Source organism: Aliiroseovarius subalbicans (assembly GCF_022678625.1).
GTDB classification, from domain to species: domain Bacteria; phylum Pseudomonadota; class Alphaproteobacteria; order Rhodobacterales; family Rhodobacteraceae; genus Aliiroseovarius_A; species Aliiroseovarius_A subalbicans.
The window spans coordinates 56,559-112,660 of sequence record NZ_JALBYQ010000002.1 but is presented as its reverse complement, the minus strand read 5'-3'; the positions used below and the strand labels follow the sequence as shown (position 1 = coordinate 112,660).

Below are 56,102 nucleotides of genomic sequence, written 5' to 3'. Positions count from 1 at the left end.
GGGAGGTCGAAGCCCGGGTGCGGGACGGCAACGCGGCCTCGCGCCGGGTTCTTGAACGGACCGGGTTTCGGGTCACGGGGCGCGACGGGCAGGGCGACGATGTGGTGACGCTTTACCGCAAATTCCTGGGCTGATCGCCCTTGCCTTTGCAATGCGCTCGGCCCTAGGCTGCACCGGCCAAAGATTTACATAACCGGGGGGTTCCCATGAAATTTCTTGCCGCAATTACCGCTGCCGCTCTGGCCGCGTTCACCTCGTCCGCGATGGCGCAAGACCTGCCTGATCTGGGCGGAAAAACCGTCGTTGTCGTGACCGAAAACGCCTATCCGCCCCTGCAATTCATCGAACCGGGGTCGGGCGATGCGATCGGCTGGGAATACGACGCGATGGCTGAGATCGCGACGCGGCTGAACATCACCGTGGAATACCAGAACATCAGCTGGGACGCGATGATCCCCGCCGTGTCCGAAGGTCAGTATGACCTGGGCATGACCGGTATCACGATCCGCGAAGACCGCGCCGAGATCGTCGATTTCTCGGAGGCCTACATGCGTTCGGAAATGGTGATGCTGGTGCGCGGCGACGAAGAGCGGTTCACCGACGCGGCCTCCTTCGCTGCTGACGCCGACCTCCTGATGGCCGCACAGCCCGGCACCACGCCGTTCTATGTCGGCGTCTATGACGTGCTGGATGGCGACGAAGCCACCCCGCGTATCGTCAAGTTCGAAACCTTCGGCGCAGGCGTGCAAGCGCTGCGCGCAGGCGACGTGGACCTGGTTCTGACCGATGGCACCGCGGGCAACGGTTACGTGGCCGCAAGCGACGGAGGACTGAAGATCGTCGGCGAAAAGCTGGGTACCGAGGACTTCGGGTTCATCTTCCCCAAAGGCTCGGATCTGGTTGCACCGATCAACGCTGCGATTGCGGCGATGGGTGCCGATGGCACGCTGGACGCGCTGAACACCAAGTGGTTCCTCGACTACAAGATCGGCGGCTGATGAAAGCGCGGCGGGCGTGATCGCGCCCGCCCATCCCTGATGGTTCCCAATTCTCAACCCGACGACGATTTCCCCTGGTGGCTGGTCTTTGCCATCGGTCTGGCGGCGCTGTTTTTCTACCGCATCGTGGTGGACGACCTGTATATGCAGGTGCTGGGCACGCTGGCCAAAGGCGTCAAAATCACCGTCTTCGTCACCCTGATCGGGTTCTTTACCGCCTGTGTCATCGGGCTGAGCCTGGCGGTCGCGACCCTGTCGCGGTTCCTGATCCTGCGGCAATTGGCACGGTTCTATATCGAAATCATACGCGGCATTCCGATCATCGTCTTGCTGCTTTACGTGGCCTTCGTGATCGCACCGGCAATGGTCGCCGGGTGGAACTGGTTGGCCGATAGCGTCGGTCTGGACCCGATCCGCACACGGGATTTCCCGCTCTTGTGGCGCGCGACGCTGGCGCTGACCATCGGCTATTCCGCCTTCATCGCCGAGGTCTTTCGCGCGGGCCTTCAGGCCGTCGACGTGGGCCAGGTCGAGGCCGCGAAGGCGCTGGGCCTGAACGGCTGGCAACGCTTTCGCCTGATCAAATGGCCCCAGGCCTTCCGCATGATCCTGCCGCCTCTGGGCAATGATTTCGTGGCGATGGTGAAAGACAGCTCGCTGGTCTCGGTGCTGGGCGTCGCCGACATCACCCAGCTGGGCAAAGTCACCGCGGCGGGAAATTTCAGGTATTTTGAGACCTACAATGTCGTCGCATTGATCTACCTGACGATGACGGTCACCCTGTCGCTGGCCTTACGCCGGTTGGAGCATCGATTGCGTGAACGCACTGGGGGTGACTGACGCGAGATATGGAAACCCACGCGCCCCGCGTGATTAGGTTTCGGACAAAGGAGATTCACATGACCAACCCGCTTCTGTCCAGCTGGGAAACCCCGTTCGGCTTGCCGCCTTTTGAGGCGATCACGGATGAGGATTTTGAACCGGCCTTCAACGCCGCCCTGGACGATGCCCGCGTGCGGCTGGCGCAGATCGCGGACAATCCCGACCCCGCCAGTTTTGCCAACACGATCGAAGCACTGGAACGCGCGGACGAGCTTCTGAGCCAGGTTTTGGGCGTGTTCTACAACGTGGCCGGGGCGGATTCGACGCCGAAACGCGAAGAGTTGCAGCGGGTGTTTTCGCCGAAGCTGGCCGCCTATTCCGCCGAGGTCTCGATGAACCCGAAGCTATTCGAGCGGGTGGAAACCCTGTGGCTGGCTCGTGACACGCTTGGGCTGAACGACGAACAGGCCCGCGTCCTGATGTTGACCCGCCGTGGGTTCGTGCGCGCCGGTGCGCTGCTGAAAGGTGACGCGCGAGATCGCTTCAAACAGGTGCAGGAACGTCTGGCGGTGCTGGGCACCGAGTTCATGCAGAACCTTCTGGCCGATGAACGCGATTGGCACATGGAGATCGAGGGCGACGATCTTGATGGCCTGCCTGATTTCGTGCTGGACGCCGCCCGCGCCGCCGGGGCTGAGAAGGGCACGGATCACCCGGTGGTCACCCTGTCACGCTCGCTGATCACGCCATTCCTGCAATTTTCACCCCGCCGCGACCTGCGCAAGCGGGCCTATGAGGCCTATACCGCACGCGGCGCCAATGGCGGCGACACCGACAACCGCGCGATTGCCGCCGAGGTGCTGGCGCTGCGCCAGGAACGCGCGCAGCTGCTTGGCTATGACGACTTTGCCCAGTTCAAACTGGAAACCGAAATGGCGGGTCATCCGGACCGGGTGCGCGATTTGTTGATGGAGGTTTGGACCCCCGCCAAATCCGCCGCCTTGCGGGATGCGGCGACGATGACCGAAATGCTGAATGCTGACGGGATCGAAGGTGACCTTGAGCCGTGGGACTGGCATTTCTATGCCGAGCGGCGACGCCAGCAGGAACATGATCTGGATGAGGGTGAACTCAAACCCTATCTGCAACTCGACCGGATGATCGAAGCGGCGTTTTCCGTCGCGAACCGCCTGTTTGGGCTGGAGTTCGCGCCGCTCGATGTGACGCTCTACCACGACGATGCCCGCGCCTGGGATGTGACGCGGGACGGCCAGCACATGGCGGTCTTCGTGGGCGATTACTTCGCACGTGGCTCGAAACGCTCGGGCGCCTGGTGCTCGGCGATGCGCAGCCAGCAGAAACACGCGGGCGACATCCGGCCGATCGTCGTGAACGTCTGCAACTTCGCCAAATCCGAGCCGGGCAAGCCCGCGCTTTTGTCCTGGGATGACGCGCGTACGCTGTTTCACGAATTCGGCCACGCGCTGCACCAGATGCTGTCGGATGTGACCTATGAAAGCATTTCCGGCACCTCGGTCGCGCGCGACTTTGTCGAACTGCCCAGCCAGTTGTTCGAACACTGGCTGGAAGTGCCCGAAGTGCTGGGCGAATTTGCCACCCACGCGGAAACCGGCGCGCCGATGCCCAAGGCGATGCTGGACCGGCTGCTGGCCGCAGCAACCCATGACATGGGGTTCTCGACGGTGGAATTCGTGGCCTCGGCGCTGGTGGATCTGTCCTTCCACGAAGGCAATGCACCTGCCGACCCGATGCAGGCCCAGGCCGAGGTGCTGGACGCGATCGGCATGCCGAAAGCGATCCGCATGCGCCACGCCACACCGCATTTCGCCCATGTCTTCGCCGGGGACGGATATTCGTCCGGCTACTACAGCTACATGTGGTCCGAGGTGATGGATGCCGATGCGTTCGACGCCTTCCTTGAGGCCGGCGATCCATTCCATGCCGAAACCGCCGCACTGTTGGAAAAGCACATCCTGTCAGCGGGTGGCTCGGTCGAGGCCGAGGACCTTTACAAGGCGTTTCGCGGGCGCTTGCCGGGGGTCGAGGCGCTTTTGAAAGGGCGCGGGTTGCTGGATGCCTAAGCCGCGACCCTAGCCGCGCGAGGGGTCATCGGGATGCGGTTGAACCCCGACCGGATCTTTGTGCAACATCACGTCGGTCTGCGGATAAGCGGTAAGGATCGCGCGCCGCAGCCCGGCGCCGATGGCATGGGCTTCATCCAACGTCTGATTGCCGTCCAGCTCGATATGCATGTTCACGAAGGTCACTGAGCCGGCCATACGTGTTTTCACGTCGTGAAACCCGTGCACGCCGGGAAAGTCGCGGGCGATCGCCTCGATCCCGGCCACCAGCTTGGGGTCAGCGGCGCGGTCCATCAGTGCGTCCCACGCGCCCTTGAAGATGCGCAACGCCCCGACCGCCAGCAGGATCGCGGCCCCAATCGCCACCACGCTGTCGATCTGCTCCATGCCGAACCAACTGGCCACCCAAAGCGAGGCGATCGCGCCGATGTTCGGGATCAGGTCGCCCAGGTAATGCAGGCTGTCGGCCTTCACGACCTTTGACCCGGTTACCCGCGCCACCCGACGTTGCCATAGGACCAGCGCCAGAGTCAGCACGATCGAGATCGACATCACCACGATGCCCTTGCCCTGATGCATGATCGGGGCGGGTTCATTCGACAGCAAACGCGCGATGGCGGCCCAGGTGATCACCCCGGCCGACACCAGGATGAACAGGCTTTGTCCCAGCGCGGCCAGATCTTCGGCCGAGGTGTGGCCGAAGGTGTGGTCGTCGTCAGCAGGGCGCGACGCGTACCAGATCGCGGCCAGCGCCCCCAGCGACACCATCAGGTCCATCGCCGAATCCGCCAGCGACGCGGCCACCGACAGCGCGTTGGTTTCCCCCAGCGCCCACAGCTTCAGCCCCACCAGCGTCACCGCCACAAGGGCGGACGCCAGCCCGGCGGACAGGTTCATGCGCGTGCGTGCATCGGCCATACTGTTGGCTCCCTGTTTCTTGCCAACGGCTGCAAGGCTTTGGATCCTTGATCACCGCGGGCTTGCGGCCTGGGTTGCTCTCAGCCCTTCTTGGCGGCCTCGATGGATTGCTCCAAAACATCCAATCCCTCGGCGAACACCTCGTCCGGGATCGTGATCGGGGCCAGGAAACGCACGACGTTTCCGTAGACGCCACAGGTCAGCAGGATCAGGTTGCGCTCCAGCGCCTCTGTGCGAACGCGGTTGGCAAAATCCGCGTCAGGGGCGCTGCCGTCGGCGCTGTTGAATTCGGCTGCGACCATGAAGCCGGGGCCACGGACGTCGACCATTTGTGGTGTGGTGCGGCGGATCTGCTCAAGCCGCTGCTTCAGCCGTGACCCCAAGGCATTGGCACGGGCGCACAGGTCTTCTTCTTCGATGATGTCCAGAACAGCATGGGACGCTGCGATGCCAAGCGGGTTGCCGGCATAGGTGCCACCCAACCCACCCGGGTTGGCCGCATCCATCAGATCGGCACGGCCTGTCACAGCGGCCAGCGGCAGGCCGCCCGCCAACCCCTTGGCCATCGTGGTAAGGTCCGCCGCAACGTCATAGCCGTCCATGGCAAACATGTGACCGGTCCGGGCGAATCCGGTCTGAACTTCATCGGCTATCAATACGATGCCGTGCTCGTCACAAAGGGCGCGCAATCCGCGCATCAACTCGGCCGGTGCCTGATAAAAACCGCCCTCGCCCTGAACCGGCTCGATGATAATGGCCGCCACCCGGCCCGGATCAAGATCGGCCTTGAACAGCTTGGTCAGCGCGCCCAGTGATTGTTCAGTCGAGATGCCGTGCAAATCAATCGGGAACGGTACGTGGAATACATCGGGCATCATCGCCCCGAAGCCCTTCTTGTACGGCTCGACTTTGCCGGTCAGGCTCATCCCCATGAAGGTCCGACCGTGAAAACCACCGCCAAAGGCAATGACTGCCGGGCGGCCGGTGGCCGCGCGCGCCACCTTGATGGCATTCTCCACCGCCTCGGCCCCGGTCGTGACAAAGATGGTTTTCTTGTCAAAGTCGCCGGGCGCCATTTCGTTCAGTCTTTCGGCAAGCGAAATGTAGTTTTCATAGGGCACGACCTGGTGGCAGGTATGGGTGAAGGCCTTCACCTGTTTTTCCACGGCCGCGATAACCTTGGGATGGCAATGGCCGGTGTTCACAACCGCGATGCCAGCTGCAAAATCGATATAGCGATTGCCTTCAATGTCCCAGATCTCGGCATTCTCTGCACGTTCGGCAAAGACCTGTGTCATCATGCCGACACCCCGGGAAATCGCCTGTTCGCGACGCTTGCTGACTTCAGCGTTTTTCATCTTAGATAGACCCCATGCTTCGCCACCATGAACCTGTGGCACGGAAAGTTGAGAACCCCGATTGGGCTTGGAGGGACCGCCGGGATTCGTTCAAATCGACCGTCACGGAAAGATGCGGCATTGTCTAGAGGAAGGTGCTTGATGTCACCTCCTGCGCTGTTGTCGGCGTAGGGCGCGCAAACTTGGTGCTCCATCATGGACTGAATTCACGTTTGATCGTCGCGGTGTGAGGCTGCTAGCAGGACGAATAGGGCGTCACAGGAACGCCTTGTCGCGCAAGCGCGCCCAGGCGCGCGCGGCGAATTTATCCTTTGCAGGTTCCAGCAGGCGCAGGCCCAGAAACCAATAAAAGTACTTCTCATACGGGAACGCGGCCATAGCTTCAGCCCCGAACTCCAGCGCCTCGCGCAGGTCGGCGGCGGTGTGGGCGGTCAGCGTGGCTTGCCAGTATTCCGTTTTGCCGCAGGTGATGACCGGGCATTTCTGCATCAGGGCTTCGAACCCTGTGGTCGACGTCTGGGTCACCACAAGGTCCGCGGCTTCGATCAGATCGTGAATGCTCGCCTCGGACAGCTTCACGTTCGGATAATCCTGTGTCACATCCATCAGTGCCCGGCGGCTGGAACGGGATTGTGCCGGGTGCAGTTTCACATAGATTCGCGCGTCGCGGTCGTGCTCGGCCACGGTGCGGATCATCTCTTCGTTCGTCAGGTAATGTGTGCGGGGGCTCTGCGCCTCGATGTCCTGGCAGAAGATCACCGCCTTCGCGCCGCGCAGGGGGGCGTGCATGCGCACCTCTTGTGGGGATTGCGAGATGTTCTCGCGCAGCATGTAACCGGTGACCCCGTCGAAGAAATACTTGGCTTTGTCGTAGTCCACCAATTCGGCGCAGAACTGTGCAAATCGTATCGAGCTTTGACCGCCAATTCCCAGCTCATCAAGATACCAAAAACCCCAGATAGGCCCGGGATGCAGGTGTAGCGTGTTGGTGGCCAGCCCTGTCGCGCCGCCCAGGATCAGGCGAAGGTCACCGTGCGCGTCATCGTGTGGGCGCGCGTCCAGAACAGCCGCAGCCTTGCTGCCTGCTGCCACCGTCAGCACCTGGTAACCCTCCCGTGTCGCGCGAGTTGCGATCTTGTGCACCGCGTCGATCTTTTCGTCCTGAAGGCGGGCCAGCCAACCCTCGTTGGCATGGATCACCACCGCGCGCCCCGGCGCGACCCGTTTGGCGCTGCGTTTGGAGGTGACATGGTCCATGTCAGTCAATGACCTCGCCCGCGCGCACGCCCCAAAGGGTTGGCTTCGGGGTCCAGCCCTTATGGCCCTCGGCGCGGATGCGGCACCACTCCACCGCGCATTGGTCGATGCGGGCGATGACCCCGGCTTCGAGATAGGCGTTCACGGCGCTTTCGGGGTCGGCGCGGGAATACAGCGGGGTCAGGTCGGTTTCGACGATCGCCGTGCGCACACCAGACAGAAGCGAATAATGAACCCAACCGCCAACGCCATCACGGTCCTGCACCCGGCGCCAGTGGCCGAACTCGCCGGTCACCTCAAGCGGCATGCCGCGCGCTTTGAACACCCAGTCGATTCGGTGAGTCAGCGACGGACCGCGCCGCACGTTGCCTTCGCCGGTCTTCAGCGACACGAAACGAGGTATCGGCAGGTTCGTGACCGCGCCACGTTCCTGGTCCTTCGCTTGCGCGCTTACGGCTATGAAAACGGCCAGACTTCCGGCCAAAACTGCCCCGAAAAATCGCATTCGGCGATCCTCACCCACTCTCACGGCCCACCATCGGGCCATACACTGCCATCCCGCAGGGTCTTTTTCGCACAAGCTGCCAACCGGCGCTTGTGCCTGCCCGCGTTCCTTGCCACTTTGGCAGGGAGAAACGCGAAAGAAAAGAAGAGGGAGGGTGCGCATGGCCCCTGAACGTCTGAGTGTTGTTGTCACGCGACGGTTGCCCGAGGTTGTCGAGACCCGGATGAAGGAACTCTTCGATGTCGAACTGCGTGACGACGACACGCCAATGACGCGCGATGAGCTGGCGGCGGCGATGAAACGCTGCGACGTGCTGGTGCCGACGCTGACCGACCAGATTGACCAGAAGCTGCTGGCGCAAGCCGGCGAACGGCTGAAGCTGATCGCGAACTATGGCGCGGGGATCGACCATATCGATGTTTCGACCGCCCGTCAGCGCGGCATTCTGGTGTCCAACACCCCCGGCGTCTCCGCCGATGACACCGCCGACATGGCGCTTGCGCTGATCCTGGCTGTCACCCGCCGGTTCCCCGAAGGCATCCGCCTGATGGCCGAGGGCAAATGGCAAGGCTGGTCGCCCACCGGCATGCTGGGCCACCGCATCGCGGGCCGACGCCTGGGCATTCTTGGCATGGGCCGGATCGGTCAGGCCGTCGCCGCGCGCGCCCGCGCGTTTGGCATGCAGGTGCATTACCACAACCGCAAACGGCTGCACCCTGACCTTGAGGGGCCGCTTGAGGCCACATACTGGGAAAGCCTGGACCAGATGGTGGCGCGCATGGACGTGATTTCCATCAACTGCCCGCACACCCCGTCGACCTTCCACCTGATGAACGCCCGCCGGCTGAAGTTGATGAAACCCGACGCGGTGATCGTGAACACCTCGCGCGGCGAGGTGATCGACGAAAACGCCCTGACTCGCATGTTGCGCGCAGGTGATGTCGCCGGGGCCGGGCTGGACGTTTATGAACACGGGGCCGAGATCAACCCGCGCCTGCGCGATCTGCCCAATGTCGTGGCCTTGCCGCACATGGGCTCCGCCACCCACGAGGGGCGGATCGAGATGGGTGAAAAGGTGATCATTAACATCAAGACCTTCGACGACGGCCACCGTCCACCCGATCAGGTGGTGCCGGGCATGCTGTGAGGGCGCTTTTTGCGCTTTTTCTGGTCGCCGGATGCGCCCGTGGCCTTGCGCCTGGGGAAGAAGACTTTGCCAAAGCGCTGTTTGGCGACAGCCTGAACACGGACCGGATCATCGTGCAGGCAGGGATCGGCGTGGTGCCACTGCCGCGCGACAAGACCCCCAACGTCGATGCCGACGCGCCGCCACCCCGCAAACCTCCGAAAGGTATGTGCAAACGTGTGCCCAGCCCGCGCCTGGGTTGGCAATACCCGGCCGGGTTCGTGTTGTGGAACGAGGTCTATCTGAAATCCGATTTCTACCGTTCCGACATGATGGAGGGCTGGCCCAACTCGGTGCTGCTGCCCCACGCGCTTCTCATGGCACATGAACTGGTGCACGTCTGGCAATGGCAGAACCGAGCACGCACGGACTATACGCCGTCGACCTCGGGGGCAGAAAGTGTGGGCAACCGCGACCCGTATTTTTATGAAGCCGACCCGACCCGCACCTTCCTGAGCTATGGCTTTGAACAGCAGGCGGCAATGATCGAAGACTACGTCTGCTACCGCCTGTTCGAACCCAACGCACCCCGGCGGCGCGAGCTTTACGAGCTGATCAATCCAGTCCTGCCACTGGGCAATTTCGAAGCCGCCTTGGCGCGCTAGACCGGGGCTTTTTCGCACCGACCTGCGGCGCGGCAAGAACACGGCGGTAACCAAAGGGGCCCTGACGCACGCAGGATAAGCATGTCCGCATTTGGCCTTGTGGGCGCGCGCGGCGCGTTGGCATTCGCCGCAAGTCGTTTTTGCACGAATATGCGTCGGGCTGGTTTTGCGCGTTGCGGCGCGATGCGCCAATGTAAGGCAGAAAATTTTCCCCAAGGGAGTCGCCCCATGAAAACCAACGTAAAAGCACTTGTCGTCGGCGGTGGAGCCGTTGGCACCGGGATCGCCTATCACCTGGCCAAGGCTGGCTGGGATGACGTGATGCTGCTTGAGCGTGATGAGCTCACCTCGGGCTCGACCTGGCACGCCGCCGGACTGTTGCCGCTGTTTAACATGTCCTACGCGACGACCCACATTCACGACTATTCCGTCAAGTTCTACAAAGAGCTTGAGGCCGAAACCGGGTTGAACGCCGGGTTTGCCGTTGTGGGTAACCTGCGCATGGCCCAGACCGACGCGCGGATGGACGAGTACCAACTCTATGCCTCGACCGCCGACACCGTGGGCATCAACTATGAGTTCCTGACCCCGGATGAGATCAAGGAACGCTGGCCGCTTATCCGCACCGACGACCTGAAGGGCGCGCTGTATCACACCGAGGATGGTTACATTAACCCCGCCGACGTGACCCAGGCGATGGCCAAGGGCGCGCGTCAGCGTGGCGTTGAGATCGTGCGCAAGATGCAGGCCGACGCGTTCCATTGGACCGGTACGCATTGGGAAGTCACCTGCACCAAGATGGTGGAAAAGGGCGGCAACCTGGTCGCCAGCGACGAACAGGTGGTGATCACCGCCGAACATGTTGTGACCGCATCCGGCAACCACGCGCAACGCACCGCCAAGATGCTGGGCATTAAGATACCCGCCATCCCGGTCGAGCACACGTTTATCGTGATGGACAAGGACCCCGAATTGGTCAAATGGCGCGAGGCGGGCAACCCCGAGCATCCGGTCGTGCGCGACGCAGACAGCGAAAGCTATGCCCGCGAAGAGCGCGGCGGCTGGATCTTGGGGATCTATGAACACGGCGCCCCGGCTCGTTTTGAACATGGCGTGCCCGACAGCTTCCGGGCCGACCTGTTCCCGCTCGATCTGGACCGGATCGCCGAGCAGTATATGGCGATGACCGAACGCGTGCCCTCGTGCGCGGACTCCGGCCTTAAGGACGATTTCAACGGCCCGATCTGTTACACACCGGACGGCAACCCGCTGGTCGGTCCCGCGCCGGGCCTGCGCAACATGTGGCTGGCCGAAGGCTTCAGCTTCGGTATCACGGCGGCGGGCGGCACCGGCTATTACCTGGCCCAGATGATGGTCGATGGCGAGGCCGAGATCGACATGGCTTCGCTGGATCCGAAACGTTATTCCTCGTCCTGGATGACGACCGAGTTCGCCGCACGCAAAAACGAGGAATGCTACGAACACGTCTATATCCTGCACCACCCGGACGAAGAGCGCCCGGCGGCCCGTCCGCTGCGAACCTCGCCCGCCTATGACCGCCAGGCCGCCAAAGGTGCCCAATTTGGCTGGGTCAATGGGTGGGAACGCCCGAACTACTATGCCCCGGCCGGGTTCAGCGACATCGACAGCCGCAGTTTCCGGCGCGGGGGCTGGTGGCAATATGCGGTCGAAGAAGCAAAGGCCGTGCGCGAAGGCGTGGGCCTGATCGACGCAACCGCCTTCACCAAGCACGTGGTCAAAGGCCCCGGCGCGACCGCGTTTCTGGACTGGTTCACCTGCAACAAGCTGCCGCGTATTGGCCGGATCAACCTGACCTATGCGTTGACCGCCCACGGCACGACACGCACGGAATACACGATCGTGCGCAATGGCGAGGACAATTATTACCTCGTCTCAGCCGGTGCCTGGACCGAATACGACGCCGATTACCTGCGCAAGGCCGCCGAGGACAAGGCGCCCGAGTTCGGCTATATCGAGATCCAGGACGTGACCACGCAATGGGGCGTCTTCGCCATCGCCGGGCCGAAATCACGGGATGTTCTGAACGAGGTGATCGTCGATGCCGACCCGTCCACGGCCCTGTCGAACAAGCGTTTCCCGTGGTTGACGGCGCGCAAGATCGAACTGGGCATGTGCCCCGTCAATGCGATCCGCGTTGCCTATACCGGCGAGCTGGGCTGGGAACTTCATCACCCGATCGAAATGCAGAACTACCTGTGGGATCTGCTGGTGGGTGCCGGTGAAAAGCACGGCATGAAGCTGGTCGGCGCCCGCGCCCAGAACTGGCTGCGGCAGGAAAAATCCTATCGCGCCTTTGGCACCGAACTGGGCCGCGACGCAACGCCCGCCGAGGCCGACCTGCCGCGCTTCATCGACTTGGAGAAGGACTTCCACGGCAAGGACGCCATGGTCGCCAAGGGCATCCGCTCGAAATGCGTGACGCTTTTGATCGACGGGCCGGACGATGCCGACCCCTGGGGCCGCGAGGCGCTGTTTGACGGGGACACCAAGGTCGGGCGTCTGACCTCGGGCGGCTATTCCGTGCATTTCGGCAAGTCGATCGGCATGGGCTATGTCAGCCCCGATCTGGCCGTGGTCGGCCAGAAGCTGAAGGTCAAGATAATGGGGCAGCTCTGGGACGCCGAGATCGTCGAAGACAGCCCCTATGATCCGAAGAACGCCACCATCCGCGTGGATGGTTGACGTCGCCTGCGTGCATGCCCACTTGTTGGGCATGCGTAAACGGTTTTCGATCACTTTGATCCTGTCGCTGGTGCTTGGACTAAGCGCCAGCGTTTCGTTTGCCAACGGCGGTTTGGGTCGCGCCTTGCGGAGCTCTCCGCCGGGCGTGGTACAGATCGCGCCAAATGTCTTCATTGATGATAGGGTCAAGGCGGAGAAAGCCTTGCGCGATCTGGAGCAGGCTCGTGCCCAAGTGGCGCGATTCTTCGGCCCGGCACAAAGCGACCCACGCATCATCTTGTGCACCACCGCGCCGTGCAAGACGACCTATCTGGGAAAGGGTGGGCCGCGCGGCAAGACCTGGGCCTATCACGTTGTGGCGCTGGGCCCGAAAGGTGTGAACCGCATGATCATGGCGCATGAGCTCAGCCACGCCGAGCTGCACCGCCGCATGGGGCTTCGCGACGTGCTTGATCATCGGTTCCCATCCTGGTTCGACGAAGGGCTGGCGAGTTACATCTCACGCGATGACAGGCTAAGCGCGCCGACGCCCGAGCGGATTGCACGGATCAAGCAGGTGCGCACGGCGCGCCAATGGGGCCGGGTTGTCACACAGCTGGGGTGGAAACAGGCCTATGGCGCGGCGATGGTCCTGGTTGAGGACGTCGCCCAGGCCGGTGGTGACAAAGCGCTGCGCCACCTGATCACAGAAGTCATGACCGGGGCGGATTTCGATCATGTCTGGGTAACGCTTCCGGGCGCCCGATAGGCAGCCCTGGCACGAAGCCAAGGCCGCTACGCATCATTTCGCGCTCATCTCGTCAAAACAGTCCAGTGCCTTCGAGGCATACATCAGCGACGGCCCACCGCCCATCTGAATGGCCATGCCCAGCACGTCGGCCACCTCTTCGCGCGTCGCGCCGATACGGATCAGGGCGTTGACATGGAACATGATGCAGCTTTCGCATTTGGTGGCGACAGCGATGCCCAGGGCCACGAATTCCTTGGTCTTGAATTCGACCACACCGTCTTCTTTCACGGCCTTGGAAAGACCACCAAAGCCTTTGGTTGCGGCAGGGTTGGCGGCGTTCAGTCCGCGGATTTGCCCTTTCAGGGTAGTGAATTTGTCGTTCCAGCTCATTGCATTATCCTTTCGAATTCGTTGCTCGTGCCAGACCATGCCGCATTGCAGGACACCTTGATCGAAATCAGATAAATGCAGCTTTTTCGATGTGTTTACGTGAGGGGAGGGGGTTGCAATCCGGCCCCGCCCAGCAAACCATGGGGCAAAGGGAGACAGTTATGACCGACATGCCCATCAAAGGATCCTGCCATTGCGGCGCGGTGACGTTTGAAGTCGGACGACCGGATTTCCTTGTCAGCTGCAATTGTTCGATTTGCCGCCGCTATCGAACCCTGTGGACCCATTGCCCGCCGAACACAGGTGTGATCCACGCGGGCGACGGTGCGACGCTGCAATATGTCTGGGGTGACAAGGAACTGGCGTTTCACAGCTGCAAGACCTGCGGCTGTACTACCCATTGGACAGGGCTGACCAATGACCGTTTTGCGCTGAACCTGGCGCTGGCCGATCCCGCCGACATCGAAGGCATCCGCATCCGCCATTTCGACGGTGCGGACACCTGGGAGTTTCTCGACTAGCCGCCCCGGGTCAGTTGGACCAGGTCGTATAGCCGATGCGCAACGTCGTGCCGGAATAACCGTTCACGCGGAACTGCGAGATGCGGCCGGCGCTGGTTTTTACGCAGACATAGGTGCCTTCGGTGAGCGAGGCGAAGGGAAGCGAGGCCGAGCTGAAGTCGGCGTCCAGGCAACCCGCGTAGCCACGGTTGCTGCCATCTCCCAGCGCCAGTTTTGCACCGTTCTGCGGCTCCAATCGCCGAACCGCAGCATTGATAGCATGGTGCCAGATATCGGCGCCACCACCGGCCACAAGGCCGCGATCCAGATCAGCGGTATAGCTGGACGCGATGTCCAGTCGGCCGGTGGAATGGGTCGAAGGTCTGGGCGGGGTCGGTTCAGGCATCGGGTCGGCCATGAAAACCCTAAGCGACGAGATACGGTCGTTAAGCAGCCGCCCAAGCATCGGGGTGTCTGACGTGATGGTGCGGCAGGTGCCCTCGTGACCCCGATCGGTGCAAACCCGCGCACGGACAGCACCTTCCAGGCTAATCGAAGAAATCTTGTCGTTGTAGGTCGCGCTGAGCCGGTTCAGGTTCCCGATGCCAAAGCAGAAATGCGCACCACGGTAGTTTGCTTCGCGGAAAAAACAGGCGCGGTCGACGACCGGTGTCGGGTCCGGTTCGGGCGCGGGTTCCGGTTCGGGCTCTTCGCATACGACTGCGAGCTTCGGCCCGTCTGGGCCGACAGTGAACTGCAGTTTGCAATTCGATCCCAACGCCCCGCCGCCCGGTGCAGGCGCGGGGATGTTTCTGAGATAGGTCGAGCTGACCCAGCCATTCGGCCCGGCATGATCGACATAGCACCAGGCGTTCGGCTGGCACTCGACCACTTCGACGCGTTCTCCGGCGTCCAGTGTGTCGACCACGCCAAAGGATGTTCCGGGGCCTGTGCGCACGTTCAGGTCAACCCTCGCGGCGGCCTCGGTGGCCAGGGCCGCGGGCGCGCTCAAGGCAAGGATCACCCCAACGGCGATACCCCGCGTCAAATGCTGTCTCTGTTTCATAGCGACCCTCCCTAGCCCCGGATGTTCGGCAAAATGCCCCCGGTTGAATACCTTAATAAACCATCGTCACTTCAGCCTAGGTGGGATGGAATGCGTTGGATCAATTGGCACAAGAAAGGTCGAAAACCGGCAAGAAGCCGCCGATTGATTGGGTGAAATATCGGGAATTTGGTGGAGCCGATCGGGATCGAACTCTCTTGTCAGTTAAGGGGTATAACCTATGAAAAGCTTGCGATATCAACGTAAAGGACAAAATTCTCTTCCTGGGAGCTCTTGATAATTCCTAGAACATCTCCAAGATAATGAGGGGTAAATAGATGGGTGAATTGAGATGACAGCCGAGAAAAGTCAGCCTGACGCACCAAAATGCGGTGGCATTAAGTCTAGGGGCAGGCATCAGACCAACCGGCTCAGTGCAGTTGCGGTAAAAACAGCAAATCCGGGACGGCATTTCGATGGGCATGGCCTGTTCCTTCTAGTGGAGAAGAATGGCGCCAGGCGTTGGGGCCAACGGCTCACTATTCAAGGTAGGCGGCGAGAGATGGGGCTAGGGTCTCCACCAGTTGTCACTCTGGCTAGAGCGCGGGAATCCGCTTTGCGAGTTGGAGAGGCCCGCTGGCTAGTCGAATGAAGCTGGTCACATTTTGACAGCAAAATTTTCTCGGGGTGTCCAATAACGAAAACTGGGAGCGGGGCCGGGGGTGCCCCTGGGGGTGGGGGTGCCCCCTAGTCGGGGCAGACACAGTCTCGTCAATATGCCCATTCCCTTTTTGCGTGCTGGAAGGCCGTCAGGTTGCGCTTGGCAGGTCTTCCTCGCGGAAGTGCCCTTCGGGCCTCACGCGCGGCCTGAGCTATCTCTGCGGCGAACATGATCTGGCGTTTGGTTGGCATTTGCTGGCTTCCGTTGTATTCAGAAGACTAGCAAACACAGAAGGTTTGAACTTGATCAATCTTCTGCCTTGTTTGACCGAGTGGCAGATGGCGCTTCGAGCCCTAGGTAGAAGCAAGCGCCCTGCGCGGCGAGAAAAGAGCTTGATCTGCTGGCCTCGTAGGCCGAAAGTTTTCAGGATTTCCTTTTCGCGGAGCCAGTCAGTGATCAGAACCTTAAGTCTCAGTGCAGGCCTTTCGCTTTTATGCGTTACGAGCTCTTATTCCGGGATTTGTGACTATCGGCTCAGCCAGTTGGTCAGTCCTGAGGCTGCGGTTGCGACTGTCACAGCAGGTGGTGCTGGGTCGACCGTTGGGCCCGCTACCATGACTTTGGGGGGACTTTACTTCTTCCCACACGCAACCAGCGGAACCTTGATGTTGGGATCGACTATTGCAGGAGCTTCGGGCGCCGGAACCATAGGCATCATCGGAGGCAGCGGATTTGCGGCGAGTGTGCTTGCCGCCCTTACTGCGCCAATTACGTTGCTCGTTGCCGGTGGCACGGCCGTCACCGTCGGCGGGCTGGAAGCCGGCTGCTATTTTGTCGATGAGCGGACCACCGAAGAACAAGAGGTGCTTGTAATCTTAAGGCAAGTAGCGCTGAGCGCTAATGAGATTTACTTCAAGCTGTTTGATGTGAGCGACGAGGAGGCTGCCGAAATGGGGACAGTCAGCCGGGTTCGCATTCCTGATGAGGACGGAGTTTATCAGTTTTACGAGGTGGCAAATCTCTACATCGTGAATGGTGAATTAATGCACCGAGATCGGTTTCTCAACACTTCGCTTGGAAACATCGCTGTGGTGCTGCTTACACAACCTTAGCCGCCCTTCCGGAAAAGGAATATCCCTCCTCTCGCTAATGCCTGACCGCTAGGACCATGGCATGTTCGCCGTCCAACTCGCAAAGCACTGCATCCCGATACTGCAACCACTGGGAATGACCGCTTCGCCCGCACAGTAGGCCTTCCTCGTCGACCAGCCTTTTGCTCTTCAGGCGCTGAAGGAGATTTCTGAAAATTTTCTCGGGTCGCCCAATACCCAAAAGCGGGACGTGCGTTGGGGGTGCCCCTGGGGGTGGGGTGGCCCCAGTCAGGCTCGCGCAAAACTGCGTCAGCGCCGACCGCTTCCCTCAGTCATGCCAGTCAGCGCCGCGTCAGGGTAAGTCAACATTCAGGTAACTGGTCCACGCTGGGGCCTCAGATCCGCACACAGAAATTGCGTGCCGGAGTAATGGTGGGTGGGTTGGCAAGGGCTCCCCCACCCGAGAAAGCGCCAGCCGCGCCCCACACACTGCCTGAGGGGCCGCAGCAGTCGTTTGAGGTGCCGTGGCCCGAAGGCTGCCTCACATTCTCAGGCCACTGGCGGCTTCGCGGTAATGCTCATGATACGCGAAAGCCGTGGCAATCGCGTCTTCCGCCATTTGGGCTGGCCCCTGCTTGTCCCTGGCGTCCTCCTCTTCTGCGTCAGCGATGTTGATGTGCGCGAAGGTAAGGGCATATCCCAACAGGCAGGCGATATTCTCGCGCGTGGGTTCCTCAATCCCGTCATCGCGTAGAAGCTCGCCAAGCAGCAGGTAGACTTTCTCAGGGGCTGGGCTGTCTGCGATCATCATCTTTTCCTCCAATCTGACCGCTTTGCGCGATCCGAGCACAGGCTTTCAGAGGTGTCGATGGGGCGTCATGCGGCTGAAACAGCGCATTCCTCTACGAAATGTAACCAAGAGCACCAGCCATCGAAGGTGTGCTGTCATGGTGATCTGACTGGCCTGCTGGCGAGGGCTTGAGGGGAAGCACCAAAAGCACCAAACCTCGGCAGGTGAAATTTTGATCGGCTGAGACATTCATACCTATTGCCCATGCATCAACGCCAGAATGAGGGGTGAAGTGTTGGGCCTCGCCGCGAAACTGAAGGTAGGGTGCTGATTTATATGGAGTATTTGGTGGAGCCGATCGGGATCGAACCGACGACCTCGTCGTTGCGAACGACGCGCTCTCCCAACTGAGCTACGGCCCCATCGCGGTGGTATCTGGCTTCCCCGCCAGGGGAAGTCAAGCCGCTAGCCTGGCATTTTGGCCTTCGTGCGCACGAATTGCTCGATTGCATTTGCTGGCATCGCGCCCGCCTGTCGCGCGACCTCGCGCCCGTTTTGGTACAGGATCAGAGCCGGAATGCCGCGGATGTTGTTTTTCTGACTGACCTTCGGAAAATCCTCGGTATTGATCTTGGCCAGACGTGCCTGTGGGGCCAGCGCGCCAGCGGCCTGCTGAAAGGCCGGGGCCATCATCCGGCACGGGCCACACCATGGCGCCCAGAAATCGACCAAAAGCGGCGTGTCGTCGTTCTTCATCGCCTTGGCCAGAATGGCTGGATCTATCTCACGCACCTTGCCTTCGTTCAGCTTGGTTCCACAGGTGCCGCATTTAGGACCTGCGCCCAGCTTGTCGTTGGGCACGCGGTTCACGGCACCACAGTCCAAACAGGTCATTTTCGAGCTTGCCGCCATTGGGGCCTCCAGAAACATTCGTGTTTCCGCATATGTGAGCTTGCCACGGAAGGAAATCAAGGGTGTGAACTAGGTTTGTTCCACCTGAAGGGATGCTGGGGCTGCGGCTCTCGACTCTTTGCTGGCACTTTCCGCTTTGTCAGACGACCATCTACAGGCAAGCACCAGCGTCGCCCCTCTCCAAGGTGGCTCCCTCCCACCCCGCCTTGACGCGGGGAAGGCGGGCGCGTGGGTCATTCCGTCGTGTCGACGTAGTCAGTGAGTGGCGGGCAGGTGCAGATCAAGTGCCGATCACCATAGACATTGTCGACGCGGTTCACCGGCGACCAGTATTTGTCGACCCGGAAGCTTCCGGCCGGGAAGCAGCCCTGTTCACGGCTATAGGGCCGGTCCCAGTCGCCCACCAGGTCTTCGACCGTGTGTGGGGCGTTTTTCAGCGGGTTGTTTTCCGCGTCCATCCGCCCTTCTTCGATGTCGCGGATTTCCGCGCGGATCGACAGCATTGCATCGCAGAACCGGTCCAGCTCGGCCTTGGTTTCGCTTTCGGTAGGTTCGATCATCAGCGTGCCCGCCACCGGCCAGGACATGGTCGGCGCGTGAAAACCGCTGTCCATCAGGCGCTTGGCAATGTCTTCGACCGTGATCCCCGCGCTTTCGGCAAACGGACGGGTGTCCAGGATGCATTCATGTGCCACGCGCCCCGCATGCCCCGTGAACAGCACCTCATAGGCGCCCTTCAGCCGGGCCGCGATGTAGTTCGCGTTCAGGATCGCCACGCGGGTGGCCTGAGTCAGCCCGGCGCCGCCCATCATCAGCACATAGGCCCAGGAAATCGGCAGGATCGATCCCGACCCGTTGGGGGCGGAGGACACCGCGCCCTCTTCGCCGATCAGCCCGTTGCCGGGCAGGTGCGGTTCCAGATGCGCCTTGACGCCGATCGGCCCCATGCCTGGGCCACCGCCGCCGTGGGGGATGGCGAAGGTCTTGTGCAGGTTCAGGTGGCTGACGTCGCCGCCAATTTCACCCAGTTTCGACAGACCCACCATCGCGTTCAAATTGGCCCCGTCGATATAGACCTGGCCGCCGAATTCATGAGTGATGTCACAGACTTCGCGCACGGTTTCTTCGAACACACCATGGGTCGACGGATAGGTGATCATGCAGGCGGCCAGCTTGTCGCCCGCCGCCTCGGCCTTCGCGCGGAAATCCGCAACGTCGATGTCACCGTTTTCGGCCGAGTTCACCACCACAACGTCCATACCGGCCATATGGGCCGAGGCCGGGTTGGTGCCATGCGCCGAGATCGGGATCAGGCATATGTTGCGCTCTTGCCCACGTGACCGATGATAGGCGGCGATGGTCAACAGCCCGGCATATTCGCCCTGCGCGCCGGAATTGGGCTGCATCGACATGGCGTCATAGCCGGTGATCAGGCACAGCTTGTCCTTCAGATCCTCTATCAGGATTGTATAGCCTTCGGTCTGATCCGCCGGCGCCATCGGATGGATCATCGAGAACTCGCGCCAGCTGACCGGCATCATCTCGGCGGCGGCGTTCAGCTTCATCGTGCAGCTGCCCAGCGGGATCATCGCGCGATCCAGCGCCAGATCGCGGTCTGCCAGACGGCGCATGTAACGCATCATCTCGGTTTCAGCCCGGTTCATATGGAACACGGGGTGTGTGAGGTAATCCGAGGTGCGCAGGATCGCATCGGGCAGGCGATACTCGGGGGTGAAATCGTCATCCTTGCGGGCAATCCCGAAGGCGCGCCAGATGGATTCGACCGTGCCCGGGCGGGTCGCTTCGTCCAGCGTGATGCCGATCCGGTCGTCGCCCACCGGGCGCAGGTTGATGCCTTCTTCAACCGCGCTTTTCATCACGGTTTTCTGCAGCGGACCGACATTGACCGTGATCGTGTCAAAGAAATGCTTCGGCGTTACCTCAAACCCGGCGGCCTCCAGCCCCTTCGCCATGCGCACCGTCTTGCGGTGGATGCGCTGGGCGATGGCCTTCAACCCTTCGGGGCCGTGGAACACCGCATAGAACGACGCCATGACCGCCAACAACGCCTGCGCAGTGCAGACGTTCGAGGTGGCCTTTTCGCGGCGGATGTGCTGCTCCCGCGTTTGCAGCGACAGGCGATAGGCCTTGTTGCCGCGCGCGTCCACGCTGACGCCCACGATACGGCCTGGCATCGCCCGTTTGTGACGGTCCGCTGTGGCCAGATAGGCCGCGTGGGGGCCACCCATGCCCACCGGAACGCCAAAGCGCTGGGTCGATCCGACGGCGATGTCGGCACCCATTGCGCCGGGTTCTTTCAGCACGGTCAGAGCCAGCGGATCGGCAGAGACGATGCCCACGGCCTTGACCGCATGCAGCGCGGCGATCTGGTCGGTGAAGTCCCGTACGTAGCCGTATGTTCCGGGGTATTGAAAGATTGCACCGAACACATCTTCGGGAACCAGATCGGCTTCGGGATCGCCGACGATAATCTCGATCCCCAGTGGGGCTGCGCGGGTTTTCATCACCGCAATGTTTTGTGGGTGACTGTTCTCGTCGACGAAAAAGCCCTTGGCCTTCGATTTTGCGACGCGGTGGCCCATCACCATCGCCTCGGCGCAAGCGGTGGCCTCGTCCAACAGCGAGGCGTTGGCGATCTCAAGCCCGGTCAGGTCGCTGACCATTGTCTGGAAATTCAAAAGCGCCTCAAGCCGCCCTTGGCTGATCTCCGGCTGATAAGGTGTATAAGCCGTGTACCAGGCCGGGTTTTCCAGTATGTTGCGCTGGATCACCGGCGGCGTGACCGTGCCGTGATAGCCCTGGCCCAGAAGCGACCGCAGAACCTTGTTCTTCGCCGCGGTCACCCGCATCTGGTGCAAAGCTTCCCGCTCGGACCGCGCGCGCCCCCAGTCCAGCGGCTCGGCCTGACGGATGTTTTCAGGCACGGTCTGGTCGATCAGATCGTCAAGATCCTTGACCCCAACTGCGGTGAACATGTCGGCCATTTCGGACGGCGACGGGCCGATGTGGCGGCGGTTGGCAAAGTCATAGGGCAGGTAGCCGGTGGGCGTAAAAGGCATGTGTCTGTCTCCGGGGCAGCGGCCGCTCAACGCCCCTAGGGGGACGAGCGGCCCATCTGTAGATCAACCGATGAAAGTCTTGTAGGCGGCTTCGTCCATGTAATCGTCCATCGGCGACAGGTCCGACGGCTTGATCTTGAAAAACCAGGCATCGCCTTGCGCGTCTTCGTTTACCTTGCCGGGGTCTTCCTCAAGCATCGGGTTCACTTCGACAATCTCGCCGTCCAGCGGCGACAGGATGTCGCTTGCGGCCTTCACGCTTTCGATCACAACGATCTCTTCATCCTTGGACACTTCGGTGCCCACTTCGGGCAGTTCGACAAAGACGACATCGCCCAGCTGTTCGGCCGCATGTTCGGTGATGCCGACGACCATCACGCCGTCTTCTTCGCGCAGCCATTCGTGTTCTTCGGTGAATTTCATGGGGGGTCTCCTGTTGGGTTCAGCGTTTGTAGGTGGACGGGCGGAAGGGCATGTCGGCCACTTTCGCCCGCAGTCGTTTGCCGCGCACGTCGCCAAAGATGATCGTGCCAGTTGCGGCGTGTTCGGTGGTGACATAGCCCATCGACATCGGCGCCTCGATCGAGGGGCCATAGGCGCCCGAGGTCACGGTGCCGATCGGGTCGGTGGCGTCCTCGGTCGCGAACAATTCGGTGCCGGCGCGCATGGGCGCGCGGGTTTCGGGCAACAGCCCGACCCGGCGGCGGCTGGAGCCCTGGTCGAACTCGGCCAGGATGCGATCCGCGCCGGGAAATCCGCCCGCGCGGTCGCCGCCGGTGCGGCGCACCTTCTGCACCGCCCATTCCAGCGCCGCTTCGACCGGGCTGGTGGTGGTGTCGATGTCATTGCCGTACAGGCACAGCCCGGCCTCAAGCCGCAGGCTGTCGCGCGCGCCCAGACCGATCGGCGCGACCGCGTCGATCGCCAGAAGCGCCTTGGCAAGCGCGGCGGCCTGGCTGTTTTCGACCGAAATCTCGAACCCGTCCTCGCCGGTATAACCCGAGCGGGACACCCACAGATCTCCGAAGTCCGAGCTCAGCACGGCCACGTCCATGAACGTCATGTCGGCCACCGGCGCGATCTGCGCCAGGGCGGCCTCGGCGGCCGGGCCTTGCAGGGCCAGCAGGGCGCGGTCCTCGATCACCTCAACGTCGCAATCGGGCAGGCCCGCGCGCATATGGGCAATGTCGGCGTCCTTGCAGGCGGCGTTCACCACCAAAAACAGGTGGTCGCCACGATTGGCGACCATCAGGTCGTCCAGTATGCCGCCATCGTCATTGGTGAACATGGCATAGCGTTGCCGCCCGTCGGCAAGCGCCTTCAGCGCCACCGGCACCAGACGCTCCAACGCGCCGGCCGGATCGTCACCGCGCAGGATGACCTGGCCCATGTGGCTGACATCGAACAGGCCAGCATACGCACGCGTATGGAGGTGTTCTTTCATCACACCCATCGGGTATTGCACCGGCATTTCATAGCCTGCGAAAGGCACCATCTTGGCGCCCAGTTCGATGTGCAGATCGTAAAGCCCCGTACGCTTCAGCTCGCCCATGCCGTTCCTCCCAAACTCACTTGCCGGAATGCATGCGCCCGGCATCGAACAGGCGCATGTTGCGCCCAGCGATGCCCCCTCTGTCCTGTCGCCTGAGATCGTTATCCCTTCGGCGGGTGCGTCCGCACCACTCTCCAGAGTCCTATCCACCGCATCGGTCCATGGGCCTGAGAGTTTACCGGGGCGGTTGCTCCTTCGGCACTGGAGAACCAGATTCTCCCGATGCGATGGCTCATAGGTAGCGCGGGTGTGGCGTTCAGGCAAGCACTTGTATTCCACCGCATGCCGCGCCAGTCTGCGCGGGTATGAAAGACCCGTTTTTCTTCGGCTATGGTTCGCTGGTGAATCGGCGCACGCATGACTACCTGCACGCCAGCACCGCATCGGTGCGCGGCTGGCGGCGGGCGTGGCGCCACACGCCGCTGCGGGATGTGTCGTTTCTGACCGTGGTGCCAGCGGCAGAGGATTACATCGACGGGTTGATCGCGGCGGTGCCGGGGGCGGATTGGGCCGCGCTGGACGAACGCGAACGCGCGTACGATCGCCACGATGCCACGCCCCATGTCAGCCATGACATCGACCGGCAGCTGGACGTAGCGATCTATGCGATCCCCGACGGGTTTCACCGCACCCCGGATGCGGACAACCCGGTGCTCTTGTCCTATCTCGACACGGTTGTGCAGGGGTTTCTGAACGAGTTCGGACCCGAAGGCGCGCAGCATTTCTTTGAAACGACCGAAGGTTGGCACGCGCCGATCCTGGATGATCGCGCCGCGCCGATCTATCCCCGCGCCCAGGTGCTGAGCGCCGAGGAGCGCGACGTGGTCGACGACGGGCTGGGACGGCTATCGGCGGTTGTGAAACAGCTGGATTAGGCGGGCCTGGCGGCGGAACGGTTCGTCCGTCACCGGGGCTTCCTTCTGCCGCATGACCCGGCGCACCAGAAGCATGGCAAGCGCGGCGAAGACCAGCCCGCCGAACGCCTGACCAAACAGAACGCCCGCGCCCTGATACCAACCCGCGCCAAGGATCACGAACGGGATCGTGCCCAGCGTGTGGCGCCCCCAGTTCAGCCAGGTCGAATAATAGGGATGGCCCAGGTTGTTGAACGCCGCGTTCGACACAAAAAGCACGCCGTTGAACACCCAGGCCAGCGCCAGTGGGCCGCAGAACAGGAACACCAAGTCGCGGGTCAGGCCGGTCGCGTTGAACAGATCGGCGATGGGTCCTCGCAACAAGAACAGAAGCGCGGTCACCAGGATGACCACCAATGCGGTAAAAATCAGCCCGTCGCGATAGGCGCCGCGCACACGATCGTGGCGCCCGGCGCCGAAGTTCTGGCCGATAATGGGCCCGATTGCCCCAGACAGGGCAAAAATCACCCCGAAGGACACCGGGACCAGTCGCGAGATGATCGCCATGCCCGCCACCGCGTCCGAGCCGAACTGCGCCATTGAGCGGGTCACATAAGCTTGGCCGATCGGGGTGGCGAACTGGGTCAGGATCGCGGGCAAGGCGATCGCCACGATGGCGGGGAAATCAACCCGGAATTCGGCTGCAGTAGGGCGCTCCAATCCGCCATGCCAGCGAAAGATCGGGTAAAGCGCGGTGGCGCCGATGGTCACACGTGCGGCGACCGAGGCCAGCGCGGCGCCGGTCAGTTCAAGCCCGAATCCGAAGATCAGGATCGGGTCCAGAACCGCGTTCACCACACCGCCCAAGATTGTCGCGACCATCGCGCGGCGGGCATCCCCGTGGGCGCGCAGGATCGCGCCACCAACCATGCCGACCAGCAACAGCGGCAGCGACGGGATGATGATCTGAAGATAGCCTACCGACAGGTCCAACGTGTCGCCCGTGGCCCCCATCAGCTGCGCCAGCGGGCGGATATTGACCCAGACAAGCGCTGCAAATCCCGCGCCGAACAGCACACCATAAAGCAGCGATGTGGCCGCCCGGCGGCTGGCCATCCGGGTGTCGCCTTCGCCCAGTGCGCGCGCCACCAGCGCGCCGGCTGCGATCGACATGCCGATGCCGAAGGACGAGGTGAAGAACAAGATCGCCCCGGCATAGCCCACGGCCGCGGCCAGCTCATCCTTGCCCAACATCGAGATGAAGATCATGTCGACCAGGTCGACCAGGAACACCGCCATCAAGCCGACCGAGGCTGTCAACGCCATCACCGTGATGTGGCGCAAAAGATTGCCTTCGAGGAATTTCGCCTGAGCGTTTGCCATCGGTGCAGGATGAAGGGCGAGGCGCGAAAAGAAAAGCCCCTGCGTTGCGCAGGGGCCCTTCGTATTCGCACAGTGATGTATGGGGAATTATCCCTTGGCGCGGATCACCTGCAACAGCGGCATCAACGCGGACATGTCCGGGCCGTTCGTCATGCCGGTCACGGCCTTGCGCAGTGGCATGAAAAGACCTCGGCCCTTGCGCCCGGTCGCGTCCTTTACTGCGTTCGTCCACGCGCCCCAGCTGTCGGCAGTGTAAGGTCCGTCCGGCAAAAGCGTCATCGCCTGGGCGATGAAGTCCGCGTCTTCGTCATCGATCAGCGGATCGGCACCGTCGCGACACAGGGTCCACCAGGGACCAAGGTCCTTCAGCGTGGTGATGTTTTCACGTGCGACGGTCCAGAACGGCTCGGCCAATTCGGCGGGCACGCCCAGCTCGGCCAGCGTGGCGGCCACCTCGGACACTGACAACCCGGCCAGATAACGGCCGGTTAGCGGATACAGATCCTGCACGTCAAACTTGGTCGGCGCCGCGCCGAAGGTCGAAATGTCGAAGCCCTCGATGATCTCGTCCAGCGAGCCATGCAGCTCGACCGGTTGTGATGACCCCAGCCGCGCCATCAGCGACAGAAGGGCTGCCGGCTGCACGCCTGCTTCGCGCAGGTCGCGCAGGGCCAGGGTGCCCAGACGCTTTGACAGCGCCTCACCCTGGGGGCCGGTCAACAGGCTGTGGTGGGCAAAGGCGGGCAGGGTGCCGCCAAGCGCCTGAATGATCTGGATCTGGGTCGCGGTGTTGGTCACGTGGTCCGAGCCACGCACCACATTGGTGACACCGAAATCCACGTCGTCGCAAACGCTGGCCAGCGTATAGAGGAACTGCCCGTCGCCCCGGATCAGAACCGGATCGGACACCGAGGCCGCGTCGATCGACAGATCGCCCAGGATGCCGTCGGTCCACTCGATACGTTCGTGATCCAGCTTGAAACGCCAAACACCGTTGCCGCGCTCAGCCCGCAATGCGGCCTTTTCGTCCTCGGACAGGGCCAGCGCGGATCGGTCATAGACCGGTGGCTTGTGCATGTTCAGCTGCTTCTTGCGCTTCAGGTCCAGCTCGGTCGGCGTCTCGAACGCCTCATAGAACCGACCGATGTCGCGCAGCTGCTGGGCTGCGTCCTCATAGCGGTCCAACCGGTCGGATTGACGCTCCACCCGGTCCCAGGTCAGGCCCAGCCATTCCAGGTCTTCCATGATCGCGTCGGCATATTCCTGTTTCGACCGCTCAGGGTCGGTGTCATCCAGGCGCAGGATGAATGTGCCGCCGGATTTGGCAGCGATCAGGTAGTTGAACAGCGCGGTGCGCAGGTTGCCGACGTGGATGTATCCGGTGGGCGAGGGCGCGAAACGGGTGGTGGTCATGGTGATCTCCTTGCGCCGATGCTCTTTCATACCGGCCCGGTTTTGTCCATATCTGACGACATGGATCATCTGATTGCCCCCAGCGCCGCGGACATCGAAGCCCTGGCCGCCACAACGCTTGCTGCGTTGCCAGCGCCGTTCGGCACGCTGGCGCGTGACGTGGTGGTCCACGTCCGTGATTTGGCGCCGGACGACATGCTGGACGATCTGGACATCGACGATCCGTTCGGCCTGACGGGGCTGTATGACGGCATTCCGATGACGCAGAAATCGGTGCTGGACCAGCCGCAGCAGCCCGACACGATCTGGCTTTTTCGCCGGGCGATCCTGGATGAATGGGCGGCGCGGGGCAATGTAACCCTGGGCGCGCTGGTGTCACATATCATGGTGCATGAGCTTGCGCATCACTTTGGCTGGTCCGACGACGACATTGCGGCGATTGACCGGTGGTGGGAATAAGCGTGTTCAGTTGGCAGTGACAGCCCAGCGGCGGTTCAGGTCCTTGAGCCCTGCGCGGATCAGCTCTTTCAGAACCTCCGGGTCAATATCGTCCAATTTGTTGATATAAAGGCATGATTTTCCAAGCTTGTGTTTGCCAAGCCGGTCCAGAATACCGCTGAAATCTGCGTATCCCGGCATGATATAGAGCGACAAGTTTGCCTTGCGCGGGGAAAACCCGGTGGCTAGGAAATCCCCTTCGCGCCCGCTGTCATAGCGGTAGTGATATCGCCCATAGCCGACGATTGATGGGCCCCAGAGCACCGGCTCAAACCCCGTGACCTCGCGAAACAGCGCATCCAGTGCGCGGGCGTCGTCGCGTCGGCGCGCTGGCTCCACCTTGTCCAGAAACGTGGCAAGGGACGCGTCGGTGGGCTGGGTCTTGTTCTGGGCCATGCGCAAGCTTGGCAGGTTTCGCCCAGTGGCGTCAACGGCTGGCGGAAAGCTGCTTAACGCAGGGTCAATCATCGCCGATTGGGACCCAGAAAGGATCACCGATGCCTGTCGGTGGCCAGAGAGCAGCGCATCACCGCGCGCAAAGTGTTCCAGGCCCCGTCGGACCAGCGCACGGGCTGTCGCGGCCGCACAATCTGATCGCCGACACGACGTGCAAGGCCGGCCCGGATCTTGGGCGAAACATGATTGTCACCCGTAGCAAAGGCGAGGCACGGGGAAGCCTGGGCGTCGCGGCTGATAGTGCCTCTGCCCTGTTGTCCTGCGATCAGGCATAAGATACGACCTCGATCTCGACCCCGTCGTGATCGTGGAAATAGAACCGTCGCCCTGGCTCATAGTCATCGTGATTGTGTGGGACAAACCCCGCACTGCGCACCCGTGCCTCGGTCGCGTCCAGATCATCGACCACCACCCCGATGTGGTTCAGCGCGCCGATGGTTTCATAGGTCCGCGCCGCCTTCGCGGTGCCCCCCATCGAATAGACCGCAAGGTAGCTGTCATCACTGCCCACATGCAGCGTCAGCCCGCCGTTTATTGAGGGACCTTGCCAGCGCACACGCCAGCCAAACAGGTCACACAACATGTCAGCGGTGCGCATCGGGTCGCTGACGGTCAGGTTCAGGTGTTCCAGGAAGGCCATGATATTCTCCGTTGTGATTCTCTTGATAGAATAGTTTTAATTGCTCAAGTAAACTTTAGATCAAGAGGGAAATAATGGCACCAAAAGCAATGATGTCGATCGGCCAGATGGCCACGCGCACCGGGTTGGCCGTGTCCGCGATCCGGTATTACGAGGCCGAAGGGCTGGTGCGCCCGATCCGCACCGCCGGGGGGCAGCGTCAATTCCACCGCGCCGACATTCGCCGCCTGTCCTTCGTGCGCATCACCCAGCAGTTGGGGTTTTCCATTGCTGAAATACGCGCCCAGATCGAAAAGCTGCCCGACGGGCGCACGCCGACGAAAGCGGACTGGACGCGGTTGGCGCGGGGGTTCCGGCGGGAACTGGACGCCCGCATCACCGCGATGCAGCAGTTGCGCGACAGCCTGGATAGTTGCATCGGCTGCGGTTGCCTGAGCCTGAAGCGATGTGCTCTTTACAACCCCGCCGATAGCGCACGCCGACACGGGCCGGGCCCCCGCTATCTGATGGGCGATCGTGCGGAAGGGGCTGATGACCCGTCCGAAAATGTTGACTGAATCCGCGTTGGGCTGTGCTTTCTCGCAGCGACGTGTTGCGGATGTGGGCGGTTTTGGTGCGCGATGAGAAGGACGCAAGCACCGTACTACAGATCTCTACAGAGAAGGTCACAAACCGGTTCGGCCGGGGGCAAGCCGGACGCAATGATCACCTCGCGCTGGTGTCTCGCCAGCGGTTCACGATCGGGTAACGGCGATCCAGCCAAAAACTGCGCATCGTCAGGCGGGGACCGGGCGCGGATTGGAAGCGTTTGTATTCGCTGATGAAAATCAGGTGCTCGACCTTCTTCACGATGGCCTGGTCAAAGCCTTCGGTGACCAGATCGGCCACGGATTTCTCGTCATCCACCAGCCCGGTCAGGATCGCGTCCAGCACGTCATAGGGCGGCAGGCTGTCTTCGTCCTTCTGATCCTCGCGCAGCTCGGCCGAGGGCGGTTTGTCGATGATCCGGGGTGGGATGACCTCGCCTGCCGGCCCCGCCATCCAAGGCCGGTGGTTGGCGTTGCGCCAGCGGCAGGTCTCAAAAACGCGGGTCTTGTAAAGATCCTTGATCGGGTTATAGCCGCCCGCCATGTCGCCATAAATCGTGGCGTATCCCACCGCGACTTCGGACTTGTTGCCGGTGGTCAAAAGCATTTCGCCGAACTTGTTGGACAGCGCCATCAGGAAAAGCCCGCGCAGGCGCGACTGGATGTTCTCCTCGGTCAGCCCTTCCTCGGTGCCTTCGAACAGCGGCGCCAGCGTGTTGGTGATCGCGGCACGCCCCTCGGCGATCGGCACGAAATCATAGCGGCATCCCAGATTGTCCGCCACCGCCTTGGCATCGTCCAGCGACCCTTGCGAGGTGTATTCGGAGGGCAGCATCACGCAGCGCACGTTTTCGGCCCCCAGCGCGTCGGCCGCAATGGTCGCGACGATGGCGCTGTCGATGCCGCCGGACAGACCCAAAAGCACCTTTTGGAACCCGGTCTTGCCCATGTAGTCGCGCAGCCCTTCGACCATGCAGCGGTAATCCTGCTCCCAGGCGTCCGGGATCGGGGTCAGGTCCGACTTTTCTATGCGCCAGCCGTCTTCGGTGCGGGTCAGGTCGACATGGCGGATGTCTTCGTCAAACACCGGCATTTGCAGCGCGAGTTCACCGCCCGGGTTCAGCCCAAAGGTGCCGCCGTCGAACACCTGGTCATCCTGCCCGCCGACAAGGTTCAGGTAGATCAGCGGCAGGCCGGTTTCGACCACGCGCGCCACCATGTGGTTTATGCGCACGTCCATCTTGTCGCGGTAATAAGGCGACCCGTTGGGGACCAGCAGAAACTCCGCACCGCTTTCGGCCAGGGTCTCGCAGACGTCTTCCGGGTGCCAGGCGTCTTCACAGATCGGCGTGCCGATACGGATCGGGCCAAGGGCGTAGGGCCCCTGCGGGTCCGCCGGGGTGAACAGGCGTTCCTCATCGAATACGGTTTCGTTGGGCAGGCGCTGTTTCAGCACCCGCGCTGCGATGTTGCCGCCTTGTAGGATGTAATAGGCATTATAAAGGTCGCCGCCATCGTGATAGGGCGCGCCGATCCCCATTGCCGGGCCGTCGGCGCAATCGGCGGCCAGGCTATCGATTTCCGCCATCGCGTCGGTGTAGAACTGCGGCCGCATGATCAGGTCCTGGCACTGATACCCGGTCAGGAACGCCTCGGGCAGGGCCAGCATGTCGGCGTCGGCGGCCTTGGCCTGTGACCAGGCGTCGCGCGCCTTGTCGGCATTGGCGGTAAGCGCCCCGACGGTCGGGTTCAGCTGGGCCAGGGTCAGGCGGAAATGGTCACTCATCGCGCGGTGTTCCTTTGAAATCTGGCCCAGATATAGCGGGTTTCAGCCGGAGGAAAAGATGCCACCGGTCAAAACCGTTGTCTTGGCACCGGGGGTCCAATAGGTTGAACGGGCAGTCGCGCGGGGTAACGTGCGCAAAGACGAAGTATTGGGTGAGGTGGAACATGTCGCATCTTCAGGGATGGACGCGCGCGATCGCGATCGCGATGGCTTTGACCGGCGTTGCCGGTGGCGCTGTGGCGCAGGACAGCACTAGCGTCGAGATCAAGCAATACGATGACGGTGGCATCTATGAGGGCACGTTCAAGGACGGGCTGCAGCACGGTCAGGGCACCTATCGCCTGCCGTCCGGCTATGAATACACTGGCACCTTTGTAGACGGTGAAATCCGCGGCCAGGGCTCGGCGCGCTTTCCTAACGGATCAATCTACGAAGGCAGCTTTGCAAAGGGCAAGCCCGAGGGCTTCGGCAAGATCACCTTTGCCGACGGCGGCACGTTCGAAGGCGACTGGGTGGACGGAAAGATCAACGGCGCGGGTCTGGCGATCTATGCCAACGGCGTGAAATACGAAGGCGGCTTTCGCAACGCGCTGCACCACGGCCAGGGACGGATGGAAAGCCCCTCGGGCTATGTCTATGAAGGCGATTGGGTTGCTGGTGTGAAAGAGGGCAAAGGCCGCTCTACCTATGCTGACGGATCGGTCTATGACGGCGACATGCGCGCGGATGCACGCGAAGGACAGGGCGTTCTGACCAACCCTGACGGCATGCGCTTCGAAGGTGGCTGGCTTGCAGGCCAGATGCATGGCGACGGCGTGTTGAAGCAATCCAATGGAGATACCTATACCGGCCCCTTCGTGAACGGCGAACGTGCGGGCGCGGGGCAGGTGACCTATGCCAATGGCGACAGCTATGACGGCGGGTTCGAAGGCGACAAGCGCCACGGCCAGGGCACCTTTACCGGGTCCGATGGCTATACCTATGTTGGCGGCTGGGTCGCGGGGCAGATCGAGGGCACCGGGATGGTGACCTATCCCGATGGATCGATCTACGAAGGTCAGTTCCGCGCAGGCCTGGCAGATGGCAGTGGCAAGATCACTTATCCTGACGGCAACACCTATGAAGGCGCCTGGTCCAAGGGTGTGATCGAAGGGCAAGGGGTGGCGACGTATGCCAATGGCCCGACCTATGACGGCATGTTCAAGAACGCGCTGTATGACGGACAGGGTAGCCTGACTTACGCCGACGGGTATTCCTATGTCGGCAGCTGGAAAGCGGGCAAGCGCGATGGTCAGGGTAAATCCACCTTTGCCGACGGTACTGTTTACGAGGGCGGCTTCGTGGCTGGCAACAGGGCAGGGCAGGGCACGCTGACCATGCCTGACGGCTTTATCTATAACGGCGACTGGCAGGCGGGTAAGATGTCCGGAAATGGCACCGCGATCTATGCGAACGGTGACGTCTACGAGGGGTTGTTCCAAGACGGCAAACGCCACGGACAGGGCACGGTGCGTTATGCCGACGGCAATGCGGTCACCGGCGAATGGAACGCGGGAATTCTGGACGAAGACGGCAACTGACCTTTTCGACCGGCTGAATGAAAAGTGAGAGTGCCCTTTAGTCAGGACAGGTGTGGTCGCTTTTTAAGCCATAGCGCGACCGGCGCTTGAAAGACTGCCCACAACCCTGACCAAGCTTTTCCTGTTCGACCTTCAGATTCTGTTCGACACCGATTTCCAGGGCCTGTTGGAGGAGGTTGGAAATTCCCAAACCGTCAGCAGCAAACACGTCGGAGTCGAGCCGCCGAATCTTGCCTCTCTGCTGGTAGATCTTGATTGGAGAGCAGACGGGGCGGGTGGCCGAAAACAGGCCGCCCCAGCAAGGCGGCCTGTGGTTCGGTCCAGCGGTTGGGTCACCGCATTTTGTTGATCTTCAGCATCTTCATGATGGCGCGCTCATAGAACGGTTCGCTCACACCCTTGCGGATTTTGCGCATGAAGTACCATTCAAAGCCCAGTTTGGCCCAGTGCACCCACCGTCCCTGTGCCGTCCAGTTCACGTTGCGCGGCGGGTTTTGCGGCATGGCCAGGAAGGCCGCGCCCCGGTCGCCAAAATCTGCCAGGCAGAAGGCGTTCCAGCTGGGCAGGTTGTTCGGCTCTTCGCCCCGCATGACGCGCGGCATGTTGTGTGCCGTGGCAGTGACCATGCTTTCGATCATGAACCCGGTTTTCGGCACGCCGGTCGGCACCGGCGTCATCACCGGCGGGGCGATCGCAATCGCCACCCCGATGGCAAAGATGTTCTGGTACTTCGGGTTGCGCTGGTATTCGTCCACCACGATGAAGCCACGCGGGTTCACCAGACCTTCGATGCCCATCACTGCGGGAATGCCCCGGAAGGCAGGCAGCATCATGGCATAGTTGAACGGAATTTCGTGCGTCGTTTTCACGCTACCGTCTTCGTTCATCTCGGTGCAATGCAGCATCTCGGGCTCGAATTTGTCGACCTTTGCGTTGGTGACCCATTTGATGTCCCGATCCCGCAGGATGCTTTCCAGCATACCCTTGGTGTCGCCGACCCCGCCCAGACCCAGATGGCCGATATAGGGCTCCGAGGTGACGAAGGTCATCGGCACCTTGTCGCGGATCTTGCGTCGGCGCAGGTCGGTTTCGATGGTCAGCAGGTATTCGTACGCCGGGCCAAAGCAGCTTGCCCCCTGCACCGCACCGATTACGATCGGACCGGGATTGGCACAAAACGCGTCCCACTTTGCACCGCTTTCGGCGGCATGTTCGACATGGCAAACCGAATGCGTGTTGGCGTCGGGGCCAAAGCCCTCGATCTCGTCAAACGCCAGGTCCGGACCAGTGGCAATGACAAGATAGTCATATTCGACGACCTTGCCGCTCTCGAGCTCGATCTTGTTTTCTTCGGGAACCAACTTGGTCGCCCCGTCGCAGATGAAGTCGATCCCGCGACGTTTCATCACCGGCGCAAGGTCGATGGTGATATCGTCCTGCTTGCGCCAGTTGACCCCGGCCCAAGGGTTCGATGGCGTAAACTGGAAATAGGGTTTGTTCGAAATGACCGTGATCTTGTCTGACTTTGTCAGGGTCTCTTTCAACTCATAGGCCTGAATGGACCCGCCCAGTCCCGCGCCTAAAACGACAACATGTGCCATGGTGTTCTCCTAATACGCGGGCCATTGCCCGCCGCTTCCCCGCTCGACCCGCAAGAAAATTACCCCCACGGGGTCGAATTTGAACGATTGTATATCGCCGTATGCGAAATAGCCCTGCGGCATATCGCGTTCGCCGAATGCGTTCCGTCGAATTCTCGCCAGATGGTCTCACACCAGGCCGATTTGCGCCGTGATTCAGGTCAAAAAGGGGGTTTTCCTTTACGAACGGGCGGCTATTATCGCCCGCATGGCACAGCAGACCCATATCGCACGACCCACGACCGCCCCGGCGGCCCGTCGTGCTGCGCTGCTGCTTCTTAGCCGCCTCTGAGCGTGCCGTCAGGCGCGACCGCTCAGAGGATGCACCCTGCGCCACAACCTCCACGGCTAAGAAACACGAAAGATCAGAGACATGACCAACGACAATGACCAGGTGTTGATTTTCGACACCACGCTGCGCGATGGCGAACAAAGCCCCGGCGCGACCATGACCCATGACGAGAAACTGGAAATCGCCGAGATGCTGGACGACATGGGTGTCGACATCATCGAAGCAGGCTTTCCGATCGCCTCGGAGGGCGATTTCGAAGCGGTGCGCGACATCGCGATGGCTTCGAAAAACGCGGTGATCTGCGGGCTGAGCCGCGCGAACTTCAAGGACATCGACCGCTGCTATGAGGCGGTGAAGCACGCGGCGCAACCGCGCATTCACACCTTCATCGGCACATCCCCCCTGCACCGCGCCATTCCGAACCTGAACAAGGACGAAATGGCCGACCTGATCGACAAGACGGTGACACATGCGCGCAACTTGACCGACAATGTGCAATGGTCGGCGATGGACGCAACCCGGACCGAGCACGACTACCTGTGCCGGGTGATCGAGATCGCGATCAAGGCGGGCGCCACCACGATCAACATCCCCGACACGGTCGGCTATACCGCCCCGCGCGAAAGTGCGGACCTGATCGCGATGCTGCTTGCGCGGGTGCCAGGTGCGGACGAAATCACATTCGCCACCCATTGCCACAACGATCTGGGCATGGCGACGGCGAACAGCCTGGCGGCGGTCGAGGCCGGCGCGCGTCAGATTGAATGCACCATCAACGGGTTGGGCGAACGCGCCGGCAACACGGCGCTGGAAGAGGTCGTCATGGCCCTGAAAGTGCGCCACGACATCATGCCGTGGTCCAGCCGTGTGGATACGACCAAGATTATGAACATCTCGCGCCGCGTGGCGCAGGTGTCGGGTTTTGCGGTCCAGTTCAACAAGGCGATCGTCGGCAAGAACGCCTTTGCCCACGAAAGTGGCATTCACCAGGACGGCATGTTGAAGAATGCCGAAACGTTCGAAATCATGCGGCCCGAGGACGTGGGTCTGGCCGAAACCAACCTGGTCATGGGCAAGCATTCCGGCCGCGCCGCGCTGCGCTCCAAGCTGAAGGACCTGGGCTGGGATCTGGCGGACAACCAACTGAAGGACGTCTTTGTCCGGTTCAAGGAACTGGCGGATCGCAAGAAGGAAATCTTCGACGATGACCTGATTGCGCTGATGAAGGACGGCACCGATGCTGCCAACGACCGCATCCAGGTGAAGTTCCTGCGCGTGATCTGTGGCACCGAGGCGCCGCAATCCGCCGATCTGACGTTGGAGGTCGACGGAAAGGATTTCCAGAAAACCGCGACCGGCGACGGCCCTGTGGACGCGACATTCGCCGCGATCAAGGCGCTGTTCCCGCATGAGGCGCGGCTGCAACTTTATCAGGTGCACGCGGTGACCGAAGGCACCGACGCGCAGGCCACGGTCAGCGTGCGAATGGAGGAAAACGGCAAGATCGTTACCGGCCAATCGTCCGATACCGACACGGTCGTGGCGTCCGCCAAGGCCTATGTCAACGCGCTGAACAATCTGCTGGTGCGGCGCGAAAAAACCAAACCCGAAGGGGTCTGATCCATTGACCGGATCGCGGGCGGGTTTACACTCGCCCGCATGATCACCCTTTTTAAAAATCGGACGTTCGCGACGCTGTTCGCAGCTCAGGTCGTGGCCCTTTTGGGATCGGGCCTGATGACGGTCGCGCTGGGCTTGCTGGCGTTTTCGCTGGCGGGAGAGCGCGCCGGCATGGTGCTGGGCACAGCCTATGCGATCAAGATGCTCGCTTATGTCGGCCTGTCGCCGGTGATGGCAGCGATCACGGCCACCTTGCCGCGCAAGGCGGTGATGGTCGCCGCAGACCTAGCCCGCGCGACGGTTGCGATGGCGCTGCCTTTCATCACCGAAGTGTGGCAGGTCTACGTGCTGATTTTCCTGCTGCAGGCCGCATCGGCCACTTTCACACCGGTGTTTCAGGCCACCATTCCTGACATTCTGCCTAAGGAACGGGATTATACCCGCGCCCTGTCCTTGTCGCGGCTGGCCTATGACATCGAAAACCTGTTGTCTCCCGCCCTGGCGGCGCTGTTGCTGACGGTGATGAGCTTTCATGGCCTGTTCGCGGGCGCCGTGGTCGGTTTTCTGGTCTCAGCGATGCTGGTCTTGCGGGCGCGGATGCCGATTCCGCGCCCGGCCACAACGCGCCCGTTTCGCGACCGCCTGACACGCGGCAGCCGAATCTATCTGGCCACGCCGCGCCTGCGCGGCTTGCTGGCGCTGAACCTGGCGGCCGCGGCTGTCGGCGCCTTTGTGCTGGTCAACACGGTGGTGCTGGTCAAGGTCGGCTATGGCGCCGGGGACCGCGCGTTGGGCGTGGCAATGGCCGCGTTCGGAGCCGGGTCGATGCTGGCGGCCCTCATCCTGCCGCGCCTTTTGGACCGTATACCGGACCGGTCCGTGATGATGCCTGCTGGGGCCTTTCTCGTCGCCCTGTCGCTGGGGCTCGGCTTGTGGCTATCGCGTCTGGGCCTGCCGCCCTGGTCGGTGCTGCTTGCGCTCTGGGCCGCGATCGGGATGGGCTATTCCGCGGTTCTGACGCCCTCGGGGCGGCTTCTGAAACGCTCGGCCCATCCCGAGGACCGCCCGGCTTTGTTCGCGGCGCAATTTGCGCTGTCCCATGCTTGCTGGTTGCTGACCTATCCTCTTGCGGGCTGGGTTGGGGGAGTGTTCGGGTTGCCGGCGGCCCTGGCCATCCTGGGGGGGATCGCATTGGTGGGCGTGGCTGTGGCGCATTGGATCTGGCCCGCCGGGATGGCGGAAACACAGGCACATGAACATCCAGACCTGCCCGCGGATCATCCGCACCTGTGCGCACACGATGCGCCGCATTCCCACGAATTCGTCATTGATGACCTTCACGTGAAGTGGCCACCTGCTGGATAATTTTCCCTCGTCCCGGTCCCGCCCGTATTTCTCCGAATCCGACATTTCGGATCGAACATTGTAGTGTCCACGGGCTGAGACTATCAAGAATCGAACATTCGAGTCTGTTTTCAACAGCTTGGCCGCACCCCGTTTGGCGAAAAGGCGCCGGGCATTCACGGCTTCCCCCTTTTCCTGCCTCCGAGAGGCCCCTATAAACGGCCAACGCCCGGGCACGAGGGAGTCGCGGGCGGTTTTGGGTTTTGACACGGGAAATGCTGCGCATGGCTTGGCTTTCGAGTTTGTTTACGTCGGACATGGCGATCGACCTGGGGACCGCGAATACGCTGGTCTATGTGAAGGGGCGTGGGGTCATTTTGAATGAACCTTCCGTGGTCGCCTATCATGTGAAGGACGGCGTCAAGAAGGTGCTGGCGGTGGGTGAGGATGCCAAGCTGATGCTGGGCCGCACGCCGGGCAGCATCGAGGCGATCCGCCCGATGCGCGAAGGAGTCATTGCTGATTTCGACAGCGCGGAAGAGATGATCAAACACTTCATCCGCAAGGTCCACAAACGCACCACGTTCTCCAAGCCGAAGATCATCGTCTGCGTGCCCCACGGTGCCACCCCGGTGGAAAAACGTGCGATCCGCACCTCGGTTCTGACCGCCGGAGCGCGGCGGGCCGGGTTGATCGCGGAACCCATCGCGGCGGCGATCGGCGCGGGCATGCCGATCACCGACCCGACCGGCAACATGGTTGTCGACATAGGCGGTGGCACCACAGAAGTGGCGGTTCTGTCGCTGGGCGATATCGTCTACGCGCGCTCGGTCCGTGTCGGTGGTGACCGGATGGACGAAGCGATCATTTCCTACCTGCGACGTCAGCAAAACTTGTTGATCGGGGAAAGCACGGCCGAGCGGGTGAAAACCTCGATCGGCACCGCGCGCATGCCCGACGACGGTCGCGGGGCTGCGATGCAGATCCGGGGGCGTGACCTTCTGAACGGCGTGCCCAAGGAAACCGAGATCAACCAGGCGCAGGTTGCCGAGGCGCTGGCCGAACCGGTGCAGCAGATCTGCGAAGCGGTGATGACCGCGCTGGAAGCCACACCGCCCGACCTGGCCGCCGACATCGTCGACCGGGGCGTGATGCTGACCGGCGGCGGTGCGCTTCTGGGCGAACTGGACCTGGCCTTGCGCGAACAGACCGGGCTGGCCATATCGGTGGCAGATGAAAGCCTGAACTGCGTGGCCCTGGGCACCGGCAAAGCGCTGGAATACGAAAAGCAGCTGCGCCACGTCATCGACTACGACAGCTGAGGCCGGATGGCCGCATCGGGAGGCCCGTTTGGCAAAAGACCGAGGCAACAGCGAGGACTATGTCCGCCCGATCAGACGCATTCTGGTCGGGTCTCTCGTGTTGTTGCTGGTCGGCATCTTCCTGCTGTGGCGGATCGACAGCCCACGGGTTGAACGGTTTCGTGCAGCATTGGTCGACAAGGTCGTGCCGTCGTTCGACTGGGCGCTGGTGCCGGTGACCAAGGTCGCGGGCATGGTCGAGGATTTTCAGAGCTACGCCCGGATTTATGAACAAAACCAGGAGCTGCGCCGCGAATTGCAGCAGATGAAGGCCTGGAAAGAAGCCGCCCTTCAGCTTGAACAGGAAAACGCGAAACTGTTGGACCTGAACAACGTGCGGCTGGACGCGCGGCTGTCTTTCGTTACCGGCGTGGTGTTGGCCGACAGCGGCTCGCCATTCCGCCAATCCGTGCTGTTGAACATCGGTGCGCGGGACGGCGTGGTCGACGGCTGGGCGGCGATGGACGGCGTGGGCCTGGTGGGGCGCATTTCTGGCGTTGGGAAACAAACCAGCCGCGTGATCCTGGTCACCGACAGCAACAGCCGCATTCCGGTGACAATTCAGCCCTCGGGGCAGAATGCGCTTTTGGCCGGTGACAATTCCGCCGCCCCACCTGTCGAGTTTCTGGAAACGCCCGACCTGGTTCGGCCGGGCGACCGGGTGATCACCTCAGGCGACGGCGGGGTGTTTCCTGCGGGGCTTCTGGTCGGTCACGTTGCGCAAGGATCGGACCGCCGTCTGCGGGTGCGCCTGGCGGCCGATTATGAACGGTTGGAATTCCTGCGCGTGCTCCGTTCGCATGGCAGCGAGGCGATCCGGGAACCGGGCGCGATGGTGGTTACAAATCCCCTGCCACCGGTGGCTGGGGTGCCTGTGGAGGTGGTGGAATGATCGACCATCCGACCATGCGCACTTGGCTATATCGCCTGTTGTTCCTGGGCATGGCGGGTTTTGTCATCTTCGTACGCATTTTGCCGATGTCGATCGGCGAGGGGCGCTTTCCCGGTCCCGACTTGCTACTGTGCCTGACCTTCGCCTGGGTCATGCGACGCCCGGACTATGTGCCGGCGCTGTTGGTCGCCGCGCTGTTTTTGCTGACCGACATGCTGTTTCAGCGCCCGCCCGGCCTGTGGCCCGCGGTGGTTCTCATTGGGGTCGAATTCCTGCGCGCGCGCGATCACCTGTCGCGCGACCTGCCATTTCTGGTGGAATGGGCGATGGTCACGGCGGTGATGGCGATGATGCTTTTGGCGGATCGGTTGATCCTGTCGATCTTCTTTATCGATCAGGTCAGCTTCGGCCTGTCGGTTCTGCGCCTGATCATGACCGTGCTGACCTACCCGGCGGTTGTGTTTCTGTCTACCGCGGCCCTGGGGGTGCGTAAGATCACTGCAGCCGAGGCTGAAATCCTGCGGCAACGCGCATGAGACGGTCTCCCGCAGATACTGAGCGCAGCGCACGCAGTATTTCGCGCCGTGGTCTGTTTTTGGGCGGCGTGCAGATGACCTTTGCCGGGCTCTTAATCGGGCGCATGCGGTTTATGCAGGTGGATCAAGCCGACGAATACCGCATGCTTGCCGATGAAAACCGCATCAATATCCGCCTGATCCCGCCCGCCCGTGGCCTGGTCTATGACCGCAAGGGCGTGCTTCTGGCGGGCAATGAACAGAATTACCGCATCGTCATGGTGCGCGAGGATGCGGGCGACCCGGAGGAGATCATCGCCCGCCTGGCCCATCTTGTTGCGCTGGACCCCGAAGAAACCGCCGACGCGGTGAAGGAAATGAAGCGGCGCAGCCCCTTCGTTCCGGTGACCGTCGCGGATCGAATTACCTGGGAGGACTTCGCCGAGGTCGCCGTGAACGCGCCCGCGCTTCCGGGTGTGACGCCTGAGGTCGGGCTGAGCCGGATCTATCCGCTTGATAGCGATCTGGCCCATATTCTGGGCTATGTCGGCCCGGTGTCGGACTATGACCTCAGCCGATTGGACGACCAGGACCCGTTGTTGCAGATCCCGCGTTTCCAGATCGGCAAATCCGGGGTCGAAGCGAAGCTGGAGCGCAGCCTTCGTGGCTCGGCGGGCACTCGTCAGATCGAGGTCAACGCGGTCGGCCGCGTGATGCGCGAACTTGGGCGACAGGAAGGGGACGCGGGGCAGAATGTTCAGCTGACCATCAACCATTCTTTGCAGAATTACGTGCAGCAACGGTTGGCAGGCGAAAGCGCGGCGGCGGTGGTGATGGACACAGTGACGGGCGACATCCTGGCCATTGGATCAGCGCCCACCTTCGACCCGAACAAGTTCGTGCACGGCATTTCCTTGGCCGATTACAAAGCGTTGAACGAAGACCCTTATCGCCCGCTGTACAACAAAAGCGCTGCGGGTCTTTACCCGCCCGGTTCGACCTTCAAGATGGTGACCGCGCTGGCGGCGTTGGAAGACGACCTGATCGACCTTGATGAGACCGTGACATGCAACGGGTATACCGAGCTGCACAACCGCCGCTTCCATTGCTGGAAACGCGGCGGTCACGGCAAGGTCAATCTGGTGAAAAGCCTGCGCGAAAGCTGCGATGTCTATTACTATGACCTGGCGCAGCGGGCAGGGATCGAACGGATTTCCGCGATGGGGCGCAAGCTGGGTCTGGGCGAAAAGCATGACCTGCCGCTGTCGGGCATTGCGCGCGGACTGATGCCGACAAAATCCTGGAAGCTGGAAAGCGGCAAGGGCGAATGGGTCGTGGGCGACAGCCTGAACGCGTCGATCGGGCAGGGTTTCGTGCTGGCCTCACCTCTGCAACTGGCGGTAATGACGGCGCGCATTGCGTCGGGCACGGCGATCGAGCCGCGCCTGGTGCGCGCCATCGACGGGGTCGAAACACCGATCAAGGGCAACGTGCCGCTGGAGGGCATCGATCCTGAAAACCTGGCCGCCGTGCGGCGCGGTATGTATGAGGTCGTGAACGGTCAACGCGGCACCGCGGGCCGGTCAAAGGTCGTGGCCGAAGGGCTGCGCATGGCCGGCAAAACCGGCACAAGCCAGGTGCGCAACATCACCAAGGCCGAGCGCGCGCGCGGCGTGACCTCGAACGCCGATTTGCCGTGGGAGCGGCGCGACCACGCCCTGTTCGTCTGCTATGCCCCGCACGACAACCCGCGCATCGCGGTCAGCGTCGTGGTGGAGCACGGCGGCGGCGGGTCGACCGCAGCGGCCCCCATCGGCCGCGATATCCTGCTGCAGGCGCATTACGATGGTTTGCCGCCCTTGTCGGCCTATCCCTCCAGCCAGCGCGGCACGATCCGCAGCCAGCAAAACAACCTTGACCTGCGCGCACCGGTCGAGCCCAGCGAGGGGCGCGATCGGGTATGAGCTATCTTGAATACAACGTGAAATTCGTGCCCACCGGCCTGCGCAAAGTGCTCTATATCAACTGGGTGCTCGTCATCTTGCTGACCAGTGTCGCGGGGCTTGGATTTCTCATGCTCTATTCCGTCGCGGGCGGGTCAATGGACCCCTGGGCGGGCGCGCAGATGAAGCGTTTCGCCCTGGGCATGAGCCTGATGTTCATCATCGCGATGGTGCCGATCTGGTTCTGGCGCAACATGGCCGTGCTGGCGTTTGGCGCGTCGCTCATCCTGCTGCTTCTGGTCGACCTTGTCGGCGTCACGGGCATGGGTGCGCAGCGTTGGATCGACCTGGGTTTTATGCGCTTGCAACCCTCTGAGCTGACCAAGATCACCCTCGTGATGGTGCTTGCGGCCTATTACGACTGGCTGGACGTGTCGAAAGTGTCGCGCCCACTTTGGGTCCTCCTACCGCTTGCGATGATCCTTGTGCCAACCGCGATGGTGCTGCGCCAACCGGACCTTGGCACCTCGATCCTTCTGGTTGCTGGCGGCGGGGCGATGATGTTCCTGGCGGGCGTAAACCTGTTTTATTTCATCGCGGTGATCGCGGCAGGGGTCGGGTTGGTCACGGCCGTTCTGGTCTCGAAAGGGACCGAGTGGCAGATTCTGAAGGATTACCAATACCGCCGGATCGACACTTTCCTGGACCCGGCCAGCGACCCTTTGGGCGCAGGCTATCACATCACCCAGTCCAAGATCACGCTTGGGTCAGGCGGGTGGACCGGTAAAGGCTTCATGCAGGGCACGCAATCACGGCTGAGTTTTCTGCCAGAAAAACACACCGATTTCATCTTCACCACTCTGGCGGAAGAATTCGGTTTTCTAGGCGCCGCATCGCTGTTGGCGATGTATCTTCTTATCATCATCTTCTGCGTGGTCACCGCGTTGCAAAACCGCGATCGGTTCAGCTCGCTTCTGACCCTGGGCATCGCCACGACCTTCTTTCTGTTCTTCGCCGTGAACATGTCGATGGTCATGGGGCTGGCTCCGGTGGTGGGGGTGCCTTTACCAATGGTCAGCTATGGCGGTTCCGCGATGCTGGTGTTGCTGGTCGGCTTCGGGCTGGTGCAATCGGCGCATGTTCATAAGGCAAGACAGAAATGATCAAAGTGCAATTTTCCGCCCGCGACGGGTTGTGGCCAACCTACGAGGAAGCCCTGGGAGAGGCGTGCGCCGATCTGGGGTTGAAAATCGACCTCTCGCGCGACCATGCGCCCGAAACAGTCGACTATATCGTTTTCGCCCCCAACGGCCCGGTGACAGAGTTTCCACGTTACACACGCTGCAAGGCGGTGTTGGGGCTGTGGGCCGGGGTGGAAAGCATCGTCGGCGATGCAACCCTGACCCAACCCTTCGCGCGCATGGTCGACGACGGCCTTACCGAGGGCATGGTGGAATGGGTCACCGGTCATGTGTTGCGCCACCACCTTGGCCTGGATCAGGACATCTGTCGGAGCGATGCCGAATGGGACATTCACATCCCTCCGCTGGCACGGGACCGGCGGGTCGGCATTCTGGGGCTGGGCGCGCTGGGCGCGGCCTGCGGCGCGGCGCTGGCGCAGCTGAATTTTGATGTCGCAGGGTGGAGCCGGTCGCCGAAGGACCTGCCGGGCATCGCCTGTCATCACGGTGACGCAGGGCTGGCGGACGTGCTGGCGCACAGCGAAATCTTGGTGCTGCTGCTGCCTAGAACCCCGGCCACGGAGAACGTGCTGAATGCCCGGACGCTGGCACAGATGCCCAAGGGCGCGGTCATCATCAACCCCGGTCGGGGGCCGTTGATTGACGATGAAGCCCTACTCGCCGCCTTAGAGACGGGACAGGTTTCACACGCGACGCTGGACGTGTTCCGGGTGGAGCCTTTGCCGGAGGGTCACGCGTTCTGGGCCCATCCCAACGTGACCGTCACACCGCATATAGCCTCGGAAACCCGGCCCGTATCCGCTGCTCGTGTGATTGCCGAAAACATCCGGCGAGGCGAGGTGGGTGAGCCGTTTTTGCATCTGGTGGACCGCACAGCCGGATACTGAGACGCCTCAGAACTCCATCCAGATCGTCACCGGTCCGTCATTGGTCAGCGACACCGCCATGTCCGCGCCAAACAGGCCTTGCGCCACGGTGATCGCGTGCCCGCGCAGTTGATCGGAAAAATATTCATACAGACGTTCACCGTCCGCCGGGGGCGCGGCACTGGAGAAGCCGGGCCGATTGCCGCGTGATGTGTCCGCCGCCAGGGTGAATTGGCTAACGACCAGCGCCGCGCCCCCGATATCAAGCAGCGAGCGGTTCATTTTGCCCGCGTCATCCTTGAAGATACGTAGTTTCGAGATCTTCGCGGCCAGCATGTCGGCGTTTGCGTCGTCATCGCCCTGCATCGCGCAGACCAGGATCAAAAGGCCCGCGCCAATCTCTCCGATCACGTCGCCATCCACCCGAACGGCGGCCTCACTGACCCGTTGTACCAAAGCTCTCATGCCAAATCCTCCTGCCAAGGCGCGTTGGTGCCCGTGCGGGAATTCCTGGTGACGGCCGTTTGCGCCCCAAGCTCCAATGACAGGCTCAGGATGTCCGGAACTCGCGTGCCAACCGCCGCGCCGCCCGGCGCGGTTTTGCTCGGCAGCATGTCGATCAAGGCTTCGCTGCAACAAAGGATCATGGGCACCTCCTGTCTGTGGCTTCAGCCATACAAGGCAGGGCATCGCGCGTCCATTCCCTGCGACAAATCTTCGCCAGGTCTTGGGCGGCGCGCGGTCCATTCCTATATTTGGAGCAAGGGAAAGGAGGACCAACATGGTTGAAAAAACGAACACCACGAACTTCTGGCCATCGCTGCAAGAACCCTTCCGAACGATGGGGTCTCGGCTGGCCGAGTTCCTGACGCCCGCGTCCGAAGCATCGCTGGCGGATGATGCGTACCGCATTGCGATCGAATTGCCCGGCGTATCCGACGAGGATATCGCGTTGAGCGTGCACGAAGGGGTCGTGCAGGTGAAAGGCGAAAAGAAAACCGAGCGGGAAGAGAAAGGCGACACTTGGTACTTCTCGGAACGCCAATACGGGTCGTTCAGCCGCAGCTTCCGCCTGCCGCCCGATGCAGATGAGGCGAAGGTTCAGGCGGACATGAAAGATGGCGTGTTGACCATCACCGTGCCGAAGTCTGAACCGAAAGCCGCCAAAGCGACGCAGGTCAAGATCAACAAAGCCTGACGGGACGGGTTGCTGGCGGTCTCTGCTCAGTCATGCCAGGTGACCCATTCCGAAAGGTCCGCCCGGTCGGTGCGAAACGCGTTGGCCGGGTGGTTTTTATCCGGATACCCAAAGGCGATGCCCGCCAGGATCACCCGATCATCCCCGATATCGAACCAGTCGCGCAGAAACGGCGCGAAGCTGGCAACCGCCGCCTGCGGGATCGTGCCCAACCCGCGTGCTTGCGCGGCCAGGGTAAAGGCGGTGATGAGCCCGCCGCAATCCAGATAGGCATAGGGGCCAAGTTCGGCCGGTGCGGTGATCAGCGCCATGTGTGGCGCACCGAAAAAGCGGAAGTTCTCCATCATCTGCGCCGTAGAGGCCGCCCGGTCACCCTTTTCCACGCCGACCGCCTCATAAAGCTGCCAACCGCAGTTGCGCCGCCGCGCTTGGTGTGCGCCGGAATAGGCGGCAGGGAAGGGCACGTCGGGGGCGTGGCTCGCGGTTTGCGCATGGGTAAACAGCGCATCGCGCAGCCTGTCGGTTTCGGCCTTGCCCGTCACCTCGACCTGCCAGGGTTGGGCGTTGCACCAGCTGGGCACGCGACCCGCAGCGGTCAGGATGTCCACGATTACGTCGCGCGGCACTTCGTCTGGAAGATAGGCGCGGCAGGAATGGCGGGCCGACAGAAGGGCGTCCAGCGCAGTCGAATTCATTGGTTTTGCGCCGCGATGAAGCCGATCACACCGGCCACGATCAGGCCCAGCACCACGGCGATGGCGATCTTCCAGGCCGACCAGGGTCGTTCGCCCTGAACCCGGCCCGTCTGGCCGTTCACGACAAAACGATAAGTCTTGCCGCGATACTTGTACGCCGCCAGCCAGACCGGCAGCAGGATGTGCTTGAAGGTTACGTCTTTGACCTTGGTGTTCACCGAATGCACCCGTTGCCGGTCACCGCCGATGTCAAATTTCACATCGCGCAGGATCACCCGGTCCATATGCTCGCGCGCCTCGGTGTAGCCATCGGGCAGCTCGACCGTATAGCCCTCGGCGCGGAATCCGGCCAGGTATTCGGGTCGGTAGGGTTCCAACGTGGACAGGTCCCAGGGTTGCAGATTGTCGGTGTAGGATTTCGGCAGGCTGCGTGACGCCAGCACAAGCACATCATCAAAAAACCGCGCCACCCGGCCCGAAGCGGGCCGCCAACGGACTCGTTGTTCACGCCGAGTTTGTTTCTTGCCGTTCACCGTGACGGTTTTCGTGACGTAATAGACCGTGCCATGTTCACCGGCATAGGACGATTTCGTGTCCGCGTCGAAGGTCCAATATGGCACATAAATGCCCGTCATCCGCCGCCCTTTGCGCGCGTATTGCTTGAGCCCGTTGGGGGCAAACCACAACCGGCCCAGCCACTTGGTCATTGCCGCACGGGCATCGGTTTCTTCGACCGCGAAGGGTAAAACGCCCTTGGGCTTGATGTGTCGATGCGTGCCGGTGTCAGTAACCACCGGCGTGGCGCAGAACGGGCATTCTGCGGCGTGGGTGTCGGCGTCAAATTCAACCTGGGCGGCGCAATTGGGGCATTGCAGCACGCGGGTCTCTTCGATCTCGGCCTCGGGCAATTGCGCGTCCAGTGCAGCGCGGAAATCCAGCTCGCGGATCACCGGGGTGCTGATGGCATGGCCTTCGATTTCGGACTGGAACCCGCAATGGTCGCACGTCAGCGTGCCCGCCTGCGGATCGAACCGCAAGTCGGCGCCGCATTGGGTGCAGGGGAAGCGGTGTTCCTCTCGGTCCGCCGCTTCCTTCAGGTCTTCGCGTGGGTGGGCCATTCGGCGATCAGGCCCCCGGCGGCGGCGGCGGCAGGATGGTAAAGAGCTGTGCCAGCTCGGCCACCTCATCGGCAGTTTTCCAACCGTCCTGACCGGCGGTCCAGACATGGGTCTCGCGCGTCAGCTCACCCGCCGCGGCCATGCGGCCCATCGCGGCCTTGGAGAACGGGCCGCGTGTCACGCCGCTTTCGGCGATGTGCCAGACGTGTTCGGCGGGCGGCGGGGGCGGCGGAGCGACCGCCGCGGGCTGTGCCGGGGCCGCGCCCCAGGGGCCGGATTGCTGCGCCATCGCCATACCCATTCCGGCGCCCATGCCCGCGCCCATCGAGGCGGCCATGGCCGAGCCTTCGGTGCCCATCGCTTCGGCCGCGTTGAACTTCATGTAATTGTCCAGGTTTCCGACGATCCCCATCGAGGTGCGCTTGTCCAGCGCCGCTTCGACAGCCGGGGGCAAGCTGATGTTTTCGATATAGAATTCGGGGATGGACAGCCCGTATTCCCCAACGACCGCGGAAATCTCACGCGCAACCAGCTTGCCCAGTTCGGCGGTGTTGGCCGCCATGTCCAGGACCGGAATGCCCGCGCCTGCAATGATGCGGCTGAACGCCTGCACGATCACGTTGCGGATCTGGAAGCTGATCTCGTCCATCGTAAATTCACCATCGGTGCCGACGATCTCGGTCAGGAACTTGCCCGGATCGGTCACGCGAACGCTGTAGGTGCCGAAGGCGCGAATGCGGGTCGGGCCGAATTCGGGGTCCCGCAGCATGATCGGGTTCTTCGTGCCCCATTTCAGGTCGTTGAACCGGGTCGTATCGACGTAGTAGATCTCGCTCTTGAACGGCGATTTGAAGCCGTGATCCCAGTGGTTCAGCGTCGTCAGGATCGGCATGTTGTTGGTTTCGAGCATGTAAAGCCCGGGGGTGAACACATCGGCCAGCTGGCCTTCGTGCACGAACACGGCGGCCTGGCCTTCGCGCACGGTCAGCTTGGCACCGTATTTGATCTCGTGATCCTCACGTTCAAACCGCCAGACCATCGTGTCACGCGTGTCGTCGGTCCAATGGATGACGTCGATGAATTCACCGGTCAGAAAATCAAGAATTCCCATGTCGTTCTCCCCTCTGGGTCATACGGAACCGCCGGTCAGTTCGGCGGCAATCTGGTTCACGATCGGCCGGGCTTCGGCCTCGGTCATGTTCGGGCGCAGGCGCGGGTCATACAGCATCTGCAAGAGCAGTTCGTCGTGGGTTGTCAGGAACCCGAACTCTTCATCATCATTGAAGATCGACGGGCGCGCGCGCGGGCTGTCGTTGGACAGGCCAAGGCCCTGCGCGATTTCTTCGTGCAGGCAGGATGTGCGCAAAAGGTCCGGGTGTTCGGCCCGGATCACCGCGACCGCGCGGTTGAAATGCCCGTCGCGCTGCGGCGTAGCGAAGACCAGGCAGTACGTCTCACGCGGCATGTTGGTGACCTGGTCTATGTCGGCAAAGCTGATCCCCGGCACCAGGCGGGCCAGGTCCGACCCCAGGTTGCGCCGTTCGTCTTCGTTCAGCACAAGCACGTGGAAATTCGCAGCACCTTGGCTGGCGACGGTCGTGATCGGATGTCCGGTTACCCGCGCCAAACGGCGGGTGTATTTCGCGACCTGGGTGGTGTCTTTCACCTTGATGTCATCTGAAACAGAGGCGCCAAACTGCATCGACACGCGCACCGGTGCGCGCCAGCGATGCAGACGACTTGCCGTCTGTTGCGCCACCAGGCGCCCGCCGCGCGAAGTGTATTCCTGATAGAACGCGATGCGTAGGAAGTTCCGGGACAGGTCGCGTGCTGAAAACGGGACGTCGACACCCCCGCCATCGGTGCGCAGCAACCCTTGGGTCAATAGCCCGCGTTGCAACCCGCTGTAATAGGTGGCCATCGCCTTGCTCTCTGCACTTTGCTCAAGGTGGGGAATGTCGGGCCGGGGCGCGGGACGAGTGCCAGGCGGGGCAGGGGCGGGCAGGTCGCACGCCGCCAGCAGGGTTGCCCCTGCCAGCACCGCGCTTGTGACTGCCCGCCGGTTCATCATCAGCCAGAGACCGCCTCGCCCACGTTGTGGCCCGATGCGGTGCCGCGCGATTTCGCAGCGGCCAGCGTGGCTTTCAACTCGGCTTCCATCTTCTGCAGTTCCTCTTCGGCGGCGGCGCGTTTGGCCTTGCCTTCGTCGGCAATCTGCAGGCTTTCCTCGATCGTGGCGATCAGGGTCGCATTGGCGGATTTCACCGCCTCGATGTCGAACACGCCGCGCTCCATTTCCTGGCGGACCATGCGGTTGGCCTCCTGCAGGTTTTCCGCGTTCGCGGTCAGAAGCTCGTTGGTCAGGTCAGTCGCGTCCTTCACGGCGGCGGCGGCCTCGGCCGAGCGCTGGATTGTCACCGCCTGCGCCAGCTGGGTTTCCCACAGCGGCACGGTGTTCACCAAGGTCGAGTTGATCTTGGTTACCAGCGACTTGTCGTTCTCCTGCACCAGACGGATCGACGGTAGCGATTGCATCGTCACCTGACGGGTCAGTTTCAGGTCATGCACCCGGCGTTCCAGGTCATCGCGCGCGGCACGCAGGTCGCGCAGCTCTTGCGCCTTGATAACGCCCTGCTCTTCCGGGGCGGCCTCGACCTCGGCCACTTTCGCCGGGATCACCTTGTCGTCCAGCTCGGCCAGCTTCGCCTCGCCTGCCGAGATATACAGCGCCAACTCGTCATAGAAATCGAGCGTTTTTTCATAGAGCTTGTCGAGCGACTTGATGTCCTTGAGCAGCACATGTTCGTGGTTCAGCAGGTTGTCGGTGATCTTGTCGATCTGACCCTGAACGCCCTCATAGCGTGCCATGAACTTGGCAGCGGGCGCGGCGCGGCCCAGAAGCTTTTCCCACCAGGACCGCTTGCGACGCATGTCCAGCTCGGACACGGAAAACCCGCGAATGGTGGTGACGATGTTGCGCAGACCGTCGCCCGCCGGACCGACATCCTTGTTGCGCACGCCTTGCAGCATGTCTTGCGAAATCACCTGCAATTCCGCCTGCGCGGCCGAGCCGAATTCGATGATCGATTGGGTGTTGCCCATGTCGATCTCATCCATGCGCTTCTGGATTTCCGCGCTGGTCGGCTTGTCAGCCTCGGCCAGCGGCACCAGGGCGGTGGAGGGTTCGGGCAGGATCACCGCGGTGACCTCTTCGATCAGTTTCAATTCTTCTTGCGCCTTTGCGCGGGTTTTTACGACAGACATAGGTCTCTCCCTCGTTAAGTTTGGTCCATGCGCACGCCCTCACGGGCAAGCCTTTCGCGCAGGACTTCGATCTCGACATCAAGATCGCTGCGGTTGTCAGTCAAAAGCTGCTGGGTCCGGGCTGTGAAATTTGCCTCAAGATCGTCCAGCAGGCGTTCGTAATCCGCGCGGGCCGCGTCGTCGCGGGTGCGGGCGTAAAGGTCGGCGAATTTGGCCGTCGCATCGCGCGCGCCCAGAAGGTAGACGCCCAGATACTTGCGTGCGGCGGTCAGGTCGCGCGGGTCATCTTCGATCGTGCGGAACATGTCGCGCGCGGTGGTCTGAAAGCTTTCGACCCGGCGCTCCAACCCCCGGTCGCGGGCGCGCAGGATCGCGTCTTTCATCGCGGCCAGATGTTTCTCTGCCTCGCCCACCGCGCGGGCAACGCGATCGGTCTGGAAGGTGTCGATCCCCTCCATCCCTTTGTCACGCAGCGGGTCGGGGCCGAAGGCTGTGAAATGCAGCACGATGCCCAAAAGTGCAAAGATGATGGAATTCACCAGGCTGCCGCCGACGTAGCCGGCGACGAACAGCCCGGCTCCGGTCAGGATCGATCCGAAGATCTTGCGCGGGATGGCCGGGCGCCGCGCGATTTTACGCGCGTCATAAGCCTCCTGCGCCAACACGCCTTCGCGCGTCAGCCAGGCCGCCAGCATCAGGATCGCAAAGGCGACCAGCGACAGGGCCAGCCCGGTTGGGTCGCGAAAAAAGGCGCGAAAGACCAAGGGCAGCGGGGCCAGGAACAGGAAGTTCACCCGCCCCCCGGCCCGCGTGCGGGTCTTGCCGTCAAACGGGTTTTTCGGCGGTTGCGATCCGCCCTTGGGCGCCCCGTCGGGGCTGTGTTCGCCACCATACCGCTGGGCCATCACGCACCTCCCGTGATGGTGACATAGATAATCAGAGCCACCAGCATGAAAAACGAAAGCTTCTGCAAGCCGTTTTCTGTCATCGATGTGCCCCTTCCCCCAAGAATTCCCAATATCGCCATATATATAGGCGATGGCGCGCAGGCTTGCCAGCGACAACACGGATATTGCGCGCCGTGAGAAGCCAGCTGCCGAAACACGATACGCCGCTTCCTTGCCGGAACAAGGGGAAAGCGGTGCAGAAAGTGACGCAGGCGGGAGGTCAGACGCCAACCTCAGGGCCCAGACACAAGAGCGGCTGATCGGTTATTTCGACCTGGTAAAGCTCGATGTATTCCGGGTTGTTTTCGAACTGAGCCACCACCCCGTCGCCGCGCCGGTGAAAGCTCCAGCATTGCGGTTCGGGTGTGTCTTCATAGACAAAACAGATGTTGCCCGCCTCTTCGTACCAATGCCCGTCCTTGCAATCGCCATCCAGGAACGACCAGAGTACGCGGCGGTTCTCCAGGTATTCTTCACCTCCGAAAGGCGCGCCGGCAAAGCCATAGATAAGGGTCTTTCCGGTCGCATAGGCTTCGAACTCCGCACCGGACATGCCCGGTTCAGCCTGCGCGGGCAAGGCTGTCAGAAGCAAGGCAAGGCACAGGTGACGCATGGCCCCTCCTAAAGCGCCGGGGTCGGGCGTGGATGCGCCGCATACCACTTTTCCAACCGCCGTCCCATCACACGCTGCCATAGGCTGGGCATCAAGGCCAGCGTCGCCATGGCCGGCAGTGAATAGGGCAGCATCGGCGCCTGGGTCGCGTCAGGCAGCCGCAGCGCCGGATAGGGGCGCGCGGGATGGGCGTGGTGGTCGGAATGGCGCGGCGCGTTCAGCATCAGGTGCGTGGTGAACCAATGCGGCGCGTTCCAGCTGTGCTGCGGCCCGACCGGTTCCAGCTTGCCCGCGCTGACATGGCCCCGTTGCAACCCGTAATGCTGCACGTAATCCGACAACATCAGTTGCACCTGGGCATAGAACGCCACAAAGACAAACGCCATGACCCCGCCCGCGCCGCCAATGCCGAAGGCAAGGATCAGCATCGCCGCACCGCCCGCCAGATAGGTCACGTAAGGGTGCAACCGTTTGCCGCTGCCGCGCATCCGGTCGGCCTTTTCAACCTCATATCCCGCCTTGAACGCACCGATCCAGGCGCGCGGAAAGAATTGATAGAACGTCTCACCCTCCCGCGCCGAATTCGGATCCTCGGGTGAGGCGACATAGCGGTGGTGGATCTTGGGGTGCGCTGAGGTGTGATGCCCGAACAAGAGCGAGATGTAGACCCATTTTCCAAGCGTAAACAACCTCTTGTCGGTACGGTGGATCAGTTCATGCGCGTTTGAATTGGACACCTGACCAAAGAACAGCCCGGCAGAGAAGAACAACGCCACCCGTTCAGCCGCGCCAAGCCCGGTGCCCCCGGAAAGCGCCAGCACCACAAGCGCGAGCAAGATGAAATGCGCGACCGCCAAGATCACGGACAACTGGTTCGCCTTGGTGAAATCCCCGTCGGCATCCGCCGTGGGGGCCAGTCGCGATACGCCTTCATCCAGGGCAAAGGCGACCATCGTGATATAGGCCAGCGCCAGCAGCGTGATCCAGCCGCCAAACACGGCCGCCAGCGCGATCAAGGCGACCGGGGACAGGGCGATAATGGCGAAGGTTTTCACAGGTTTCAGCATGGCGCACTCACCGGATTTTGGTCGCAGCCTACGTGTTTCAGGGTCGGGGGAAAAGACGCATATCGCCTGCCTGTTGCGCAATCCGCCCCGCCCCTGTCGCTTTTGGCTCGCGCGGGCAGGGCTGCGCACGCTAGTCTGGCCGAAATCACGCGGGGGTCGTCATGGCTTTGGATGAGAAAAAAGGTGTTTGGAAGTCCGGGCGCGGCAAGGGGCGGCGCGTCCCCAAAGGGCGTCAGCTGGACCCCCAGGCGCATGATGAGATCCTGGCATTGCTGGGCGATCGGCCGCGCCGACGTGATCTGCTGATCGAATTTCTGCACCTGATCCAGGATGCCTTTGGCCACCTGTCCGCACCGCATATCCGCGCCCTGGCGCAAGAGCTGGGTACAGGTCAGGCCGAAATCTATGAGGTCGCGACTTTCTATGCCCATTTCGACTTGGTGCGTGAGGGCGAGACCCCGCCGCCCGCGCTGACCATCCGGGTGTGTGACAGCCTGTCGTGCGAACTTGCTGGCGCCGAGGCGTTGCAAAAGGCGCTGTCCGATGGTCTGGACCCGGCCGAAGTGCGCGTTGTGCGGGCGCCCTGCATGGGGCGCTGCGACACCGCGCCGGTGCTGGAGCTTGGTCACAACCACATCGACCACGCGACATTTGAAAAGGCACAGACCGCCATCGCCGCCGGTGACACGCATGTGCATGTCCCGGAGTATGAGAGCTATGACGCCTATGTCGCCGGTGGCGGTTACGCGCGTCTGACTGCGCTGCGTGAAAACGGCGACTGGCAGGCGGTGCAGGAAACGGTGAAGCAGGCCGGGCTGCGCGGCTTGGGTGGCGCGGGTTTCCCGTCTGGCACCAAATGGGGCTTCGTGCGCGCCAACGACGGCCCGCGGTATCTGGCCGTGAACGGCGACGAGGGCGAACCGGGCACCTTCAAGGATCGCTATTACCTTGAACGCACCCCGCACCTGATGCTGGAAGGCATGCTGATCGCCGCCTGGGCGGTCGAGGCCGAGACCTGCTTCATCTACATGCGCGACGAATACCCAGCGGTGCTGGACATCCTGGCGCGCGAAATTGCGGCGCTTGAGGCGGCGGGCGTCGTCGCCCCCGGATACATCGATCTGCGCCGGGGCGCAGGCGCCTATATCTGCGGCGAAGAAAGCGCGATGATCGAATCGATCGAGGGCAAACGCGGGTTGCCGCGCCACCGCCCGCCCTTTGTGGCGCAGGTGGGCATCTTCAACCGCCCGACACTGGTGCACAACGTGGAAACCCTGCTCTGGGTTGCCCGCATCCTGCGCGAGGGGCCCGAGGTGCTGAACGGGCATGAAAAGAACGGCCGCAAGGGTCTGCGGTCCTACTCCGTGTCGGGCCGTGTGACCAATCCGGGTGTGCATCTGCTGCCCGCCGGGTCGACCATCTCGGACGTGATCGAGGCCTGCGGTGGCATGGCCCAGGGTCACGCGTTCAAGGCCTATCAGCCGGGTGGCCCGTCCTCCGGCATCCTGCCCGCGTCGATGAACGATATCCCGCTGGATTTCGACACGCTGCAACCGCACGGTACCTTCATTGGATCGGCCGCCGTCGTGGTTTTGTCGGATCATGACAGCGTGCGCGACGCAGCCCTCAACCTGTTGAAATTCTTCGAAGATGAAAGCTGTGGCCAATGCACGCCCTGCCGCGTGGGTTGTGAAAAGGCGGTGAAGCTGATGCAGGCCGAGAGCTGGGATCAGGACCTGTTGGAGGAGCTTTGCGTGGCCATGGGCGATGCGTCGATCTGTGGCCTGGGCCAGGCGGCGCCGAACCCGATCCGCCTGACGATGAAGCACTTCCCCGACGAGGTCTGAGCCGCAGTTGCGTTAAACCCGACAGCGTACCCTCGCGCGCTCAGCGGCTTGCACAGCGCCAGCGCCGTTTTGCGAAGCCATCGTCTGATCTGCGCCATGACGAACCCCGTGCGCCCGCTGTCCCGGTGCCTGTGATCAACCCTTGCCCCCCGGCCATCCCGTCGACAACCTAGCAGGCGTCGAACACAACATACGCATCGCGGTTGCAACCCACATGGCCCCTTGGGAAATGATGCGTATCCTGTTGGGCGGTTTTGCCCTGAAGGGCATCGCCCAGGGCAACAGAAGAAAAACAGAAAACCCATCACGCGCATGCCCAGCTGCCCTTGACCCCGGTGCACAAGCGGCGCAACTCTGTTCCCGCTTGTAAAGGGGTTTAGCATGACATCGACATGGATCATTTGGATCGGTCTGGCGGTGGCGCTGCTTTATCTTCCGATGACGAGCAACCCGGCCAGTTGGCCGCGCTCGGTTGTGAAAACCGTGCCGCTTTTGTGCTTTGCGCTCGCTGCGTATGTTGCCGGAGGTGCTGCGTTCCTGGTCGCAGGGCTGTTTCTGTCGGCGCTGGGTGATTTCGCCCTGTCGCGCCGGGGCGAGGGCGCGTTTCTCTATGGCCTGTCGGCCTTCGCCTTGGCCCACCTTGTCTATATCCTGCATTTGACCGGACTATCCGGCCAGATGCCCTGGGAGGCTTTTGCACTTTTCCCACTTCTGGCGCTGTTCCTGATCGCACTGACCTTGTCGGCTGAGCTCTGGCTGATCCCTCATGTCGGCGGTCTGCGCTGGCCGGTTCGGGCCTATGTGCTTGTCATTACAGGCATGGGACTGGCCGCGCTGACGCTGCCCGTTGGCCCCGTGACACTGGGCGCGGGTCTGTTCATCCTGTCCGACCTGATCCTGGCAGTGCAGCTGTTTCGCATGGGCGAAGATCACCCGCTGGTGAACCCGGCCGGCTGGGTGCTTTGGACCTGCTATGTGCTGGGGCAGGCGCTGATCCTGACCGGAGGCCTTCCATAGCGCGCCAAAGCGCATTAACTGAGGGGGAACACCCCGGAGGCCCGCATGGCATTTTTCAAGAAACTCAAAGACCGCCTGTTCAAGTCGTCCTCGAAGATCGAGGAAGGGCTGGAGGCCATTGTCGAGAATGGGGGCGAAGAAGAGGTTGTCGAGACCGCTGCGGAGGCCCAGGAAGACGCGCAACAAGACGCGCAGGAGCCTGCCCCAGTTGAGGATCCATCGCCAGAGCCTGAACCTG

At 62.1% G+C, this 56,102-nt stretch carries 54 protein-coding genes, 1 tRNA gene and 1 riboswitch (2 of these 56 cut by a window edge); of the genes, 27 read left to right on the top strand and 28 right to left on the bottom strand.

Annotated features, from left to right (window positions below; all coding sequences use genetic code 11):
- The 4 genes from MN188_RS08310 to MN188_RS08295 all read left to right on the top strand — a co-directional run.
- A protein-coding gene (locus MN188_RS08310) for a GNAT family N-acetyltransferase (protein WP_242107770.1) crosses the window boundary here: on the top strand, positions 1-134 show its end. It extends 337 nt beyond the left edge of the window; only the last 134 of its 471 coding nucleotides appear in the window; its start codon lies beyond the left edge, outside the window; it ends in the stop codon at positions 132-134.
- A 72-nt stretch (positions 135-206) separates the two neighbouring features.
- Complete coding sequence (locus MN188_RS08305) at positions 207-998, top strand: transporter substrate-binding domain-containing protein (protein ID WP_242107768.1); 792 nt, start codon at positions 207-209, stop codon at positions 996-998.
- Between the two features lie 39 nt (positions 999-1,037).
- Positions 1,038-1,838 carry an amino acid ABC transporter permease gene (locus MN188_RS08300; protein WP_242107766.1) on the top strand — a complete coding sequence of 267 codons (801 nt, stop codon included), beginning with the start codon at positions 1,038-1,040 and terminating at the stop codon, positions 1,836-1,838.
- Positions 1,839-1,897: 59 nt separating this feature from the next.
- Positions 1,898-3,922 carry a M3 family metallopeptidase gene (locus tag MN188_RS08295; protein WP_242107757.1) on the top strand — a complete coding sequence of 675 codons (2,025 nt, stop codon included), beginning with the start codon at positions 1,898-1,900 and terminating at the stop codon, positions 3,920-3,922.
- Positions 3,923-3,931: 9 nt separating this feature from the next.
- Here MN188_RS08295 and MN188_RS08290 read toward each other — a convergent pair whose 3' ends face one another.
- The 4 genes from MN188_RS08290 to MN188_RS08275 all read right to left on the bottom strand — a co-directional run bounded on the left by MN188_RS08290 (position 3,932) and on the right by MN188_RS08275 (position 7,960).
- Positions 3,932-4,840 carry a cation diffusion facilitator family transporter gene (locus MN188_RS08290; protein ID WP_242107755.1) on the bottom strand — a complete coding sequence of 303 codons (909 nt, stop codon included), beginning with the start codon at positions 4,838-4,840 and terminating at the stop codon, positions 3,932-3,934.
- An 80-nt stretch (positions 4,841-4,920) separates the two neighbouring features.
- The gene (locus MN188_RS08285) at positions 4,921-6,198 is read right to left on the bottom strand and encodes a 4-aminobutyrate--2-oxoglutarate transaminase (protein WP_242107747.1); all 1,278 of its coding nucleotides are present in this window, start codon (positions 6,196-6,198) and stop codon (positions 4,921-4,923) included.
- 255 nt (positions 6,199-6,453) lie between these two features.
- The gene (locus MN188_RS08280; RefSeq protein WP_242107745.1) at positions 6,454-7,455 is read right to left on the bottom strand and encodes a capsular polysaccharide export protein, LipB/KpsS family; all 1,002 of its coding nucleotides are present in this window, start codon (positions 7,453-7,455) and stop codon (positions 6,454-6,456) included.
- Position 7,456: 1 nt separating this feature from the next.
- Positions 7,457-7,960 (bottom strand): SH3 domain-containing protein, encoded by a 504-nt coding sequence (locus MN188_RS08275; RefSeq protein ID WP_242107743.1) that lies wholly within the window; start codon positions 7,958-7,960, stop codon positions 7,457-7,459.
- Between the two features lie 160 nt (positions 7,961-8,120).
- On the opposite strand from MN188_RS08275, the gene MN188_RS08270 reads away from it, so the two are divergent.
- The 4 genes from MN188_RS08270 (at position 8,121) to MN188_RS08255 (ending at position 13,223) form a co-directional block, all read left to right on the top strand.
- Entirely contained in the window at positions 8,121-9,107 is a 987-nt protein-coding gene (locus tag MN188_RS08270; protein ID WP_242107734.1) for a 2-hydroxyacid dehydrogenase, read from the top strand.
- Positions 9,104-9,751 (top strand): hypothetical protein, encoded by a 648-nt coding sequence (locus tag MN188_RS08265; RefSeq protein ID WP_242107732.1) that lies wholly within the window; start codon positions 9,104-9,106, stop codon positions 9,749-9,751. The genes MN188_RS08270 and MN188_RS08265 overlap by 4 nt, the downstream gene beginning before the upstream one ends.
- A 228-nt stretch (positions 9,752-9,979) precedes the next feature.
- Positions 9,980-12,475 carry a GcvT family protein gene (locus MN188_RS08260; RefSeq protein WP_242107730.1) on the top strand — a complete coding sequence of 832 codons (2,496 nt, stop codon included), beginning with the start codon at positions 9,980-9,982 and terminating at the stop codon, positions 12,473-12,475.
- Positions 12,476-12,506: 31 nt separating this feature from the next.
- The gene (locus MN188_RS08255) at positions 12,507-13,223 is read left to right on the top strand and encodes a hypothetical protein (protein WP_242107728.1); all 717 of its coding nucleotides are present in this window, start codon (positions 12,507-12,509) and stop codon (positions 13,221-13,223) included.
- 33 nt (positions 13,224-13,256) lie between these two features.
- Here the strand turns inward: MN188_RS08255 and MN188_RS08250 are convergent, their stop codons facing one another.
- Positions 13,257-13,595, bottom strand: coding sequence for a carboxymuconolactone decarboxylase family protein (locus tag MN188_RS08250; protein WP_242107720.1), 339 nt, complete (start codon positions 13,593-13,595; stop codon positions 13,257-13,259).
- Positions 13,596-13,756: 161 nt separating this feature from the next.
- Here MN188_RS08250 and MN188_RS08245 point away from each other — a divergent pair, with 161 nt between their 5' ends.
- Positions 13,757-14,116 carry a GFA family protein gene (locus MN188_RS08245; protein WP_242107718.1) on the top strand — a complete coding sequence of 120 codons (360 nt, stop codon included), beginning with the start codon at positions 13,757-13,759 and terminating at the stop codon, positions 14,114-14,116.
- A 10-nt stretch (positions 14,117-14,126) separates the two neighbouring features.
- On the opposite strand, the gene MN188_RS08240 is transcribed toward MN188_RS08245, so the two are convergent.
- Positions 14,127-15,161: an SH3 domain-containing protein gene (locus MN188_RS08240; RefSeq protein WP_242107716.1), complete on the bottom strand. Its 1,035-nt coding sequence runs from the start codon at positions 15,159-15,161 to the stop codon at positions 14,127-14,129.
- Between the two features lie 331 nt (positions 15,162-15,492).
- On the opposite strand from MN188_RS08240, the gene MN188_RS08235 reads away from it, so the two are divergent.
- Positions 15,493-15,792, top strand: coding sequence for an Arm DNA-binding domain-containing protein (locus tag MN188_RS08235; RefSeq protein ID WP_242107714.1), 300 nt, complete (start codon positions 15,493-15,495; stop codon positions 15,790-15,792).
- Between the two features lie 674 nt (positions 15,793-16,466).
- Complete coding sequence (locus MN188_RS08230; protein ID WP_242107711.1) at positions 16,467-16,913, top strand: hypothetical protein; 447 nt, start codon at positions 16,467-16,469, stop codon at positions 16,911-16,913.
- A gap of 520 nt (positions 16,914-17,433) precedes the next feature.
- On the opposite strand, the gene MN188_RS08225 is transcribed toward MN188_RS08230, so the two are convergent.
- The 6 genes from MN188_RS08225 to gcvT form a co-directional block, all read right to left on the bottom strand.
- Positions 17,434-17,703 carry a hypothetical protein gene (locus MN188_RS08225; protein WP_242107709.1) on the bottom strand — a complete coding sequence of 90 codons (270 nt, stop codon included), beginning with the start codon at positions 17,701-17,703 and terminating at the stop codon, positions 17,434-17,436.
- Between the two features lie 325 nt (positions 17,704-18,028).
- A tRNA-Ala gene (locus tag MN188_RS08220) sits at positions 18,029-18,104 on the bottom strand.
- Between the two features lie 43 nt (positions 18,105-18,147).
- Positions 18,148-18,612 carry a thioredoxin TrxC gene (gene trxC / locus MN188_RS08215; protein ID WP_275116150.1) on the bottom strand — a complete coding sequence of 155 codons (465 nt, stop codon included), beginning with the start codon at positions 18,610-18,612 and terminating at the stop codon, positions 18,148-18,150.
- Positions 18,613-18,827: 215 nt separating this feature from the next.
- On the bottom strand, positions 18,828-21,674 hold the full coding sequence (gcvP, locus tag MN188_RS08210; protein WP_242107707.1) for an aminomethyl-transferring glycine dehydrogenase: 2,847 nt from the start codon (positions 21,672-21,674) through the stop codon (positions 18,828-18,830).
- Between the two features lie 63 nt (positions 21,675-21,737).
- Positions 21,738-22,097 carry a glycine cleavage system protein GcvH gene (gene gcvH / locus MN188_RS08205; RefSeq protein WP_242107704.1) on the bottom strand — a complete coding sequence of 120 codons (360 nt, stop codon included), beginning with the start codon at positions 22,095-22,097 and terminating at the stop codon, positions 21,738-21,740.
- A gap of 19 nt (positions 22,098-22,116) precedes the next feature.
- Positions 22,117-23,226: a glycine cleavage system aminomethyltransferase GcvT gene (gene gcvT, locus MN188_RS08200; RefSeq protein ID WP_242107702.1), complete on the bottom strand. Its 1,110-nt coding sequence runs from the start codon at positions 23,224-23,226 to the stop codon at positions 22,117-22,119.
- Between the two features lie 145 nt (positions 23,227-23,371).
- Positions 23,372-23,458: riboswitch (glycine riboswitch) on the bottom strand.
- Positions 23,459-23,531: 73 nt separating this feature from the next.
- On the opposite strand from gcvT, the gene MN188_RS08195 reads away from it, so the two are divergent.
- Positions 23,532-24,101: a gamma-glutamylcyclotransferase gene (locus tag MN188_RS08195; RefSeq protein WP_242107700.1), complete on the top strand. Its 570-nt coding sequence runs from the start codon at positions 23,532-23,534 to the stop codon at positions 24,099-24,101.
- On the opposite strand, the gene MN188_RS08190 is transcribed toward MN188_RS08195, so the two are convergent.
- Together MN188_RS08190 and gltX are read right to left on the bottom strand one after the other, a co-directional pair.
- Positions 24,072-25,463 carry an MATE family efflux transporter gene (locus tag MN188_RS08190; protein ID WP_242107698.1) on the bottom strand — a complete coding sequence of 464 codons (1,392 nt, stop codon included), beginning with the start codon at positions 25,461-25,463 and terminating at the stop codon, positions 24,072-24,074. The genes MN188_RS08195 and MN188_RS08190 overlap by 30 nt on opposite strands.
- 87 nt (positions 25,464-25,550) lie before the next feature.
- A complete protein-coding gene (gltX, locus tag MN188_RS08185; protein WP_242107695.1) occupies positions 25,551-26,876 on the bottom strand; it encodes a glutamate--tRNA ligase in 1,326 nt (441 codons plus the stop codon).
- Between the two features lie 60 nt (positions 26,877-26,936).
- On the opposite strand from gltX, the gene MN188_RS08180 reads away from it, so the two are divergent.
- Positions 26,937-27,335, top strand: coding sequence for a metallopeptidase family protein (locus MN188_RS08180; protein ID WP_242107694.1), 399 nt, complete (start codon positions 26,937-26,939; stop codon positions 27,333-27,335).
- A gap of 6 nt (positions 27,336-27,341) precedes the next feature.
- Here the strand turns inward: MN188_RS08180 and MN188_RS08175 are convergent, their stop codons facing one another.
- Positions 27,342-27,770: a DUF1801 domain-containing protein gene (locus MN188_RS08175; protein ID WP_242107685.1), complete on the bottom strand. Its 429-nt coding sequence runs from the start codon at positions 27,768-27,770 to the stop codon at positions 27,342-27,344.
- Between the two features lie 325 nt (positions 27,771-28,095).
- Entirely contained in the window at positions 28,096-28,473 is a 378-nt protein-coding gene (locus tag MN188_RS08170) for a VOC family protein (protein ID WP_242108943.1), read from the bottom strand.
- Between the two features lie 71 nt (positions 28,474-28,544).
- Between MN188_RS08170 and soxR the strand changes: the two genes are divergently transcribed.
- On the top strand, positions 28,545-29,027 hold the full coding sequence (gene soxR / locus MN188_RS08165; RefSeq protein ID WP_242107683.1) for a redox-sensitive transcriptional activator SoxR: 483 nt from the start codon (positions 28,545-28,547) through the stop codon (positions 29,025-29,027).
- 148 nt (positions 29,028-29,175) lie between these two features.
- Here the strand turns inward: soxR and MN188_RS08160 are convergent, their stop codons facing one another.
- Positions 29,176-30,843, bottom strand: coding sequence for an NAD+ synthase (locus MN188_RS08160; RefSeq protein WP_242107681.1), 1,668 nt, complete (start codon positions 30,841-30,843; stop codon positions 29,176-29,178).
- Between the two features lie 164 nt (positions 30,844-31,007).
- Between MN188_RS08160 and MN188_RS08155 the strand changes: the two genes are divergently transcribed.
- Positions 31,008-32,423, top strand: a complete 1,416-nt coding sequence (locus MN188_RS08155; RefSeq protein WP_242107674.1) for an MORN repeat-containing protein — start codon at positions 31,008-31,010, stop codon at positions 32,421-32,423.
- 332 nt (positions 32,424-32,755) lie between these two features.
- Here MN188_RS08155 and MN188_RS08150 read toward each other — a convergent pair whose 3' ends face one another.
- Positions 32,756-34,024: an NAD(P)/FAD-dependent oxidoreductase gene (locus MN188_RS08150; protein WP_242107671.1), complete on the bottom strand. Its 1,269-nt coding sequence runs from the start codon at positions 34,022-34,024 to the stop codon at positions 32,756-32,758.
- Between the two features lie 412 nt (positions 34,025-34,436).
- On the opposite strand from MN188_RS08150, the gene MN188_RS08145 reads away from it, so the two are divergent.
- The 8 genes from MN188_RS08145 (at position 34,437) to MN188_RS08110 (ending at position 44,119) form a co-directional block, all read left to right on the top strand.
- Entirely contained in the window at positions 34,437-35,975 is a 1,539-nt protein-coding gene (locus tag MN188_RS08145; protein WP_242107669.1) for a 2-isopropylmalate synthase, read from the top strand.
- Positions 35,976-36,014: 39 nt separating this feature from the next.
- Positions 36,015-37,340 (top strand): MFS transporter, encoded by a 1,326-nt coding sequence (locus tag MN188_RS08140; RefSeq protein ID WP_242107667.1) that lies wholly within the window; start codon positions 36,015-36,017, stop codon positions 37,338-37,340.
- Positions 37,341-37,594: 254 nt separating this feature from the next.
- On the top strand, positions 37,595-38,641 hold the full coding sequence (locus MN188_RS08135; RefSeq protein ID WP_420838970.1) for a rod shape-determining protein: 1,047 nt from the start codon (positions 37,595-37,597) through the stop codon (positions 38,639-38,641).
- 28 nt (positions 38,642-38,669) lie between these two features.
- Positions 38,670-39,572 (top strand): rod shape-determining protein MreC, encoded by a 903-nt coding sequence (gene mreC, locus MN188_RS08130; protein ID WP_242107663.1) that lies wholly within the window; start codon positions 38,670-38,672, stop codon positions 39,570-39,572.
- Positions 39,569-40,108 (top strand): rod shape-determining protein MreD, encoded by a 540-nt coding sequence (locus tag MN188_RS08125; RefSeq protein WP_242107661.1) that lies wholly within the window; start codon positions 39,569-39,571, stop codon positions 40,106-40,108. Before mreC ends, MN188_RS08125 begins: the two co-directional genes overlap by 4 nt.
- The gene (gene mrdA / locus MN188_RS08120; protein ID WP_242107659.1) at positions 40,105-42,051 is read left to right on the top strand and encodes a penicillin-binding protein 2; all 1,947 of its coding nucleotides are present in this window, start codon (positions 40,105-40,107) and stop codon (positions 42,049-42,051) included. The genes MN188_RS08125 and mrdA overlap by 4 nt, the downstream gene beginning before the upstream one ends.
- A complete protein-coding gene (rodA, locus tag MN188_RS08115; RefSeq protein ID WP_242107657.1) occupies positions 42,048-43,193 on the top strand; it encodes a rod shape-determining protein RodA in 1,146 nt (381 codons plus the stop codon). Before mrdA ends, rodA begins: the two co-directional genes overlap by 4 nt.
- Complete coding sequence (locus tag MN188_RS08110; protein ID WP_242107656.1) at positions 43,190-44,119, top strand: 2-hydroxyacid dehydrogenase; 930 nt, start codon at positions 43,190-43,192, stop codon at positions 44,117-44,119. Before rodA ends, MN188_RS08110 begins: the two co-directional genes overlap by 4 nt.
- 6 nt (positions 44,120-44,125) lie before the next feature.
- On the opposite strand, the gene dtd is transcribed toward MN188_RS08110, so the two are convergent.
- The gene (gene dtd / locus MN188_RS08105; protein ID WP_242107654.1) at positions 44,126-44,563 is read right to left on the bottom strand and encodes a D-aminoacyl-tRNA deacylase; all 438 of its coding nucleotides are present in this window, start codon (positions 44,561-44,563) and stop codon (positions 44,126-44,128) included.
- The gene (locus tag MN188_RS08100; RefSeq protein WP_242107652.1) at positions 44,560-44,745 is read right to left on the bottom strand and encodes a hypothetical protein; all 186 of its coding nucleotides are present in this window, start codon (positions 44,743-44,745) and stop codon (positions 44,560-44,562) included. Before MN188_RS08100 ends, dtd begins: the two co-directional genes overlap by 4 nt.
- A 134-nt stretch (positions 44,746-44,879) precedes the next feature.
- On the opposite strand from MN188_RS08100, the gene MN188_RS08095 reads away from it, so the two are divergent.
- Complete coding sequence (locus tag MN188_RS08095) at positions 44,880-45,296, top strand: Hsp20/alpha crystallin family protein (RefSeq protein ID WP_242107650.1); 417 nt, start codon at positions 44,880-44,882, stop codon at positions 45,294-45,296.
- Between the two features lie 26 nt (positions 45,297-45,322).
- Here MN188_RS08095 and MN188_RS08090 read toward each other — a convergent pair whose 3' ends face one another.
- From MN188_RS08090 to MN188_RS08055, 8 genes are all read right to left on the bottom strand, one after another.
- Positions 45,323-45,991, bottom strand: a complete 669-nt coding sequence (locus MN188_RS08090; RefSeq protein WP_242107641.1) for a nitroreductase — start codon at positions 45,989-45,991, stop codon at positions 45,323-45,325.
- Positions 45,988-47,109, bottom strand: a complete 1,122-nt coding sequence (locus tag MN188_RS08085) for a TFIIB-type zinc finger domain-containing protein (RefSeq protein ID WP_242107640.1) — start codon at positions 47,107-47,109, stop codon at positions 45,988-45,990. Before MN188_RS08085 ends, MN188_RS08090 begins: the two co-directional genes overlap by 4 nt.
- 7 nt (positions 47,110-47,116) lie before the next feature.
- On the bottom strand, positions 47,117-48,220 hold the full coding sequence (locus MN188_RS08080; protein ID WP_242107638.1) for an SPFH domain-containing protein: 1,104 nt from the start codon (positions 48,218-48,220) through the stop codon (positions 47,117-47,119).
- A gap of 18 nt (positions 48,221-48,238) precedes the next feature.
- Positions 48,239-49,180 (bottom strand): DUF2927 domain-containing protein, encoded by a 942-nt coding sequence (locus MN188_RS08075; protein WP_289053005.1) that lies wholly within the window; start codon positions 49,178-49,180, stop codon positions 48,239-48,241.
- Positions 49,180-50,373 (bottom strand): toxic anion resistance protein, encoded by a 1,194-nt coding sequence (locus MN188_RS08070; protein WP_242107634.1) that lies wholly within the window; start codon positions 50,371-50,373, stop codon positions 49,180-49,182. Before MN188_RS08070 ends, MN188_RS08075 begins: the two co-directional genes overlap by 1 nt.
- Before the next feature lie 14 nt (positions 50,374-50,387).
- Positions 50,388-51,278 (bottom strand): 5-bromo-4-chloroindolyl phosphate hydrolysis family protein, encoded by an 891-nt coding sequence (locus MN188_RS08065; RefSeq protein ID WP_242107632.1) that lies wholly within the window; start codon positions 51,276-51,278, stop codon positions 50,388-50,390.
- Positions 51,279-51,540: 262 nt separating this feature from the next.
- Complete coding sequence (locus tag MN188_RS08060) at positions 51,541-51,933, bottom strand: hypothetical protein (protein ID WP_242107623.1); 393 nt, start codon at positions 51,931-51,933, stop codon at positions 51,541-51,543.
- Positions 51,934-51,941: 8 nt separating this feature from the next.
- Positions 51,942-53,000, bottom strand: coding sequence for an alkane 1-monooxygenase (locus MN188_RS08055; RefSeq protein ID WP_242107621.1), 1,059 nt, complete (start codon positions 52,998-53,000; stop codon positions 51,942-51,944).
- Positions 53,001-53,161: 161 nt separating this feature from the next.
- On the opposite strand from MN188_RS08055, the gene MN188_RS08050 reads away from it, so the two are divergent.
- The 3 genes from MN188_RS08050 to ftsY form a co-directional block, all read left to right on the top strand.
- Positions 53,162-54,847, top strand: a complete 1,686-nt coding sequence (locus MN188_RS08050; protein ID WP_242107613.1) for an NAD(P)H-dependent oxidoreductase subunit E — start codon at positions 53,162-53,164, stop codon at positions 54,845-54,847.
- 381 nt (positions 54,848-55,228) lie between these two features.
- Entirely contained in the window at positions 55,229-55,864 is a 636-nt protein-coding gene (locus MN188_RS08045) for a lysoplasmalogenase (protein WP_242107611.1), read from the top strand.
- Positions 55,865-55,909: 45 nt separating this feature from the next.
- Positions 55,910-56,102, top strand: the start of a protein-coding gene (gene ftsY / locus MN188_RS08040; protein WP_242107609.1) for a signal recognition particle-docking protein FtsY. 1,181 nt of this gene lie beyond the right edge of the window; the window shows 193 of its 1,374 coding nt (coding positions 1-193); its start codon is at positions 55,910-55,912; its stop codon lies beyond the right edge, outside the window.

Excerpts from the sequence above, each read along its gene's own strand:
- MN188_RS08305 (WP_242107768.1), top strand. The coding sequence starts at position 207 with ATGAAATTTCTTGCCGCAATTACCGCTGCCGCTCTGGCCGCGTTCACC.
- MN188_RS08300 (WP_242107766.1), top strand. The coding sequence starts at position 1,038 with ATGGTTCCCAATTCTCAACCCGACGACGATTTCCCCTGGTGGCTGGTC.
- MN188_RS08295 (WP_242107757.1), top strand. The coding sequence starts at position 1,898 with ATGACCAACCCGCTTCTGTCCAGCTGGGAAACCCCGTTCGGCTTGCCG.
- MN188_RS08290 (WP_242107755.1), bottom strand. The coding sequence starts at position 4,840 with ATGGCCGATGCACGCACGCGCATGAACCTGTCCGCCGGGCTGGCGTCC.
- MN188_RS08285 (WP_242107747.1), bottom strand. The coding sequence starts at position 6,198 with ATGAAAAACGCTGAAGTCAGCAAGCGTCGCGAACAGGCGATTTCCCGG.
- MN188_RS08280 (WP_242107745.1), bottom strand. The coding sequence starts at position 7,455 with ATGGACCATGTCACCTCCAAACGCAGCGCCAAACGGGTCGCGCCGGGG.
- MN188_RS08275 (WP_242107743.1), bottom strand. The coding sequence starts at position 7,960 with ATGCGATTTTTCGGGGCAGTTTTGGCCGGAAGTCTGGCCGTTTTCATA.
- MN188_RS08270 (WP_242107734.1), top strand. The coding sequence starts at position 8,121 with ATGGCCCCTGAACGTCTGAGTGTTGTTGTCACGCGACGGTTGCCCGAG.
- MN188_RS08260 (WP_242107730.1), top strand. The coding sequence starts at position 9,980 with ATGAAAACCAACGTAAAAGCACTTGTCGTCGGCGGTGGAGCCGTTGGC.
- MN188_RS08255 (WP_242107728.1), top strand. The coding sequence starts at position 12,507 with ATGCGTAAACGGTTTTCGATCACTTTGATCCTGTCGCTGGTGCTTGGA.
- MN188_RS08250 (WP_242107720.1), bottom strand. The coding sequence starts at position 13,595 with ATGAGCTGGAACGACAAATTCACTACCCTGAAAGGGCAAATCCGCGGA.
- MN188_RS08245 (WP_242107718.1), top strand. The coding sequence starts at position 13,757 with ATGACCGACATGCCCATCAAAGGATCCTGCCATTGCGGCGCGGTGACG.
- MN188_RS08240 (WP_242107716.1), bottom strand. The coding sequence starts at position 15,161 with ATGAAACAGAGACAGCATTTGACGCGGGGTATCGCCGTTGGGGTGATC.
- MN188_RS08235 (WP_242107714.1), top strand. The coding sequence starts at position 15,493 with ATGACAGCCGAGAAAAGTCAGCCTGACGCACCAAAATGCGGTGGCATT.
- MN188_RS08230 (WP_242107711.1), top strand. The coding sequence starts at position 16,467 with ATGTTGGGATCGACTATTGCAGGAGCTTCGGGCGCCGGAACCATAGGC.
- MN188_RS08225 (WP_242107709.1), bottom strand. The coding sequence starts at position 17,703 with ATGATGATCGCAGACAGCCCAGCCCCTGAGAAAGTCTACCTGCTGCTT.
- trxC (WP_275116150.1), bottom strand. The coding sequence starts at position 18,612 with ATGTTTCTGGAGGCCCCAATGGCGGCAAGCTCGAAAATGACCTGTTTG.
- gcvP (WP_242107707.1), bottom strand. The coding sequence starts at position 21,674 with ATGCCTTTTACGCCCACCGGCTACCTGCCCTATGACTTTGCCAACCGC.
- gcvH (WP_242107704.1), bottom strand. The coding sequence starts at position 22,097 with ATGAAATTCACCGAAGAACACGAATGGCTGCGCGAAGAAGACGGCGTG.
- gcvT (WP_242107702.1), bottom strand. The coding sequence starts at position 23,226 with ATGGGCGAGCTGAAGCGTACGGGGCTTTACGATCTGCACATCGAACTG.
- MN188_RS08195 (WP_242107700.1), top strand. The coding sequence starts at position 23,532 with ATGAAAGACCCGTTTTTCTTCGGCTATGGTTCGCTGGTGAATCGGCGC.
- MN188_RS08190 (WP_242107698.1), bottom strand. The coding sequence starts at position 25,463 with ATGGCAAACGCTCAGGCGAAATTCCTCGAAGGCAATCTTTTGCGCCAC.
- gltX (WP_242107695.1), bottom strand. The coding sequence starts at position 26,876 with ATGACCACCACCCGTTTCGCGCCCTCGCCCACCGGATACATCCACGTC.
- MN188_RS08180 (WP_242107694.1), top strand. The coding sequence starts at position 26,937 with ATGGATCATCTGATTGCCCCCAGCGCCGCGGACATCGAAGCCCTGGCC.
- MN188_RS08175 (WP_242107685.1), bottom strand. The coding sequence starts at position 27,770 with ATGGCCCAGAACAAGACCCAGCCCACCGACGCGTCCCTTGCCACGTTT.
- soxR (WP_242107683.1), top strand. The coding sequence starts at position 28,545 with ATGGCACCAAAAGCAATGATGTCGATCGGCCAGATGGCCACGCGCACC.
- MN188_RS08160 (WP_242107681.1), bottom strand. The coding sequence starts at position 30,843 with ATGAGTGACCATTTCCGCCTGACCCTGGCCCAGCTGAACCCGACCGTC.
- MN188_RS08155 (WP_242107674.1), top strand. The coding sequence starts at position 31,008 with ATGTCGCATCTTCAGGGATGGACGCGCGCGATCGCGATCGCGATGGCT.
- MN188_RS08150 (WP_242107671.1), bottom strand. The coding sequence starts at position 34,024 with ATGGCACATGTTGTCGTTTTAGGCGCGGGACTGGGCGGGTCCATTCAG.
- MN188_RS08145 (WP_242107669.1), top strand. The coding sequence starts at position 34,437 with ATGACCAACGACAATGACCAGGTGTTGATTTTCGACACCACGCTGCGC.
- MN188_RS08140 (WP_242107667.1), top strand. The coding sequence starts at position 36,015 with ATGATCACCCTTTTTAAAAATCGGACGTTCGCGACGCTGTTCGCAGCT.
- MN188_RS08135 (WP_420838970.1), top strand. The coding sequence starts at position 37,595 with ATGCTGCGCATGGCTTGGCTTTCGAGTTTGTTTACGTCGGACATGGCG.
- MN188_RS08125 (WP_242107661.1), top strand. The coding sequence starts at position 39,569 with ATGATCGACCATCCGACCATGCGCACTTGGCTATATCGCCTGTTGTTC.
- mrdA (WP_242107659.1), top strand. The coding sequence starts at position 40,105 with ATGAGACGGTCTCCCGCAGATACTGAGCGCAGCGCACGCAGTATTTCG.
- rodA (WP_242107657.1), top strand. The coding sequence starts at position 42,048 with ATGAGCTATCTTGAATACAACGTGAAATTCGTGCCCACCGGCCTGCGC.
- MN188_RS08110 (WP_242107656.1), top strand. The coding sequence starts at position 43,190 with ATGATCAAAGTGCAATTTTCCGCCCGCGACGGGTTGTGGCCAACCTAC.
- dtd (WP_242107654.1), bottom strand. The coding sequence starts at position 44,563 with ATGAGAGCTTTGGTACAACGGGTCAGTGAGGCCGCCGTTCGGGTGGAT.
- MN188_RS08100 (WP_242107652.1), bottom strand. The coding sequence starts at position 44,745 with ATGATCCTTTGTTGCAGCGAAGCCTTGATCGACATGCTGCCGAGCAAA.
- MN188_RS08095 (WP_242107650.1), top strand. The coding sequence starts at position 44,880 with ATGGTTGAAAAAACGAACACCACGAACTTCTGGCCATCGCTGCAAGAA.
- MN188_RS08090 (WP_242107641.1), bottom strand. The coding sequence starts at position 45,991 with ATGAATTCGACTGCGCTGGACGCCCTTCTGTCGGCCCGCCATTCCTGC.
- MN188_RS08085 (WP_242107640.1), bottom strand. The coding sequence starts at position 47,109 with ATGGCCCACCCACGCGAAGACCTGAAGGAAGCGGCGGACCGAGAGGAA.
- MN188_RS08080 (WP_242107638.1), bottom strand. The coding sequence starts at position 48,220 with ATGGGAATTCTTGATTTTCTGACCGGTGAATTCATCGACGTCATCCAT.
- MN188_RS08075 (WP_289053005.1), bottom strand. The coding sequence starts at position 49,180 with ATGATGAACCGGCGGGCAGTCACAAGCGCGGTGCTGGCAGGGGCAACC.
- MN188_RS08070 (WP_242107634.1), bottom strand. The coding sequence starts at position 50,373 with ATGTCTGTCGTAAAAACCCGCGCAAAGGCGCAAGAAGAATTGAAACTG.
- MN188_RS08065 (WP_242107632.1), bottom strand. The coding sequence starts at position 51,278 with ATGGCCCAGCGGTATGGTGGCGAACACAGCCCCGACGGGGCGCCCAAG.
- MN188_RS08060 (WP_242107623.1), bottom strand. The coding sequence starts at position 51,933 with ATGCGTCACCTGTGCCTTGCCTTGCTTCTGACAGCCTTGCCCGCGCAG.
- MN188_RS08055 (WP_242107621.1), bottom strand. The coding sequence starts at position 53,000 with ATGCTGAAACCTGTGAAAACCTTCGCCATTATCGCCCTGTCCCCGGTC.
- MN188_RS08050 (WP_242107613.1), top strand. The coding sequence starts at position 53,162 with ATGGCTTTGGATGAGAAAAAAGGTGTTTGGAAGTCCGGGCGCGGCAAG.
- MN188_RS08045 (WP_242107611.1), top strand. The coding sequence starts at position 55,229 with ATGACATCGACATGGATCATTTGGATCGGTCTGGCGGTGGCGCTGCTT.